The sequence below is a fragment of the Streptomyces sp. GD-15H genome (assembly GCF_045291515.1).
Lineage (GTDB): Bacteria > Actinomycetota > Actinomycetes > Streptomycetales > Streptomycetaceae > Streptomyces.
Genome location: NZ_CP149447.1, coordinates 2982894 through 3040122 on the forward strand (window position 1 = coordinate 2982894; position 57229 = coordinate 3040122).

51 protein-coding genes and 5 pseudogenes (2 of these 56 only partly in view) are annotated in these 57229 nt (G+C 69.3%); 26 read left to right on the forward strand and 30 right to left on the reverse strand.

The window, feature by feature from the left end:
* The 6 genes from WJ438_RS13730 to WJ438_RS13755 form a co-directional block, all read right to left on the reverse strand.
* Positions 1-150: the 5' end (the start) of a reverse transcriptase family protein gene (locus WJ438_RS13730; protein ID WP_406729679.1), read on the reverse strand. 906 nt of this gene lie to the left of the window's left edge; only the first 150 of its 1056 coding nucleotides appear in the window; its start codon is at positions 148-150; its stop codon lies off the left edge, out of view.
* Positions 151-424: 274 nt separating this feature from the next.
* Positions 425-1564, reverse strand: a complete 1140-nt coding sequence (locus WJ438_RS13735; protein ID WP_406725494.1) for a hypothetical protein — start codon at positions 1562-1564, stop codon at positions 425-427.
* A 602-nt stretch (positions 1565-2166) separates the two neighbouring features.
* Positions 2167-5106 (reverse strand): type I restriction endonuclease subunit R, encoded by a 2940-nt coding sequence (locus tag WJ438_RS13740; protein ID WP_406725495.1) that lies wholly within the window; start codon positions 5104-5106, stop codon positions 2167-2169.
* On the reverse strand, positions 5103-6284 hold the full coding sequence (locus tag WJ438_RS13745) for a restriction endonuclease subunit S (RefSeq protein ID WP_406725496.1): 1182 nt from the start codon (positions 6282-6284) through the stop codon (positions 5103-5105). Before WJ438_RS13745 ends, WJ438_RS13740 begins: the two co-directional genes overlap by 4 nt.
* Entirely contained in the window at positions 6281-7789 is a 1509-nt protein-coding gene (locus tag WJ438_RS13750; RefSeq protein ID WP_406725497.1) for an N-6 DNA methylase, read from the reverse strand. The genes WJ438_RS13745 and WJ438_RS13750 overlap by 4 nt, the downstream gene beginning before the upstream one ends.
* Positions 7786-9279, reverse strand: coding sequence for an N-6 DNA methylase (locus WJ438_RS13755; protein WP_406725498.1), 1494 nt, complete (start codon positions 9277-9279; stop codon positions 7786-7788). The genes WJ438_RS13750 and WJ438_RS13755 overlap by 4 nt, the downstream gene beginning before the upstream one ends.
* A gap of 793 nt (positions 9280-10072) precedes the next feature.
* On the opposite strand from WJ438_RS13755, the gene WJ438_RS13760 reads away from it, so the two are divergent.
* Positions 10073-10819, forward strand: a complete 747-nt coding sequence (locus WJ438_RS13760; RefSeq protein ID WP_406725499.1) for a hypothetical protein — start codon at positions 10073-10075, stop codon at positions 10817-10819.
* A gap of 91 nt (positions 10820-10910) precedes the next feature.
* On the opposite strand, the gene WJ438_RS13765 is transcribed toward WJ438_RS13760, so the two are convergent.
* The 3 genes and pseudogenes from WJ438_RS13765 to WJ438_RS13775 all read right to left on the reverse strand — a co-directional run bounded on the left by WJ438_RS13765 (position 10911) and on the right by WJ438_RS13775 (position 13237).
* Complete coding sequence (locus WJ438_RS13765) at positions 10911-12284, reverse strand: tyrosine-type recombinase/integrase (protein WP_406725500.1); 1374 nt, start codon at positions 12282-12284, stop codon at positions 10911-10913.
* Positions 12281-12451 (reverse strand): AlpA family transcriptional regulator, encoded by a 171-nt coding sequence (locus WJ438_RS13770; protein ID WP_033275543.1) that lies wholly within the window; start codon positions 12449-12451, stop codon positions 12281-12283. The genes WJ438_RS13765 and WJ438_RS13770 overlap by 4 nt, the downstream gene beginning before the upstream one ends.
* A 103-nt stretch (positions 12452-12554) precedes the next feature.
* Positions 12555-13237 (reverse strand): annotated as a pseudogene (locus WJ438_RS13775) (replication initiator).
* Positions 13238-13347: 110 nt separating this feature from the next.
* On the opposite strand from WJ438_RS13775, the gene WJ438_RS13780 reads away from it, so the two are divergent.
* The 5 genes from WJ438_RS13780 to WJ438_RS13800 all read left to right on the forward strand — a co-directional run bounded on the left by WJ438_RS13780 (position 13348) and on the right by WJ438_RS13800 (position 18718).
* Entirely contained in the window at positions 13348-14856 is a 1509-nt protein-coding gene (locus tag WJ438_RS13780) for an ISL3 family transposase (RefSeq protein WP_406729552.1), read from the forward strand.
* A 463-nt stretch (positions 14857-15319) separates the two neighbouring features.
* Positions 15320-15943, forward strand: coding sequence for an SMI1/KNR4 family protein (locus WJ438_RS13785; protein WP_406725501.1), 624 nt, complete (start codon positions 15320-15322; stop codon positions 15941-15943).
* Between the two features lie 716 nt (positions 15944-16659).
* On the forward strand, positions 16660-17196 hold the full coding sequence (locus tag WJ438_RS13790; RefSeq protein WP_406725502.1) for a hypothetical protein: 537 nt from the start codon (positions 16660-16662) through the stop codon (positions 17194-17196).
* Positions 17197-17350: 154 nt separating this feature from the next.
* A complete protein-coding gene (locus WJ438_RS13795) occupies positions 17351-17800 on the forward strand; it encodes a DUF3592 domain-containing protein (protein ID WP_406725503.1) in 450 nt (149 codons plus the stop codon).
* Positions 17801-17844: 44 nt separating this feature from the next.
* Positions 17845-18718 (forward strand): IS5 family transposase gene (locus WJ438_RS13800; RefSeq protein WP_406725504.1). Its coding sequence is split into 2 segments (ribosomal slippage): positions 17845-18231 and positions 18233-18718, totalling 873 coding nucleotides; the frame shifts between segments, so codons are not numbered across the junction.
* A 10-nt stretch (positions 18719-18728) separates the two neighbouring features.
* Here the strand turns inward: WJ438_RS13800 and WJ438_RS13805 are convergent.
* On the reverse strand, positions 18729-19250 hold the full coding sequence (locus WJ438_RS13805; RefSeq protein WP_406729680.1) for a hypothetical protein: 522 nt from the start codon (positions 19248-19250) through the stop codon (positions 18729-18731).
* A 110-nt stretch (positions 19251-19360) separates the two neighbouring features.
* Between WJ438_RS13805 and WJ438_RS13810 the strand changes: the two are divergent.
* A pseudogene (locus tag WJ438_RS13810) lies at positions 19361-20364 on the forward strand (IS5 family transposase).
* 47 nt (positions 20365-20411) lie between these two features.
* Here WJ438_RS13810 and WJ438_RS13815 read toward each other — a convergent pair.
* The 4 genes and pseudogenes from WJ438_RS13815 to WJ438_RS13830 form a co-directional block, all read right to left on the reverse strand.
* A pseudogene (locus tag WJ438_RS13815) lies at positions 20412-21673 on the reverse strand (IS701 family transposase).
* An 88-nt stretch (positions 21674-21761) separates the two neighbouring features.
* On the reverse strand, positions 21762-22301 hold the full coding sequence (locus WJ438_RS13820; RefSeq protein WP_406725505.1) for a GNAT family N-acetyltransferase: 540 nt from the start codon (positions 22299-22301) through the stop codon (positions 21762-21764).
* Between the two features lie 96 nt (positions 22302-22397).
* The gene (locus WJ438_RS13825; RefSeq protein WP_406725506.1) at positions 22398-22910 is read right to left on the reverse strand and encodes an SMI1/KNR4 family protein; all 513 of its coding nucleotides are present in this window, start codon (positions 22908-22910) and stop codon (positions 22398-22400) included.
* Positions 22911-23541: 631 nt separating this feature from the next.
* Positions 23542-23793, reverse strand: coding sequence for a hypothetical protein (locus tag WJ438_RS13830; RefSeq protein WP_406725507.1), 252 nt, complete (start codon positions 23791-23793; stop codon positions 23542-23544).
* 44 nt (positions 23794-23837) lie between these two features.
* Here WJ438_RS13830 and WJ438_RS13835 point away from each other — a divergent pair.
* Positions 23838-25069 (forward strand): IS3 family transposase gene (locus tag WJ438_RS13835; RefSeq protein WP_406725508.1). Its coding sequence is split into 2 segments (ribosomal slippage): positions 23838-24159 and positions 24159-25069, totalling 1233 coding nucleotides; the frame shifts between segments, so codons are not numbered across the junction.
* Between the two features lie 52 nt (positions 25070-25121).
* Here the strand turns inward: WJ438_RS13835 and WJ438_RS13840 are convergent.
* Positions 25122-25676 (reverse strand): annotated as a pseudogene (locus WJ438_RS13840) (class I SAM-dependent methyltransferase); the annotation flags it as partial.
* Positions 25677-25690: 14 nt separating this feature from the next.
* Here WJ438_RS13840 and WJ438_RS13845 point away from each other — a divergent pair.
* From WJ438_RS13845 to WJ438_RS13855, 3 genes are all read left to right on the forward strand, one after another.
* Positions 25691-26545, forward strand: a complete 855-nt coding sequence (locus WJ438_RS13845) for an IS5 family transposase (RefSeq protein ID WP_406723466.1) — start codon at positions 25691-25693, stop codon at positions 26543-26545.
* Entirely contained in the window at positions 26542-26946 is a 405-nt protein-coding gene (locus WJ438_RS13850) for a hypothetical protein (protein WP_406723465.1), read from the forward strand. The genes WJ438_RS13845 and WJ438_RS13850 overlap by 4 nt, the downstream gene beginning before the upstream one ends.
* A 209-nt stretch (positions 26947-27155) precedes the next feature.
* On the forward strand, positions 27156-27563 hold the full coding sequence (locus tag WJ438_RS13855) for a four-helix bundle copper-binding protein (RefSeq protein ID WP_406725509.1): 408 nt from the start codon (positions 27156-27158) through the stop codon (positions 27561-27563).
* Between the two features lie 396 nt (positions 27564-27959).
* Here the strand turns inward: WJ438_RS13855 and WJ438_RS13860 are convergent.
* Positions 27960-28127 (reverse strand): annotated as a pseudogene (locus WJ438_RS13860) (site-specific integrase); the annotation flags it as partial.
* A gap of 109 nt (positions 28128-28236) precedes the next feature.
* Between WJ438_RS13860 and WJ438_RS13865 the strand changes: the two are divergent.
* Complete coding sequence (locus WJ438_RS13865; protein WP_406725510.1) at positions 28237-28500, forward strand: CopG family transcriptional regulator; 264 nt, start codon at positions 28237-28239, stop codon at positions 28498-28500.
* Positions 28497-28910, forward strand: a complete 414-nt coding sequence (locus WJ438_RS13870) for a type II toxin-antitoxin system VapC family toxin (RefSeq protein ID WP_406725511.1) — start codon at positions 28497-28499, stop codon at positions 28908-28910. The genes WJ438_RS13865 and WJ438_RS13870 overlap by 4 nt, the downstream gene beginning before the upstream one ends.
* Positions 28911-29967: 1057 nt before the next feature.
* Here the strand turns inward: WJ438_RS13870 and WJ438_RS13875 are convergent.
* Together WJ438_RS13875 and WJ438_RS13880 are read right to left on the reverse strand one after the other, a co-directional pair.
* On the reverse strand, positions 29968-31509 hold the full coding sequence (locus tag WJ438_RS13875; RefSeq protein ID WP_406725512.1) for a M28 family metallopeptidase: 1542 nt from the start codon (positions 31507-31509) through the stop codon (positions 29968-29970).
* Between the two features lie 460 nt (positions 31510-31969).
* Positions 31970-32650 (reverse strand): endonuclease, encoded by a 681-nt coding sequence (locus tag WJ438_RS13880; RefSeq protein ID WP_406725513.1) that lies wholly within the window; start codon positions 32648-32650, stop codon positions 31970-31972.
* 532 nt (positions 32651-33182) lie between these two features.
* On the opposite strand from WJ438_RS13880, the gene WJ438_RS13885 reads away from it, so the two are divergent.
* Both WJ438_RS13885 and WJ438_RS13890 read left to right on the forward strand, forming a co-directional pair.
* Positions 33183-33524 (forward strand): DUF6343 family protein, encoded by a 342-nt coding sequence (locus tag WJ438_RS13885; RefSeq protein WP_406725514.1) that lies wholly within the window; start codon positions 33183-33185, stop codon positions 33522-33524.
* A gap of 34 nt (positions 33525-33558) precedes the next feature.
* Positions 33559-34215: a dienelactone hydrolase family protein gene (locus WJ438_RS13890; protein ID WP_406725515.1), complete on the forward strand. Its 657-nt coding sequence runs from the start codon at positions 33559-33561 to the stop codon at positions 34213-34215.
* Between the two features lie 18 nt (positions 34216-34233).
* On the opposite strand, the gene WJ438_RS13895 is transcribed toward WJ438_RS13890, so the two are convergent.
* Positions 34234-35109, reverse strand: a complete 876-nt coding sequence (locus WJ438_RS13895) for a class I SAM-dependent methyltransferase (protein WP_406725516.1) — start codon at positions 35107-35109, stop codon at positions 34234-34236.
* A 152-nt stretch (positions 35110-35261) separates the two neighbouring features.
* On the opposite strand from WJ438_RS13895, the gene WJ438_RS13900 reads away from it, so the two are divergent.
* Positions 35262-35573, forward strand: a complete 312-nt coding sequence (locus WJ438_RS13900; RefSeq protein WP_406729681.1) for a carbohydrate ABC transporter permease — start codon at positions 35262-35264, stop codon at positions 35571-35573.
* Between the two features lie 621 nt (positions 35574-36194).
* Here WJ438_RS13900 and WJ438_RS13905 read toward each other — a convergent pair.
* From WJ438_RS13905 to WJ438_RS13915, 3 genes are all read right to left on the reverse strand, one after another.
* Positions 36195-36932, reverse strand: coding sequence for a hypothetical protein (locus WJ438_RS13905; RefSeq protein ID WP_406725517.1), 738 nt, complete (start codon positions 36930-36932; stop codon positions 36195-36197).
* On the reverse strand, positions 36922-37437 hold the full coding sequence (locus tag WJ438_RS13910; RefSeq protein WP_406725518.1) for a SigE family RNA polymerase sigma factor: 516 nt from the start codon (positions 37435-37437) through the stop codon (positions 36922-36924). The genes WJ438_RS13905 and WJ438_RS13910 overlap by 11 nt, the downstream gene beginning before the upstream one ends.
* Before the next feature lie 567 nt (positions 37438-38004).
* Positions 38005-38808 (reverse strand): NERD domain-containing protein, encoded by an 804-nt coding sequence (locus WJ438_RS13915; protein WP_406725519.1) that lies wholly within the window; start codon positions 38806-38808, stop codon positions 38005-38007.
* Positions 38809-38909: 101 nt separating this feature from the next.
* On the opposite strand from WJ438_RS13915, the gene WJ438_RS13920 reads away from it, so the two are divergent.
* The 4 genes from WJ438_RS13920 (at position 38910) to WJ438_RS13935 (ending at position 43253) form a co-directional block, all read left to right on the forward strand.
* Complete coding sequence (locus WJ438_RS13920; RefSeq protein WP_406725521.1) at positions 38910-39416, forward strand: dual specificity protein phosphatase family protein; 507 nt, start codon at positions 38910-38912, stop codon at positions 39414-39416.
* A 105-nt stretch (positions 39417-39521) separates the two neighbouring features.
* On the forward strand, positions 39522-40376 hold the full coding sequence (locus tag WJ438_RS13925; RefSeq protein ID WP_406725522.1) for an SH3 domain-containing protein: 855 nt from the start codon (positions 39522-39524) through the stop codon (positions 40374-40376).
* Positions 40377-40419: 43 nt separating this feature from the next.
* The gene (locus tag WJ438_RS13930; protein WP_406725523.1) at positions 40420-41799 is read left to right on the forward strand and encodes an FtsW/RodA/SpoVE family cell cycle protein; all 1380 of its coding nucleotides are present in this window, start codon (positions 40420-40422) and stop codon (positions 41797-41799) included.
* Positions 41796-43253, forward strand: a complete 1458-nt coding sequence (locus WJ438_RS13935; protein ID WP_406725524.1) for a penicillin-binding transpeptidase domain-containing protein — start codon at positions 41796-41798, stop codon at positions 43251-43253. Before WJ438_RS13930 ends, WJ438_RS13935 begins: the two co-directional genes overlap by 4 nt.
* 151 nt (positions 43254-43404) lie before the next feature.
* Here WJ438_RS13935 and WJ438_RS13940 read toward each other — a convergent pair whose 3' ends face one another.
* A complete protein-coding gene (locus WJ438_RS13940; RefSeq protein ID WP_406725525.1) occupies positions 43405-44004 on the reverse strand; it encodes a Uma2 family endonuclease in 600 nt (199 codons plus the stop codon).
* 224 nt (positions 44005-44228) lie between these two features.
* Here WJ438_RS13940 and WJ438_RS13945 point away from each other — a divergent pair, with 224 nt between their 5' ends.
* The 4 genes from WJ438_RS13945 (at position 44229) to WJ438_RS13960 (ending at position 47766) form a co-directional block, all read left to right on the forward strand.
* Complete coding sequence (locus WJ438_RS13945; RefSeq protein ID WP_406725526.1) at positions 44229-45179, forward strand: diiron oxygenase; 951 nt, start codon at positions 44229-44231, stop codon at positions 45177-45179.
* Positions 45180-45375: 196 nt separating this feature from the next.
* The gene (locus tag WJ438_RS13950) at positions 45376-46029 is read left to right on the forward strand and encodes a TetR/AcrR family transcriptional regulator (protein WP_406725527.1); all 654 of its coding nucleotides are present in this window, start codon (positions 45376-45378) and stop codon (positions 46027-46029) included.
* A gap of 51 nt (positions 46030-46080) precedes the next feature.
* Entirely contained in the window at positions 46081-46407 is a 327-nt protein-coding gene (locus WJ438_RS13955) for a hypothetical protein (RefSeq protein WP_406725528.1), read from the forward strand.
* 102 nt (positions 46408-46509) lie between these two features.
* A complete protein-coding gene (locus WJ438_RS13960; RefSeq protein ID WP_406725529.1) occupies positions 46510-47766 on the forward strand; it encodes an NlpC/P60 family protein in 1257 nt (418 codons plus the stop codon).
* On the opposite strand, the gene WJ438_RS13965 is transcribed toward WJ438_RS13960, so the two are convergent.
* The 5 genes from WJ438_RS13965 to WJ438_RS13985 all read right to left on the reverse strand — a co-directional run bounded on the left by WJ438_RS13965 (position 47727) and on the right by WJ438_RS13985 (position 53779).
* Entirely contained in the window at positions 47727-48992 is a 1266-nt protein-coding gene (locus WJ438_RS13965; protein WP_406725530.1) for a styrene monooxygenase/indole monooxygenase family protein, read from the reverse strand. The genes WJ438_RS13960 and WJ438_RS13965 overlap by 40 nt on opposite strands.
* Before the next feature lie 243 nt (positions 48993-49235).
* Positions 49236-49874 (reverse strand): GTP-binding protein, encoded by a 639-nt coding sequence (locus WJ438_RS13970; protein WP_406725531.1) that lies wholly within the window; start codon positions 49872-49874, stop codon positions 49236-49238.
* The gene (locus WJ438_RS13975; RefSeq protein WP_406725532.1) at positions 49855-50277 is read right to left on the reverse strand and encodes a DUF742 domain-containing protein; all 423 of its coding nucleotides are present in this window, start codon (positions 50275-50277) and stop codon (positions 49855-49857) included. The genes WJ438_RS13970 and WJ438_RS13975 overlap by 20 nt, the downstream gene beginning before the upstream one ends.
* Positions 50274-50825, reverse strand: coding sequence for a roadblock/LC7 domain-containing protein (locus WJ438_RS13980; protein WP_406725533.1), 552 nt, complete (start codon positions 50823-50825; stop codon positions 50274-50276). The genes WJ438_RS13975 and WJ438_RS13980 overlap by 4 nt, the downstream gene beginning before the upstream one ends.
* Positions 50822-53779 (reverse strand): nitrate- and nitrite sensing domain-containing protein, encoded by a 2958-nt coding sequence (locus tag WJ438_RS13985; RefSeq protein WP_406725534.1) that lies wholly within the window; start codon positions 53777-53779, stop codon positions 50822-50824. The genes WJ438_RS13980 and WJ438_RS13985 overlap by 4 nt, the downstream gene beginning before the upstream one ends.
* A 430-nt stretch (positions 53780-54209) precedes the next feature.
* Here WJ438_RS13985 and WJ438_RS13990 point away from each other — a divergent pair, with 430 nt between their 5' ends.
* Positions 54210-54995 (forward strand): protein phosphatase 2C domain-containing protein, encoded by a 786-nt coding sequence (locus tag WJ438_RS13990; RefSeq protein ID WP_406725535.1) that lies wholly within the window; start codon positions 54210-54212, stop codon positions 54993-54995.
* A 195-nt stretch (positions 54996-55190) separates the two neighbouring features.
* Here WJ438_RS13990 and WJ438_RS13995 read toward each other — a convergent pair whose 3' ends face one another.
* Positions 55191-55685 (reverse strand): MarR family winged helix-turn-helix transcriptional regulator, encoded by a 495-nt coding sequence (locus tag WJ438_RS13995; protein WP_406725536.1) that lies wholly within the window; start codon positions 55683-55685, stop codon positions 55191-55193.
* 198 nt (positions 55686-55883) lie between these two features.
* On the opposite strand from WJ438_RS13995, the gene WJ438_RS14000 reads away from it, so the two are divergent.
* A complete protein-coding gene (locus WJ438_RS14000) occupies positions 55884-56711 on the forward strand; it encodes a lysozyme (RefSeq protein ID WP_406725537.1) in 828 nt (275 codons plus the stop codon).
* Positions 56712-56794: 83 nt separating this feature from the next.
* Here WJ438_RS14000 and lon read toward each other — a convergent pair whose 3' ends face one another.
* A protein-coding gene (gene lon / locus WJ438_RS14005; RefSeq protein WP_406725538.1) for an endopeptidase La crosses the window boundary here: on the reverse strand, positions 56795-57229 show its 3' end. The gene runs 1989 nt beyond the window's last position; the window shows 435 of its 2424 coding nt (coding positions 1990-2424); its start codon lies off the right edge, out of view; it ends in the stop codon at positions 56795-56797.

Consider the following 57229-nt stretch of genomic DNA (forward strand, 5'->3'; position numbering starts at 1 on the left):
GGACTCACGCTTGGGGCGGGAGAACTCGGTGTATGGGTCCTGTCGCCGTTGGACGATCTTTCGTAGGTAGAGGTAAGGCGCGCCTGTCTGGTGGGCCAGGTGCCCCAGCGTCAGTACAGGTGTGAGTCCTTGACTTCGGACTCGTTGCATCTGAACCAAAGCCTCGTCGATGACTGAGGAAGTGATGCCATTCCTACGGCCGAGGCTCCGGTAGTGTGCGGGAGAGTTGATGGTGGCCTACCTTCGGTGTATCCCGCCCCGGCGGGCTGGTGCGAGTCGCGCGCCAGACCCCCGTAGGAGCACGTGCGCCTCGCACCATCCAGGCGTTCGACAGCTTGTCCACAGCATGCGGCTCACGACCGCAGCCTGACCTACAAATGCAGATCGTTGACTCGACGATGACCTCGCCGATTGCGCTAGGCCGTTACCAACTCTCCCGCAAGGTGCCAGGGTAGTAAGGCTCCTGACTGCCCCGCAAGCGGCTTATGACGACCCGGGGCTTCGCTTTGGCTGCCCGCAGCTCCTTCCATCCTGCGTCGGTAAGCCGCGTTTGAGAGTCCACCAAACCCAGCCTCTGAGCCTGGAGGACGAGGTTTCTGGCCATTGGAACGGAGACCGAAACATCGGTCGCCAGTTGTTCGGGGTGCCTATGGCCCTTCGCGATGTGGCCAAGGACCTCAACAAGGTCCCTGATGCCGCCGCGATAGCGTACGTGTAGCTTGCCCAATCCTGTCAGCTGGACTCGTTCCATGCCACGCAACCCGAGTTCCGCCTTGCGCTCTGGCCGGTATCCGACGAGGTCACGCATGAGCCCCGGCGGCGCAGTGCGGTGCTCGAAGAACGGTGCCCACTTCCCATCGGGACGCCGAGTCCGGCCCCTGGTTTGGCGCAGGATGGATGGCAGATTGTTCGGCACAGTGTGCTCGAACACGAGTAGCCCCTCGCTGCCCGACCAGCCTGCACCGTCTTCGGACCGCCGTGCGTAGTCTTCGCACAACTTCCTGATCCTCCTGAGCTCGTCCGTATGCCACTGAGCCGAAGGAAGGTCCATCCCGCGGTGCAGCACCGACACCTCGTCGTACAGCCCACTGGCACGGATGCGCCGCAGTCCGGTGGTTGTTGCGGCGAAGAGGACCAGGTGCAGCCGGACCAACTCCAGGGAGCGCCAGCTGCGGATCGTCGCATTCCGCAGCCAGGCCCGCGCGTACCCCAGAGACTCCTTGCCGGAGCCGGCGTAGTCGGAAACGAAAACTAGGCTCCGTGCACGACGCGCCCGAAGAAGATCAATCGTCATGGCGTTGCGCGTCACGACGGAAGTGTCCAGGCTTCGCTGCACATCGCGGATGATGTTCTGGACGATCAACTCGCTACCGCCGCCATCGACACCAGAAACCTGTGGTGACACTTCGTTGATGAACATCGTCTCCGTCGGCTCGCAGGAGCGGACGCCATACAGTGCCGCCGGCTTCCCCATGCTGGCTTCACCAGCTAGGACTGACCCCAGATGTTCCAGCAGCCCCTGCCTGAACGTTGTCTCCGACACGATATGCAGGTTGTCGAGCAACTGCTTAGCCGTCTCAGTGTCCCTGGGGCCGAAATTGGTCAGCCACTCGATCCCCTGATGGGTTTCGCTTGGCCTCGCTGGCTCCCTCACGGCACGCATGTGCACCGCGCCCCCTTGTACCGGATTCTGTATCTGAGCTGGCGTACCCCACCGTAGCGACCTGCCAAGCCTGTGTGGGCGTAGTTCTGGACGCAACCTCTCTCTAGAGCCTACGGCTCAGAAGCTCGCTGACATCAACGACACCGGACAGGGACGTACACCAGCGTCTCTGTCCGACCGCCACACCAGTCGTCGGCACCAGTTGGAACGGGTTCGGATCGAACTCCTAATGCGGTGCTCATGCATGAGCGCCCTCCCGGGCCGTCCTCGGGCCGTGGAAGGGCGCTCAACGATGACCAACGCCGACAACTGCCGACAGCTCAGCAGCAGGTCAGAACGTTGATCGATAAGACGGCCGCAGGTCACGGCCGCCGGTGATCAGTTGTGGCTGTACAGAGCGCTGTGCGTCCGGGCCAGACAGAGTGAGAGGAGGGCCGGCGTCGCTTCCTCTGCCGGCAGACTACTTCTCGGAAGGGGTCCTTCCCGACCAGGACTAGGAGCAGCTAGTAGTACTCCCGGATGTATCCCAGTGCCTTCCCGAAGACATCCTGGTCGCGGATCTTGAACTTGATGTAGAGCGCCTTGCGGAGCGCCTGCTGGACGAGGCGATCGCCTTCGTTGGTGCCCTGCCAGCCGTCAAAGCGGACGGTACGGACGACGGAGTCGACCTCGTCGACGACCTTCTCGGCAATGATCGGAGTCTCCTCGCTCTTGAGTGACTCGAAGAGCTCGGTAAGGGCGGCCTTTCCGCGCTCCTCGCGGGGCACCTCGGCGGCGGCCTTCTCCGCTGCGACTGTGTCTCGCGCCAGCGCGAAAAGTTCCTTAAGGAAATCCAGAGATGCCTGCTGGGAGTGGGCGTACTTCTCCCGCAGAGCATTCAACCGCTGGCCGAGCTCAATGAAGGCCGGGTTGCCGACGTGCTTGGCAATGCGAGCGGTGATCCACTTCTCGACCTCAACGGGGTCGATGTCCTTGCGCTTGCCGGTCATCAGGTCCTCGATGACCTGCGCGTCGAGGACGATGGTCTCCAGGTCGGTGCGGGGGACCTCGACGGTGACGTGCTCGTTTATGAGCTCGAGGGTCTTGGCACCCAGCGTGTGCCAGACCAGCCGGCCGGTGACGTCGGTGGGCTGCACGGACTGGTAGACGTCGGTCAGCCAGTGGTAGTCCGACTCGTACTCGGACAGGATCGGGTCCGGGGAGAGGGTCTCCCACAGCTGGGCGACGACGCTGTACGCGGCTCCGAAGGCGTCGCGGGACTCGTCGGAGTCGATCGCGGTCTGCGCCTGGATCAGGCCCTCATAGCCGCCGACGGTGCGGTCGACTCCCGGGAAGAACGCCAGAGCAGCCTCGATCGCGGGGCCGAGCTGCTCGCGGAGTACAGCGATGTTGGAGATGACCTGCTGGACGGACTTGTCGTCGAACTCGAAGGCCTTGGAGACGTCGTCGAAGATGCCGAGGTAGTCCACTATCAGGCCGTGGGTCTTCGCGGGTGGGTAGACCCGATTGGTGCGGCAGATTGCCTGAAGCAGGGTGTGCTCGCGCAGGGGCTTGTCGATGTACTGGGCGTAGAGGATCGGGGCGTCGAAGCCGGTGAGCAGCTTCGCGGTCACAATGATGATCTTCAGCGGGTCGGCCGGGTCGTTGAAGCGGGCGGTGATCCGCTCCAGCTCCTCCCGGCCCGGGGTCCACTGCTTCCACGCCGGCTTGTCACCGCGGCTGGTGGACATCACGATCGTGGACACGTCCGGGCCGAGCAGGCGGTCGAGCTCTTTCTTGTACGCCACGCAGGTGGCCTTGTCGTAGACCACGACCTGCGCCTTGAAGCCCTGCGGCTCGACCTTGGTGGTGAAGTGCTCGGCGATGTCGGCGGCGATCTTGCGGACCCGGTCGGAGGCCTTGATCAGTGCCTCCAGGGAGGCGGCGTTCTTCGACAGGGTGGTGCGGTCCTCTTCGGAGAGCCCGTGGCGGTCGGCGAGCTCGTCAAAGGCCGCTTTGATCGCCTCCTCGTCCAGGTGGATCTCCGAGAGGCGTGGCTCGAAGTGCAGCGGCAGGGTGGCGCCGTCGCGGATGGAGTCGGAGAAGGAGTAGCGCGAGAGATACCCCTGCTCGTCGGCCTCGGAGCCGAACCACATGAACGTGTTGCGGTCTCGCTTGTTGATCGGCGTCCCGGTCAGCCCGAACAGGAACGCGTTGGGCAGCGCCTCGCGCATCTTGCGGCCGTAGTCACCCTCCTGAGAGCGGTGGGCCTCGTCGACCATCACGATGATGTTGTCGCGCGCGTCCAGCACACCGGGTGCTTCGCCGAACTTGTGGATCGTGGTGATGATGATCTTCCGTGCCCCCGCAGCCAGGAGCTCCTGTAGCTCCCTGCGGGACTCGGTGGAGATTAGGTTCGGTACGTCGGAGGCGTTGAACGTCGCGGTGATCTGGGTGTCCAGGTCGATCCGGTCGACCACGATGATCACCGTCGGCGAGGTCAGCCCCGCCATCGCGCGCAGCTTCTGCGCGGTAAACACCATCAGCAGCGACTTCCCCGACCCCTGGAAGTGCCAGATCAGCCCCTGCTTGATCCGCCCGTGCAGCACCCGCTCGACGATCAGGTTGGTCGCCTGGAACTGCTGGAACCGCGCGATCACCTTGATCTTGTGGTGCTTCTTGTCGGTCGCGAACAGCGTGAAGAACCGCAGGAAGTCCAAGATCGCATCCGGATCCAGAACGCCCTCGACCGCCTCCTTGACCGCCGCGAGGCCTACCTTCACCGGGGTGTGGTCGTCACCGGACTCATCCGCCCGCCAGGGTCCCCACAGCTCGACCGGCATCCCGACCGACCCGTAGCGGAAGTCCTTGCCCTCGGTGGCGAAGTTGAGCACGTTCGGCACGAAGAACGCCGGCACGTTGACCTCGTAGTCCTCCTTGACCTGCGCGGCCGCGTCGATCCAGGAGTACGCCGGCCGCACCGGCGACTTCGCCTCCCCCACGACCAACGGGAAGCCGTTGCACCAGATCACCAGGTCGAAGCGCCGCTCCAGCCGCCCGATCCCGTAGGTCACCTCGGTGGAGACGATCCAGTTGTTCGCACCGTGCTCGCTGGGGCGGTCGAAGTCGATCAATTTGACGGTCACATGCTCACCGTCGGGCCCGAACGGCATCGACTTCTGCCCCGTGAGCCATGCCGCGAACTCCTCGTTCGCCACCACCGGATTCGGCGTGCTGCGCGCGGAGATCAAGATCGCCCGCAGCTGGTAGGTCACCTCATCTGCCAGCCTCGGATCAGCCTCGATGGTCGGGTTGAGGCGGATTAATGCCTCCCGCACCTGCTGCTCCAGCAACACCTCATCCGTACGCCGCGGCAGATGACTCCCCGGCACGAACCGCACATCGACCGACTCCACCAGATCCCGGACGAAGTCGCGGACGGTGTTCGCCTCGTTGAAAGTCACTGAGCACCTCCGAAGATTTCGCCCAAGAGTTGGTCGCGCAGGCATGCAGAGGTCCGCTCAGCTGCAGATATCGCACTGACAGCCGAAGCTGCGGCTGCGGCGCGAGCAAGGAAGCGAGACTGCTCCTCAAGAGGCAATCGCCTTACGTCCATCCCCGACGCACCCTTGACACCGATGTGGTGGATATTCGTCCCGGACGAGGCGCGAAGGAACGCACCGGTCTCAAATGCCCACGCGCACCAATGCTCGACGAATCCTGGAAGACTGACACCGTCGATCGCACGGTAGCGCAGCAGAGTGTTCTGAAAGCAGACCGCTCCGGCCAGCTCGCCGCGCCAGACTGCTGGCATCCCAACCGCGGTTGCGCTGGCACTTCCTTCCGAGACCAGAACGTCGCCCGACTCAAGACGGAACTTCGCCTGCTCATCAGGAGTGAAGTTCATCTGCTTGACGTCGCTGAGGTCGATACCGTCGAGCGTGACATTCGCGGACCTCAGGTATGGAACCATGTGCTCGCCGACTTCATGCTTCGGGGAGCGCTGCCGCCCAATCGTGATATCGAACAACTCACCGGCCGTGGCACTTGGGCCTTCCGTACCGAAGGCATCCGATCTGAGTTGCGTCAGCACGGCTCGAGCGGCTGCCATCCCAGCAACGGATGCTTGGCGATCACGCTCGACGGCCCAGAGGAGGTCGGCGAGGCGCTGCTGTTCGTCGAGGGGTGGGAGGTCGAACTCGTAGCGCTGCATCTGACCCCAGAGCAGGCGCGGGTTCATCGAGCCGGTGGCCTCGGCGGTCGCGTAGGCGATGAAGTGGTCGGAGGCGAGGACGAAGGGCAGGAACTCCTGCAGGAGCCCGTTCTCGGGGACGGCGTCGAGGACGTAGGTCTTGTCGGCGACGACGCCGGAGAAGTTCACGACGCCGGATTTGCGAAGGTAGGGACGTGCTGAGACGAAGAGAATCTGACCGGGCTGGAAGAGGTAAGTGAACGTCGAGCCCATCTGGCCGTCGTCGACGTCGCCGAAGCGCTCGATGGTGAGGCTGTCGCTGTCGATGTGCCCGCCGCCGACGTAGCGGTCGACATCGCCGTTCGCCGGGTCGGCCTGGGTGCGCGATCGACGGATGACGTCGCCGAGTCGCACTCGCTTCCAGGTGGTCTTGTCGAGGTTGAGGCTCATCGGGCAACCTCCGCGCGCAGCAGACCGAGAACGTCCTCGACCGCGCCGTTCGCCGCTGCCGCAGCCTCGCGCGATCCTGCGAGTGCCGCTGCGACCGAGTCGGTGGGCGTCGAGGTGCGATCTGGTGCGGCAGGTGTGACGTACTGCGGGATGGCCATGTTGCCGTTGTTGGCGCGGATCTCGTCGAGGGTGGCGACTCGGGCGAAGCCCGGCACGTCGGCGAAGTTCTGGAACGCGCGCAGGATCCTTTGCTGATGCGTCTCGGAGAGGAAGGACTGGACGCCTGCTCGGTAGAACTCCTTCTTCGCGTCGATGAAGAGGACCTTGTGCTTGCGGTCAGCCGGCTTCTGCTTTCGGAGGACCAAGACGATCGCTTCCATGCCCGAGTTGTAGAAGAGCCCGTGGGCTAGGCCGATCACTGCCTCGACGGCGTCGGCGTCGATCATGGCCTTGCGAACTGTCGCCTCTCCGATCCGGTTGAGGACCCCGTGAGGCAGCAGGATTGCGGCACGACCGGTCTTGGGATCGAGGCTCGCCTCGATGTGCTGGATGAAGGCGTAGTCCGCAGCGTTCTGGGGCGGTACGCCCCACATGTTGCGGCCGTAGGGGTCCTTGGTGAAGGCAGCGCGGTTCCAGGTCTTGATGGAGTAGGGCGGGTTGGCCAGGACGACGTCGAAGGTCCGCAGCCGGCCGTGGGCGTCGAGGCAGGCCGGCTTGGCGAGGGTGTCGCCGTGGGCAATGTGGCCGTCGGCGATGCCGTGGAGGAAGAGGTTCATCTTCGCGATCGCCGAGGTGCCGTAGTTGAGCTCCTGGCCGTACAGGTGCAGGTTTCGCCACTCCTTGCCCTGGCGCTTGAGCTCGGCGACGGTGGAGATGAGCATGCCGCCGGTGCCGCAGGTGGGGTCGTAGACCGACTCCCCCGGCTCGGGCTGGAGCATCATCGTCATCAGGTGCACCAGGGTGCGGTTGGTGTAGAACTCCTGGGCGGTGTGGCCGGAGTCGTCGGCGAACTTCTTGATCAGGTACTCATAGCCCTGCCCGAGCTCATCCTCGGGCAGGTTCGCCACCGACAGCGTCTTGGTCGAGAAGTGCTCGATCAGGTCCGAGAGGGTCGAGTCGGGGAGCAGGTCCTTGTTGGTCCACTCGCCGTCGCCGAAGACGCCGGTGAGGGTGTCGGGATTGGCGGACTCGATGGCCCGCATCGCGGCCTTGAGTGCGGTGCCGACGTTGCTGGTGACCTTGCGCAGGTCGGCCCAATGGGCGCCGTCGGGGATGGCGAATCGGTGGTTCTCCGGGAGGTCGGCGAACTCCTCGTCGCCGTACACCTCCAGGGCGGCGGCGTGCTCCTTGTCGTAGACGTCGGAGAGGCGCTTGAGGAAGACCAGCGGGAAGATGTACTGCTTGTAGTCGCCGGCGTCGATCAGCCCCCGCAGCAGCACCGCGGCACCCCACAGGTAGGACTCCAGTTCCCGCTGGGTGATCCGCTTCGGGTTCGTCGTGGTCATGCTCCCAGCCCCCACTTCGCCAGCTCGGCCTCCAGTGCTGCGCGGGTCTCGCGGGCCTTCGCGTGCGCGGTCTCCAGGTCGGCCAAGGCCTGCTCCAGGGTGATCTGCTCGCCGACCTCGGCGGGCTCGACGTACAGCGGGATGTTCAGGTTCCAGCCGTTGGCCTTGATGTCGTCCAGGGTCGCGACCGCGGCCAGGCCGAGCTGGTCGGCGTACTGCTGATACGCCTTCAGGAGGGTCTCGGCGTGGTCGGGTTCGAGAGTGTTCTGGTTGCGGCCGCGCTTGAAGAGCATCTCTCCGCTGATGAAGAGCACCTTGTCCTGCTGCTCGGCGGGGCGCTGACGGCGCAGGATCAGCACGCAGGCGGCCAGGCCGGTGCCGTAGAACAGGTTGGGTGCCAGGCCGATGACGGCCTCCACGAAGCCAGCTTTGAGGATGTGCTCGCGGATGCGGCTCTCGGCGCCCTGGCGGAACAGGGCGCCCTGCGGGAGGACGACTGCGACCCTTCCTCCGGTGGGTGCAGCGGAGGTGAGCATGTGCTGGGCCCAGGCCCAGTCGGCGTACCCCTTCGGCGGCACCCCACCCAACTCATTACGGCCCCACGGGTCGGAGGCCCACTGCTCGTGGCCCCAGTTCTTCAAGGAGAACGGCGGGTTGGCTATCACGCAGTCGAACTTGGCCAGCCGGCCGTGGTCGAAGTAGGCCGGGGCGCGCAGCGTGTCGTCGCGCTCGATGTGGAAGTCCTCCATGCCGTGCAGCAGCAGGTTCATCCGGGCGATCGCGGAGGTGGTGAGCACCTTCTCCTGGCCGTACAGCTTGCCGAGCACGGTCTTCGGGTCACCGCCGCGGGCCTTGATGTGCTGGATGACCTCGATCAGCATGCCGCCGGTGCCGCAGGCCGGGTCGTAGACCGTCTCGCCCTCCTGGGGGTCGAGGATGTTGACCAGCAGCGCGACCACCTCGCGCGGGGTGTAGTACTCGCCGGCCTTCTTGTTGGACTGGTCGGCGAACCGCTTGATCAGGTACTCGTATGCCTGCCCCAGCACGTCGGGGGCGGCCTGGGAGATCGAAAGGGTCTTGGTCGAGAAGTGCTCGATCAGGTCGATCAGCTTGCTGTCCGGGAGCTTGTCCTTGTTGGTCCAGGTCGCGCCGCCGAAGATGCCGTACAGCGTGCCCTGGTTGGCCTGTTCGATCCCGCGGAAGGCGGTCTTGAGCGCCTCACCGACGCTCTCGGTGCGTTTGCGCACGTCTGCCCAGTGGCATCCCTCGGGGATGGTGAACCGGTGGTTCTCCTCGAACGCCGCATACGTGTGGTCGCCACCGGACTCGTCCAGCGCGCGGTCGTACTCCTCGTCGTACACATCGCTGATCCGCTTGAAGAACATCAACGGGAAGATGTACGCCTTGAAGTCCGCCTGATCGATGCTGCCCCGCAGCAGATCAGCCGCCTTCGCCAGATACGACTCCAACTCCCCCAGCGTCAACGGCACCGGAAGCTCCTGCTCCCCAACACCGACCGCACGCAGCGACACCAAACGTGCCACGAACACCCCACCCCAGAAGCTAACGAACACTCAGATACTCGGTCTCCCAGCCGAGTTCCATCTAACCCGCCAGACGAATCATCAGTTTAAGGGAAGATGTGATGTACACGTAAAGATCTCGTGGAGCACCCGTGTCCAAACCGTTGCATGGCGCCAGCGCTGCAGCTCGGTCTCCCGATGGGAGCGAAGGCGCTGACCCATCAGAGGTAAGGCCATTGCGCTCGCCTGATTGGGGCCGCGCGTCGCTAGACCCGGCGCAGCGCTGAGCCACTAGGACGACCACGCTGCGGGGACTCAACTATCCGGATAGTGAGCAGCGGTCCGCCTCAGAGCCCGGCGGGGGACCCGGCCACCGTGGACTATCTGTGGACTGGTGAACCTGTGGGCGGCCAGAGCGAAGCTTTGACCTGCACACGGGCATCAGACGGAAGCGCCCTCCGGAGCCGTGTGCGCAGGTTCGAATCCTGCCGGGGGCACCTTGCATGAGGTGCCCAAAGACCCCGTCACCAGCGGAAACGCTGAGAACGGGGTCTTCGCGTATGTGCAGGCGGGTGCCGTCCGAAGCGGCCGTATGCCGGGGTCCGTGGACGAGGCGTGGACGGGATCTTGGAGCATCGCCGCAGGTGACTGGCGCTTTCGGCGGACGGTCAGCCGATGCTCGTTGCAGCGGTGCGCCTGCCGATCCCGTATCCCCGGCCACCACGCCGTCACACGGCAGTCGACTGCTTAGATCAGCGGCATGACTGACTGGTCTCGACTCCACCACGCCTATGGCACGGCAGAAGACATCCCCGGCCTGCTCGATGGAGCGAGTACGGACCCACAGAGCCCCGACTGGGACGAACTGTGGTCCCGGTTGTGCCATCAGGACACTGTCTACTCGGCGAGCTACGCAGCCTTGCCCGCTCTGACCCAGATGGCGCGGCAATGGTCGACCCCGGATCGTCAGGCACCGCTGTATCTGGCCGGCTCGATCATGATCAGCACGGACCGACCTCACGACTGGAAAGATCCACGGGTGACCTACGCCTCGGAGATATCCGAGCTGATCCGACTGACTGAGGAAGCCCTTCAGGACCCCACACTCGCTGACGTCCCAGGGACTTACATCGATTTGCTGGCCACGCTTTTGAGTTTTCAGGGTGTCGAGGTCTGGGGCGAGCAGCTCGACGGATTGCACGATGGGGAGTACGAGGTCTCCTGTCCTGCATGCGCCTCGGAGAACTTCATAGTCCTCGGAGAGGACGGCTTCTTCTCCACCACAGACAGCATGTACATGAAGCAATCCGCAGCGAGAAAGGTACCGTTGCAGCCCCGGCCCTCCGAAGCCCTGGACGGGCTGGCCCGAACCCTTCACTCGCGCGCGCTCGCGGATGGCCACCCCGACATCGCACACAAGGTGACCTATGTCTTCGGCGACGCACAGTGCGCCGAGTGCGACACGGTCTTCAGCGTCGAGGAAGCCATCACCACCCGATGGGGCTGATGAGACCGCACCCGTCCCCCACGGACGGCCCCAGGTGACACCGGAGCCCCTGGAGAAGACTCCAGGGGCTCTGGTTCCGATGCCGGTGACGTCACTCGTACTCGCGCAGCAGGTCCTCGATGCGCCGGTTGGCGACGTCCTGCCGCCCGTCCAGGCACTTCGCGTAGCGGGTCAGTAGGACCTCGACGCTGTTGCCGCCGCGCTCAGCCACCTCGGTCGGGTCGACACCGGCGTTGAGCCACGTCGACAGCGCCGAGTGCCGGAGGTCGTACGGCCGACTCGCGAGCGGCGAGGCTGCGACAACCGGCGGGAACGCGAGGAGCCGAGCTTCCTGCCACACGCGGTAGTAGGTCGAGGACGGGACGACCGAGCCCTTCTCGCTGAAGAACAGCCGCCCGTCGTCCGCCGTGCCGAAGGTGGCCAGGTGCTCGCGGAGCACGGCGACGAGGTGGGGCGGGATGGGCACCCGCCTGACGTCCTCGGTCGGTCGGTTCTTCAGCCCGCGGTCGTCATGGGTCTCCCCCGAGTCGGTCCACTGCTTGCCGACGGACGGACGGGTCCGGTGGAGCAGCGCCGAGCCCCAGCCTTGTTCGGGAAGGTTCAGGTCCGTCTCGGCAAGGCCGACCGCTTCCGCCGCCCGGAGGCCGCCGAAGTACATGGCGGCGAACAGGCCCACGAGGCGGCGACCACGGGCACGCCGGTACCCGCCCACGTAGGAAACCGCTGCCAGGAGGTTCCGTGCCTGCTCCGGGTTGGCGACAACCCGCGGATCGACCTGGTTGGCCACCTTCGGCTTCTGCCAGCGGACAGCCGTGATGGGGTTCTCACGCAGTTCCCCCAGGTCGACGGCGTAATTCGCGGCATTGACGAGTGTCCGCCGCTTGCGCCTCACGGTTTCCGCCGATGCTGCCGTGCCGTCGAGCTTGAGCTTCAGCGAGTCGAGGACCGCGCGAGCCGTGGCAGGCTCAGCGAGGTCGGCGAGCGGCCGGGACGCCTTGGACACCCAGTGGAGAACGTTCCGCACATCGTCCGGGACTTCCCGATCGTCAGGACCTCGTAGCACGAAGGCCCAGTTGCGCAGTGCTTTGCGGACCACCTCGTCGGACGGCCGCCCGGCACACTCGTCGAGGAGTTCCAGCGTCACGCCGGTGAGGGCTTCGTTGATGCCGTCCCGCGTGTTGGGAGCGGCATGGGGCCACTTCATGGCGAGGTACCTGAGGGCGAAGGCGTACCACGACACGGCCGACTTCTTCTCTTCCATCGAGGCCGGAAGGCCCGACTCCGCGTCGAACTCCTCGCCGTCATGCATCGCACGCATGAGCTTCGTGCGGTAGTGGTCGGCGAGCGCCTTGGTACGGAAGGACTCCGAGAAGACATTGCCCGCGACGGACCAGCGGACACCGTACGAGGGCGTCTTGGTGTCCCGCTTGCGAACGCCCCAGACTTTCACGTCGAAAGACTTCACGCCGCCGCCTCCAACTGCCGCAGCCACGTGGTGAAGTCGCTCCGCCACACCCGGAGCTCTCCGTTGGGCAGCTTGAAGGCGGCGGGGCCCTGGCCCAGCTCGCGCCAGCGATAGAAGGTGCGCCGGGACACCCCGCCCAGTTCGGCGAGGATCTGCGGAACGGTCATGAGTTCGTCGCGTCGGCGGTCCACGCCGAGTCTCCTTCCGTGTTGTCATCTGCAAGGCCCCCGGATGCTGGGGTGCCGTAGGTGAGGAGGTGCTCCGCGGCGGTCAGCCCAGTGCCGGCGAAGCGCCAGTGCGCGAGGACCAGGACGGTGTCCGGGTCGGGCAGCGGGTGGCCGGCTCGGCCGCTCGCTCGCGGGCCAAGGCCTCGTTGTGGTCGGCGCGTTCCTGGCGGAGGCCGCCGAGGGTGACGGAGTAGGCGCGGGACTTGGTGGAGAAGTGGCCGCGGAAGCCGAGCATGTGGGCCCATTTGCGCAGGCGCAGGTCTTCGAGTTCGGGCAGGGCACCGAGGTGCCAGCAGGTGAGGATCATGCGCCGGGCGTGGTCGGTGACGCCGGAGCCGATCAGGTCCGTGATCGGGTTGCGGATGGGGCGGTCCAGGGTGCTCGCGGTCTCGGCGCCCTTGGTGGCGTACTTGGCGATGTAGGCGGCCACAGCGCGGCTGGACAGTTCCGAGGTGCCCGCGAAGTTGGCCGAGCGGATGGGGCGGATGTCGAGCTGTTCGCCGAAGCGGAAGGCGTACGCGTGGCCGTCGAGGACGGGGCCGGGTGTCTCGGCGAGCCGGGCCGCCGAGCGGATCGCGTCGGTGAGGAGTTCGGTCGTGGCCCAGGCCGGCGGGTGTCCTCGGCTCCGTCCGGGCCGTCGAGGCGGATGACGGCGTGGAAGTGGACGGCGCCGCGCCGCTGGTACTCGGCGACCTTGGCGTACGAGACCTTGAGGCAGTGGCGCAGCGCGGAGCGGGTGTGTCAACTTAACGGGTCTGGCCCGTAGTCGGTGGTGACGGCGGGTAGCCATCAGCGATCATGATCTTGTGATGGATGTCAACTCGCTTGTCGCGACGGTGTTTTCCGGGCTCTCGGGGGTGGTGATCGAGGGTGTTACGGACGACGGGGACGCGGTCGTGGTCACGGCCCGTACCCGGGGTGTCGCGGTGCCGTGCCCGGTGTGCGGGACGCCGACGATGAAGGTGCACGGGTATCACGGCCGGACGGTGGCGGACGTGCCGGTCGACGGCCGGCAGGTCGTCGTCCGGCTGCGGGTGCGGCGGCTGGTCTGTCCGGTGCTGGGCTGTGTGCGGCAGACCTTCCGTGAGCAGGTTCCCGGACTGCTGGAGCGTCATCAGCGCCGGACGGTGCGGCTGGCCGGGCAGATAGCCGAGGTGGCACGGGAGTTATGCGGCCGGGCGGCCGCCCGTCTGGCCGGCCTGCTGGCCGTGCCGGCCTCCCGCAGCACCGTGCTGAGGTGGCTGTGGCGTCTGCCGGTGCCCCAGGCGCCGATCCCACGGGTGATCGGGGTGGACGATTTCGCGCTGCGGCGCCGTCGCCGCTACGCCACGATCATTACCGATGCCGTCACCGGCCGGCGCATAGAGGTCCTGCCCGGCCGGGACGCCGATCCCCTGGAAGCCTGGCTGCGCGAGCATCCCGGCATCGAGGTCGTATGCCGGGACGGCTCGGCCACCTATGCCGAGGCCATCCGTCGCGCCCTGCCCGACGCGGTGCAGGTCAGCGACCGCTGGCACCTGTGGCGCAACCTGTGCGACAAGGTCCAGCTCGAGGTCCGCGCCCACGCCGGCTGCTGGGCCGCCGTCCTCAACCCGCCGCTGCCCGGCGGCATCCGCGAACAGACAACCCGTGAACGCTGGAACAAGGTCCACACCCTGCTCGGCCAGGGCGTCGGCCTGCTGGACTGCTCCCGCCGCCTCGGCCTCGCGTTGAACACTGTCAAACGCTACGCCCGCATGCCCGAGCCCACCGGTCTGCGCATCGCGCCGGCCTACCGGCCCACCCTCGTCGACCCCTACCGCGAACACCTGCGCCGGCGCCGGACCGAGGAGCCGGGCGTCCCCGTCCTCCACCTCTTCCACGAGATCAAGGAACTCGGCTACACCGGCAGCCTCAACGGCCTGCACAAATACCTCAACCAGGGCCGCGCCGACGGCGACCGGCCCGTCACCACCCCACGCCGCGCCGCGCGGCTCCTCCTCACGGATCCGGAGAACCTGCGGCCGAAGGAGGCCCCCCTGCTGGAGAAGATCACTGCGGCCTGCCCGGAGATGACCGAACTCGCCGATCTCGTGCGCGGCTTCGCCGCCCTGCTCACACCGGCCCAGGGCAACGATCTGAAGCTCACCGAGTGGATCACCGCCACCCGCGCCGCGGCCCTGCCTCACCTGCACAGTTTCGCCAACGGCCTCGAACTCGACCGCTCAGCCGTCGACGCCGGCCTCACCCTGCCTTACCACAACGGCCGCACCGAAGGCGTCAACACCAGAACGAAACGGATCATGAGACAGATGCACGGCCGTGCCGGATTCGACCTCCTCCGCCACCGTATCCTCCTGCGCTGATGGCTACCCGCCGTCACCACCGACTACGGGCCAGACCCGTTGATTAGACACTCCCGGCAAGACGTCATCCGCGGGCACAAGATGATGCCTCCGGCGGGGGATCGGCCGGCACCGGGATGGAGGGGGCGCCGTTGCCGACTGCGGGCCCGTAGTGGTGCGCGTGGGGTGCTCCCATCCCGTCCGCCGTCGACCCAGGCAGAGCCGAGCGGGCGTGGTTCCTGGCGTCCAGGTCGTTCGTACAGTGGCGCGCTCCACCTGGACGCCAGGAACCACGCCCGCTCCACGGTGTGTGGGTCGACGGCGGACGGGATGGGAGCCGGGGAGAGTGGGGGTTGAGGTCGGTCCGCATGCCCGTGCCTTGGCAGGATGGTGTTCCACATCGCACCAAGAACGATGCAGCTACGACTATGAGCTGAGCCAGATGATGACGGCTGCAGCGGCAGCGCCGAGAGCAGGACGGTTTATGGATGGGCAACCGCTGATCACTCAGATGCGGCATCTCATGCCGCCCCACGACGGCGCCGGAGACTCGATTGACTGGCGGGAGGCCGAACGGGCCTGGGGAGTCACGTTCCCCCAGGATTACAAGGAGTTCGTGGCTACGTACGGCGAAGGCGAGGTCGACGCGTTTCTCACCTTCCTCGTCCCTGAGTGGGCCGAGGGTCACGGTCCGTCCGGCGACATGGCAGAGGAGACGACCGAGGCACGGCGGATGTGGCTGACGAAGCCCCCGGCCGGGTACGGCTCACCGGCCACACCTCCGGTCATCGCCTGGGGCGTGAACGCGCGTGCCGACCTGCTGTGCTGGATGACTGCGGAACAGGATTCCGGACGCTGGCCGGTGGCCGTGTGGAGTCGGGGCAATCTCACCTGGAGCGTTCACAACTGCGGCATGCTTGAGTACCTCGTGGGGCTCTTCCGGGGGGAGTTCGACGACATGTGGGCGGACGCCGAAGGGGTGCGGCGCTTCGTGCACGTTCGCGAGGCCCAACGCCTCCTGGCGATCGGCATCGACCCGGACACTGGAGAGCCCAGCCCATACGCAGGCATGTTCGGCCCCCCGCCGCCCAGGCCAGCGCGCCTGTAGTTCGCATCGAGGGCGGTCCGACGGAATGCAGAGTGGACGCGGCAACGCTTGTCAAGACCGCATGGGGCGGCTGACATCAACGTCTGACACCAACAGGCGCGAACAGCGGCGGTCGGCGCCGGACCTCAGTGGACGATCGACCGAGGCGCAGGGGCCGTTGGTGGACGTTGGCAGACCTCCGTGATCGACCTGATAAGGATGAGCACACTCAAAGTCTTGGCTTTGTACGGGCGTCGTCCTAACTGTCGGCCGGCGCCGTCGTCTTGACTCAGTCATTGAGACTCCACCGACCTTCGATCCGACCTCAGCACGAGGAGAACGGCGTGGGACTGGGCTCCGCACCACACCTCGCCCGCTGCCCATCGTGACTGAATCTGCCGGGATGCGGAAACCGACTCCTCTCACAGACTGCCGTCCGACCTTGGTGCATTCCTGTTGCTTGCTAGTGGAAGCTGGGGCGGAGGGGGTAGGCGATGAATGAGCGGGCGAGGGCTCACAGCACAGGCAGGTTGCCAAGCAAGGACGGTGCCGACCGGCGGTCGCCAGGCCGAACACGGTTCCTGGGCGTGCTCCTGATAATGCTGTCCTTGCTACCCGCGATGCTCTGCTATGTCGCGTTCGCCACGTGGTTGCCCTCCGACCGAGAGCGCTACCGGGACTACCAGGCAGCCGAGCCGTGTCCCGCTCACGCGACGGTGCAGGTAGAGAGTGACTGTTTGAGCACCTGGCATTTCACCGTCGTGAAGACGGTAATCAAGAACGCCGGGAAGAGTTCCACCCACGAGGCGACCCTGAAGGATGAGGACTCCTGGCGGGGAGTCGTGGACTTCGGCGACCCGGGACCTCTCCTTGAGCGACTGGAGCCAGGCGACGAGGTCACCGCCACCGTCTGGCGCCGCGACATCGTGGTGCTCAGCAAGGACGGGGTACGGCAGAACAGCTCCGATGCACCCCGTGACGAGCTTCAGATGAACGCCGCGTTCGGCATGCTCGCCGGGCTCGTCGCGGCTGAGGCGTTCACATTCGGCGCCGTACGCCTTGTCAGACCTCGTGACTGCGAGCCCTTCACCTGGAATCCGTACGGCAAATGGCTGCTCATAGCCAGCACCGCTGCTTGCTTCGGGGTGGGGCTCCCGGCAGTGTGGATCGGCATTCCGTGGTGGGCGGTGCCCGCCGTCGGAGTCCCCGCCGTCGTGTGCGCGGCGGGTCTGATGCACCACTTCCTGCGGCCCCGCGCCGCAGGCGGAGTGTGAGGGACACCCTGCGCGTGGCCTCCGCTCACGCCCAGGATTAAACGAACCGAAACGGACGGTAAGGGACCTGGACGGCATATCGAACGCAGGCGCCTCCAGTGCGCACCAGCAGAACACGGCCGCAGGTGGCTTGGGGCCTCGTACGGCCCTGCTGATGTCGCTGGTGCTCGCGCTGCTCCTGGGCGCGCTGTCGGTGCTGGTGATGTTTCCGGCGGCCCAGCATCTACGCTCCCTCCAAGACGGCGCGCGGGCTCATGCGACGCTGCATACGAGCGGCGCGTGCATGGCGGGCCACTGCCAGGTCAAGTTCGAGGCGGCTGGGCGAACCGTGGTGGCGGATCTGCCGGTAGGCAGCGGCGGCGGCAGGAGCTCCGTCGGCGCCCGGCTGACCGTCCGATACCAGGCGAACGATCCACAGGTAGTCGCCCGTGAAGAGGATGTCGGGGGCGGCGGGGCAGCCGTGCTGGCGGTGATGTCGGGCGGGGGTGCCCTGCTCTTCCTGATGATGTCGGTCGTGGCGGCGATCTTCGTGGCGCGGCAGCGGCGCGCGGACCCCATGCCTGGCCGGACTCCTCAAGGTGGGCAGCGGCACGGCGACGACTAGGGCGTGTATCAAAAGTGGATCTTGAGGTGAGATGATCTTGCTTCGTGGCGCGAGGAGATCTGACGGACGAGCAGTGGGCGGTGCTGGAACCGTTGTTGCCGAAGGGCAAGAAGCCGGGTCGGCCGCCGATATGGACCCGACGGCAGCTGATCGACGGCATACGGTTCCGGGTTCGCACCGGCATCCCGTGGCGGGACGTGCCCGAGCAGTACGGGCCGTGGGGCCGGGTGTACGACCTGTTCCGGCGCTGGCAGCGGGACGGCACCTGGCAGCGGATCCTCACCGCACTCCAGGCCCGGGCGGATGCCAGGGACCTGATTGCCTGGGACATCAACGTCGACTCCACGGTGTGCCGGGCCCACCAGCACGCCGCCGGGGCCCGCAAAAGGGGGACCTGCAGAAGGAGCCGCCCGGCGGCTCGCCATCGAGCCGGACGATCAGGGGCTCGGACGTTCGCGCGGCGGCCTGACCACCAAGCTGCACCTCGCCGTCGAGCCGGGCCAGAGGCCCATGTCGATCGTGATCACGGCCGGGCAGCGCGGGGACTCCCCGCAGTTCGAGGTGGTCCTGGGCCGTATCCGGGTGCCCCGGCTCGGGCCGGGCCGCCCGCGCACCCGACCGGACAAGGTTCGTGCCGACAAGGCGTACGGCTCCCGCGCGAACCGCGCCTACCTGCGCAAGCGCGGTATCCGCTGCACGATCCCGGAGAAGCGCGACCAGGTCGCCAACCGCAAGAAGCGCGGTTCCCACGGTGGCCGGCCACCGAAGTTCGACAAGGCCGACTACAAGGAGCGCCATGCGGTGGAGTGCGGAATCAATCGCCTCAAGCGGCACCGCGCGGTCGCCACGAGATACGACAAGCTCGCCGTCCGCTACGAGGCGACCGTACTGGTCGCAGCCATCAACGAGTGGCTGTGACCCACCGCTCTCATGCAGCGGGATCCACGTTCCACACCTCGGGCAGATCGCTGCCGCAGAAGACGCAGAAGAAGTCGTCCTCGCGCACGATGTTGTGCTCCTGGCAGCCAGGACAGCGCCGGAACATCACCTCGTGGGTGAAGCCGGACGGACGCCCGAGCCCCGCACGGTCCAGAGCCTGGGCGACCGCCGACCAGGAGCTGACGTCCGGGCAGTACCCGGTTGAGTGGTTACTGACGTCGCCCACGACCCATCGGCCTGCCTCGCGGGTGAAGCTGATCTCGCCTGCGCTCAGGACCGGTCCTCCGCCGGCACAGGCCACATGCTCGCTTCGTCTCGGTGCCAGCCGAAGCACGCCGTCCGTGCCGACCACAAAGGTGAACGGCTCGACCAGCTCCGCCGCCGGTCGCTCAGCGACCCAGCTGTCGAAGTCAGCCGCCGAACCGATCCGGCAGCCGCCGCTGCCAGGCCGGACCGCAGCTTTCAGGTCAACCGGCCCCACATACCGATAACTCCGCTCCCGCACGGTCACATGAGCCAACCTAGAACACTTCCGATACACGCCCTAGGGCCTGTGTGATGTTGTGATCAGTCTTGCCGGTCCGGATCCGCCTGGAAGGCGGATCCGGTAGGAAGACAATCGTGACGCGCAGACAACTCACCGAAGAACAGTGGAAGTTGATCGAGCCGTTCCTGCCGATAGGCGAGTACGGCCCGTACCCCGAGCGGCTGCGGGATCAGTTCGAGGGGGTGATCTGGCGGTTCAGGACGGGCGCGCAGTGGCGGGAGATGCCGGGCGAGTTCGGCCCCTGGCCGACCGTCTACGGACGCTTCCGGCTCTGGCGGAACGCCGGTGTCTTCACCGCCCTGCTGGAGGGCCTGATCGCCGAGGCCGCCCGCCGGGGCAAAACGGACCTGTCCCTGGTCAGCGTGGACTCCACGACCGTCCGCGCCCACCACGACGCCGCCGGGATGCTCGTCGGCCAGGAGGTCATGGAGGCGCTCGAGGAGGCCGCCGCCGAGCAGGAACAGGCCCGGCAAAAGGGGGCGACAAGGCGGAACAGAACGGGCGGGACGGCGGAAACGGGCCCGAGCGGGAAGAACGCCGGCGCGTCCGCCGCCGACGCAGGCTCCGCCTGAAGGAAGCCCTGCTCGGCCGGTCCCGCGGCGGACTGACCAGCAAGATTCACCTCGCCGCCGACCAAAAGCGCCGGCCGCTGTCGTTCGTGCTGACCGCCGGGCAGGCCGCGGACAGCCCGCAGTTCATCCCCGTGCTGAACAAGGTCCGGGTCCGCGGGCCGGTCGGCCGGCCCCGCACCCGGCCCGGCGCGGTCGCCGCGGACAAGGCCTACTCGTCCCGCGCCAACCGCGCCTACCTGCGCAAACGGCACATCAGGGCGGTCATCCCGGAGAAGAAGGACCAGGCCGCCAACCGCAAGAGGAAGGGCAGCAGGGGCGGCCGTCCCGTCACGTACGACGCCGATCGTTACCGTGACCGCAACACCGTCGAGCGACTGATCAACCGGCTGAAGGACTGGCGCGGCATCGCCACACGCTTCGACAAGACGCCCGAGAGCTACCTCGCCGGCCTCGAACTCCGCGCCTCGATGATCTGGATCGGAGATCTCCTGCAAGCGGCCGATTGATCACAACATCACACAGGCCCTAGTACTCCAGCCGTAGACCGTGATCTTCATGTCTGATTCGCGGCTTGTCCGCAGTAGTGGCCGGCCCGGGCTCGGGCCTGATGGCGGCGTCGCCAGGCGGACCAGCGGAGCCGGTGGGCCGCATCGTGCACGGGCCGGACGACGAGCGTGGTGAACAGTCGCTGGATCTCGTTGCAGGTGAGCGGGATCAGCCCGTCCGGGGTGGGATGACGAGCGTGTTCGTCAGCGCGGACGACGGCGAGGAAGGCGTGGGCGAGCATGGCCAGGGTGACCCAGCGCGACCACGAGGTGAAGCGGCGGAGTTGGTGCTCGTCCAGTCCGGCCAGGCCCTTTCCGGACTGGAAGGTCTCCACCACCCGCCATCTCGACCCGGCGACCCGGCGACCCGGCGACCCGGCGACCCGCACCAGCCTGGCCAGGGGCACCGGGGCGGGCGAGAAGCAGCGGTAGTAGGCGAGTTCACCGGTGGTGCGGTTGCGGCGGATCAACAATGATTGCTGCCGGGGCGGGGTTCGGCGAGGTCGATGACGGCCCAGTCGTAGAAGCGGTGGCCCTTGGCGCCGGCCCCTGCCGACAGCTTCTGCCAGGCTCGCCTGGGCACCTTCGCGGCCAGCGCGTCCGCGCGGAACTTCCCGGCATCGGTGGCCGCTTCGTGGGAGGAGGCGACGGCGAGGACGTAGCCGACCTGGCGCTGTTCCAGCGCGGATCGCAGCTTCGGGTTGCCGCCGTAGACCTCGTCGTCTGCGGCCCAGCCCACGCGGTGTCCGGCGTCAAGGAACCGGCCGATCATGCGGGTGGCCAGCTCCGGCTTGGTCGCGAAGACGGTGTCCTCGCCCAGTCCCGCTGCCCGGCAGCGGTCCGGGTCGCACATCCACGAGCGCGGGATGTACAGCTCGCGATCCACTGCCGCGTGTCCGCGGCGGCCTGCATAGACGAGGTGGACGGCGACCTGCGCGTTTTCGATCCTGCCGGCGGTGCCGGTGTACTGGCGCTGGACACCCACGGTGTGCGTGGCCTTCTTCACGTCCCCGGTCTCATCGACGATCAGCACCGCGTCCTCGTCGTGCAGATGTTCCAGCACGTATTCGCGCACGTCATCGCGTACGGCGTCGGCGTCCCACTTGGCCCGGCCGAGCAGGTGCTGCAGGCCGTCCGGACTGGTCTCCCCGGCCCACTCCGCGATCGTCCAGCAGTTCTTGCGCGGCAGGTCCGACAGCAGCCCCCGCACCAAGTCCCGCACCCGACGCCGGGGTTCGACCCGCGCGAACCGGCCCGCTATCCGGGACATCAGGACCTCGAACGCCTCCTGCCAGCGGGCAGGGTCTACGCCGTGACCTACGGCCACCGCATGATCGTCAGTCTTCACACACCGATGATCAGCGGTGGCCACGGCCTTCCCGCAGCCGGTCCCCCGGCGAGATCGCGTGCACCAGGTCGCGCTGATACCAGGTGCCTGGCTTACCGCCGAGGTGGGCCGGGTCGGCGGGGCCGACAGGGACGAACCCGGCTTTGGTCAGCACCTTTTGGGACGCGGCATTCTGGCGGACGGTGGCCGCCCGGAGTGTGCGCAACCGGTACTGGGCCGCTGCCAGTTGGCACAGCTCCCGGACGGTTGTGGTCGCCACGCCTCGGCCGGCGACGTGCTGCGCGACCCGGTAGCCGAGTTCCGCAGTGTGGTCTTCGATGTCGACCAGGTTGAACCTGCCGAGTGCCGAGCCGTCCTCGGCGAGGAGCACGTGGAAGGCGCAGATGCCAGCCTCCTGCTCAGCCAACAAAGCGTTGTACCGGTCGGTGAACTGGTCGAAGAAGTCGTCGCCGCGGTCGGGGACCGCGGCAGCGAAGTAGGCGCGGTTCGCCAGCTCGAAGGCCAGGACCGCCGGGGCATGGCCGGCATTCAGCCGCTGCAACTCGGGCATTGCCCGACTCTACCCAGATGGTGCGCCGAGGCCACCTGGTTTCTTCCAGCGGCGGACAGCCCCAAGCAAGGCACATAACGATCTACGGCTGGAGTACTAGGCCAGAGGCTTGTAGAACGGGTGGTCCGGGGCGGAGGAACCCACCATGACGTCCTCGCCCTTGAGATATGCCAGCAACCAATCGCTGAACGTCATTTCGTAGAGCACGAACTCCCCACTGTCCATTTCCTGCACGCCTACGACCCAAGGTGCTGACGGCGCGTGTGGTACTTGCAGGAAAATGGTCTCTGCTGTTGCGCCTGTTGCGATCGGCAACAGCTCTCCAGGGCGAGACCCTGCCCCACTGGGAAGGAAATCTGCTAGATCTTCTTCAAGCCAGAACTCGATCGACTCCTTGATCTCTTCTCCCAGGTTCCTGATCGGATGGCCAGGGTGGTCAAGGTACAATTTTTCGTTGATCAAAACGGGGCCGTAGGCGTCGGTTATGTCCCGGAAGTCAGCAGGGAAAGAGACCCCGAGTTCCTGTTCCAGTCGGATCCAGGGAGCGGGATCAGACCAATTGAAAGAAGGTTCTCCCAGAAGTGTCCTGATCTCCTCGAGTGTCGCCATTCTTCTCCCCTTACGTGCACGAGTACGTACGAACAGGCCCTGCCGAAATGGTACGTCGACAGGAAGCCTCGTGTTGCGTCTCATTGCGCTCGTCCAGAATTCTGGGCACGGACTCGCGTGTGATCGATCCTTTATGCGTGGCCGGAGTGTACGGCCTGCCGCTGACACACGAGGCCGGCGGCGTCTCATGGACGAGGCAACCGCCGACAAGCCCTGCCGGTACCGAAAAAGTGACGCGGGGCCTCACTGCCGCAGGGCCTCCCGAGCGACCAATCTGTGACCTGCGGCTCAACCCGGATCCACCGATGATCTTGGATTGGAGTCGCCAACCGCCCACGCTTGCCGATGTGTTGACCGCATCGGCGGTTGCACCTCGGAAGTGCAGCGGTGAGCTGGTTCAATCCCGCCCCTGAACTGCGGAAGCGCTGTTCAGCGGTGGAGGGCTTCGGTGGATCGAGGCTGAGTGTTGCGGTCGCGTAACAGACGTTCGGTTCACTGGCTGCTGCCGGACCGCCGGCCATGCAGCGCATCATGCAGGGCCAGCAGGCCGAGATGAGGCTGATGGTCGACATGCTCGAAGCGCGCTGCGCGACAGCGTGACTTTTCGGCGGGCGGGGCTGCGGCACGCATGTCAGGGCCGTACGGCGGTGCCCACGATATGGAGCGTCTTCGGCATGAACGCGGAGGGAGAGAAACCGAACCGGTCGATGCCGGTGATGGTGAATCCGACCGCCTGAATGGCGGCTTCGGTGTCTCGGTTGGGGTGGCAGCCGCCTGCGGCCCGGCTCCACAGCGGAGTGATCGCGTCCTCCAGCCGGCCTGCCCAGCGGCGGGGCGAGCGCACGTGCTCGTAGAAGGGGACCTGTCCCCGAGCGGTGGACACCTCTGAGCCCGGCCCCGGCAGGGGCCGGGGAGGAGGGATCTCTTATGGTGATGAAGGTCTATTCGCCCGAGTTCAAGGCGGACGCTGTCGCGCTGTACCTGTCGGATCCGAGCCACACCCTCGAGGGCATCGGCAAGGACCTGGGGATCAGCCGGGAGACGCTGCGCAACTGGGTGCGGGCCGAGCGGGCCCGCCGCGGCAAGAGCGGCGCCATGATCAAGAGCACGAAGGACGTCCCGGTGAGCGAGGCCACGAAGGAAGAGCTGGAGGCCGAGATAGCGGCCCTGCGCGCGGAGAACAAGGACCTGCGCAAGCAGAACGCGACCCTGGCCACCGAACGGGACATTCTGCGCAAGGCGACGAAGTTTTTCGCCACCGAGATGAACTGGTGAACCGCTTCAAGTTCATCGAGGACCACCACCGCGCCTGGGGCGTGAAGCGGTTGTGTCACGTGCTGGAGGTCGCCCGCTCCAGCTTCTACAAATGGCGGGCCGGCCGGGAGGCCCGCGCCGCCCGCGAGCGGGCGGACGCCGCGCTCGCCGAGCGGATCAGGGCCGTGCACGCCGAGTGGGACGGCACCTACGGCCGGCCCCGGATCACCGCCGAGCTGCGCGACGACGGTGAGCGCGTGAACCACAAGCGCGTCGGACGGGTCATGCGCAAGTACGGCATCGCCGGGCTGCGGCTGCGCAGGCGCCAGGTCACCACCGTGCCCGAGCCGTCCGCCACGCCCGTGCCGGACCTGCTTGGGCGCGACTTCACCGCCACGGCGGCGAACACCAAGTACGTCGGCGACATCACCTACCTGCCGGTGGGTGACGGCGAGTTCCTGTATCTGGCGACCGTGATCGACTGCTTCTCGCGCCGCCTGGTGGGCTGGTCGATCGCCGCTCACATGCGCACCTCGCTGGTCGCCGACGCGCTCCGGGCAGCTGCCGCGACCCGCGGCAGCCTGGCCGGAGCCGTCTTCCACAGCGATCACGGAGCGCAGTACACCTCCCGCCAATTCGCCGATATATGCGCCGAGTTGGGGGTGCGGCAGTCCATGGGCGCGGTCGGCACGAGCGCGGACAACGCGCTCGCCGAGAGCTTCAACGCGGCCCTCAAACGCGAGACGCTCCGCGGCGCCCGCCGCTTCGACGGGGCCCGCGCCTGCCGCCTGGCCGTCTTCCGCTGGACCACCCGCTACCACACCCGCCGACGACACTCGGCGAACGGACAGCAGGCACCGATCGCCTACGAGCAACAGTCGGCTCCCCTGACACTCGCCGCATAACGACACGAACAGGTGTCCACCCCTCGGGGACAAGGCCCAAGCGCAGCTCGCCGCCGGGCCGCAGGACGCGGGCCATCTCCGTCAGCACCTCGGGCATGTCGTCCACCGAGCACAGGACGAGCGAGGCGACGACGGCGTCGAACTCGCCTTCCTTACAGGGAAGTTGGGCGGCCTCACCAGCCACGACCGTGACCCGCACCGGTGCCGAGGTTGCGGTCTGCTCGGCGACGGCGCGCAGGGTGTCGTCGGGTTCGAGCGCTATCACCTCGGTCACGGTGTCCGGGTAGTGCGGGAAGTTGCGGCCCTGTCCGGCACCCACCTCCAGCACGCGACCCGTCAGTCCGCCGAGCAACCGGTCGCGGTGTGCGGCGCCGCCGCGCCGGTCGGTCTCGGCGGCAACCTTCAGATACTGACGTGCGAAACGCGGGTGTTGCAGTTCCTTGCGGCCGGTGGTGGACATGCGCCCTCCTTGGTGGTTGCGAGTCTGCTGCGACGCCTTGACGCCGGAAGGCACTCCTGAGAGGGCGTTAAGTCCCATCTCTCTGGGTTCGCGATCGCTCGTTCGTGTGACTGGTTGCCGTTCGGGGCAGCGGTTGGGCATGTGCATGCTCGGATATCGGCATGGAGCGTGAGCCGTATCCGAGCGACTTATCGGACGAGCAGTGGGCGTTGATCGAGCCGATGATCACGTCCTGGAAGCAGGACCGGGTGGCGCGGTCGGCGACCAAGGATCCCGGGACCTGTGATCTCCGGGAGGTCGTGAACGCGATCTTCTACCAGAACCGGACGGGCTGCCAGTGGCGCTACCTGCCCCATGACCTGCCCGCCTGGTCGGCGGTGTTCTACTACTTCACGCTGTGGCGCAAGGACGGGCTCGACCAGCGGATCCAGGAACTCCTGCGCTGCCAGGTGCGGGAGAAGGCCCGCCGATTAGAGGACCCGTCCCTCGTGGTCATCGACACCCAGTCCGTGCGCGCGGCCGCGGGAGTCCCGAAGACCACGACGGGGCTGGACGCCAGCAAGCGGACGCCGGGGCGCAAGCGGGGCCTGGCCGTCGACGTGCTGGGACTGATCATCGGGGTCGTCGTGCTCGCCGCGTCGGCGCACGACAACGCCGCCGGGGTGGCCCTGCTCGACCAGGTGGCCGAGCGGTGCGGGATGCGCCTGGAGAAGGCCCTGGTGGACCAGGGATTCAAGGACGAGGTCATCATCCACGGCGCCCTGCTGGACATCACCGTCGAGACCGTCCGCCGCAACCCGGACGAGAAGGGCAAGGGCTTTGTCCCACAGCCGAAACGGTGGGTGGTCGAGCAGGTCAACGGCACGTTGATGCTGCACCGGCGCCTGGCCCGCGAGTACGACCACCGTCCCGACAACGCCGCCTCGCGCGTCTACTGGGCCGCCACCGCGAACATGGCCCGCCGCCTCACCACACCCACACCGGCCTGGCGCGACACCGTCCGGGCGGCCGCGTGAACATCACCGAGTTCCTGACGGATCTCCAGGCCCAGCAGGACGAGGCCACCGCCCGGGCCGGTGAACTCCGCGGCCAGATCGAGCACCTGACCGCCGTGCTCGCCGAGACCGAAGCGCGTCTCATGGACCTGGCCACCACCCGGAAGGTCATCGTCGAACTCACGCCGACCAGAGACGGAGACGAGGCCGGTCCGTCCGAGTCGACCACCGCCTACCAGGCCATCGTGAACGCCTTCAACCAGCACCCCGACCAGGCATTCCGGGTCCGCGAACTGCACGAACTCCTCGGCATGCCCACCGACGACCCATGCATGAACGTCACCCGCAGCCGCCTCGGGCGCCTCACCCGCCAAGGCTTCCTCACCCAGCCCGGACGGGGCCGCTACCAGAAACGGACTTAACGCCCTCTGACAGAGCCATGCTCTCCCACGAAGGAGCCCGCGCCATCCGGCAAGCCCACGATGCCGGGGGTGCCTCTGGCGGAACAGGGGTGCCCCGACCACGTTTGTACCGCCGGGCGACGGCCAACCCGGCAGGTGTCGGAAGAGGTGGAGGTGTGGCCGTCCCGGCCCACCGCCCTCCGGCACCGATCCGAAGGAGGCGACCGGTGATGACCACGGTCAAGGACATGCTCGCCACCTATCCGGCCGACCTGGGCCAGGTCGACCGCGACAAGCTCACCCGCTGCATCGAGGAGTGCGTCGCCTGCGCCCAGGCGTGTACGGCATGCGCGGACGCCTGCCTGTCCGAGGGCATGGTCGGTGAACTCACCAAGTGCATCCGCACCGACATGGACTGCGCGGACATCTGCAACGCCACCGCGTCCGTGCTGTCACGCCACACCGGCTACGACGCCAACATCACCCGCGCGATCCTCACCGCGTGCGCCACCGCCTGCAAAGCCTGCGCCGACGAATGCTCCGCGCACGCAGACGCGCACGAGCACTGCCGCCTGTGCGCCGAAGCCTGCCGCTCCTGCGAGCAGGCGTGCAACGACCTCATCCAGGCTCTCGGCTGACCAGCCGAGTCACACCGACTGGGGCCGTCGGAACGGCGATCCGGCGGCCTGCGTCCGGGTCGGCCGGAGCCGGCTCGTACGACTTCTCCTCCGACACCGGGTTCACCTCGACCTCGAGTACGCCCGGCCGCCTTCCGCCGGGACGCCCACCACGGTCCGCCCAGTTCCAGCACCGTGGTGGCACGCTCTTTGCGAGCGGGCCGGACCGGGTCTCCTGCAGGGTGCTGCACGATGACGCCTCCCTTTCCACCGCAGGCGGCGAGGCCCTCTGGCACCACCCGGTCCGCGTACCCCGGCGAGACGGCGCAGTACCTGCCTGCCCGTCCGAGGGCCGGGGAGCTGAGGACAGGCGCAGATCAGAGGACGGCGACCGGCGAAGACCCGGTGGCCGGGCGGCGCCGAGTACCGGAGGTCGTACGGTCGGGCCGCGAGCGGGGAGGCGACCCGGCCGGCGGGAGCGCGAGGAGCCGAGCCTCCTGCCACACGCGGTGGTAGGTCGCGGACGGGACGACCGAGCCCTTTTCGTTCGAAGAACAGCCGTCCGTCGTCCGCGGTGCCGGCTGTCTGTGCTCTCCCGCCACTCTCCAGGTCAGCGCATCGTCTGCTTCAGCGACGCCGAAGAAGGCAGAGCGCCACCCCCAGAAGGGAGAGGATAAGAGGTAGGATCAGTAGCATGAGCGAGCCTACCGGTAAGTACTCGATCACCATGCCGCGCGACATCGCCGAAGCCGCCAAGGCCCGCAGCGGCCCCTCCGGCCTGTCCGCCTATGTGGCCGCGGCCGTCGCCCGCCAGATCGAGCGGGACAACCTCAATGAGCTGATCCAGGTGGCCGAGGCCGAGCACGGCCCCATCACGGACGAGGAGATTCAGTCCCTGCGGGACCAGCTCCACCAGGCGCGCCGGCAGCAGACCCAGGACGGGGCGAACGCGGCATGACCCGTTCCCCCGCCGTCCCGGGCGGCACCCTGGTCCTCGACAGCGCAGGACTGGCCAAGGCTGTCCTGCGAGATCGCACAGTGACCGGCTGGCTCGCCCTGGCCCGCACCGATGACCTGCGCGTGATCACTTCGGCAGCCACCCTCGTGGAAGTGGTCCATCCCCGGATCAACCGCCCGGCCCTGGAGTGGACGCTTTCCCGCCTGGTCGTCGAGCCGGTCACCGAGCCGATCGCCCGGCACGCCGCCGTGCTCCTCGCCGACGCCGGCCTCCACGGCCACAAGTACGCCATCGACGCCATGCTCAGCGCCACCGCGCTGACCGCCCCCGGCCCCGTCTCGGTCCTCACTTCCGACCCCGAGGATCTCACCGCTCTGTGCGGTGGACAGGTCACCGTCATCAAGGTCTGACTACGGCCGTCGAGGAGCTGTCTTCGGCCTCTTCCAGCGCCCCGGTGAACTCCGGTAGCAGCGCGTGAAGTTCGTCGACTCCCTCTCTGCCGGCCTTGGGTGAGACGTCCCGTTCCGCGGAGTCGGCCCGAGAGGGCACGACCGGGGAATCGCCCTTTATGCCAAGCACTGAGCCCGCCGGGTCCGATCCGACGCCGAGGCGTCGGACTTTCAACTCGAAGTACGGCCTGCGGATCGCCGCCGAGCACGACGCCGCGCCCAGGAACGAGAGGGGCGCGGTCCCGCGCCGGGAACGGCTCTCCCACTCGTATGTCGAAAAGTGGCGAGCCGCCCGGGATGCCGGGGCCCTGGAAAGTCTGGTAAACCGCCGGACGAGTCCGCCCGTGCGAAGAAGCCCGCCGCGGAAGTGGAGAACGAGAGGCCACGGCAGTGGGTTGAGTGACGGCGGCAGGCGACGGACAATCTCTTCGGCGCCTGAACAAGCGCTGAACGACGGGCGGGCATCCCCCGGACACAGGCCTACACCTTGCACACCTGGCAGTGCTTGAGCCCCTGCGCTTCCGCGTCCTCTCGGGGCATCTGCTCAATCCCTCCGAACGTCTCCGGCTTGCCGTTCAGAGCAGGGCAGGAAGTGTCGGTGTGGTACGAGTTTCGATAGATGCCCATACGTACATGTACTTCGTTCACGTAAGGTCCGTTCTGCTCGCGCGAGTCCATGTCACCGTCGAGGCGGTCGGCTTCGTCAACGAGCGCGAGTGTCCACGGCAACGGTCCTCGAAAGGGCCGCCACTCCTTCCGGCTTCCGCCCGTCCGCAGAGCGCGCGGACGCCGACCGAACTCATCCGCGGAGCGCTCACTCGTGGCAACCCGGCGGCCGAGCCACGTCACCGTCATCAGCTCTCGCAAATCGGCCGAGCTCTCGTATCCGGGCCGGTTCGTCAGGTCGAAGCCGTACCGGTGAATGGCACGAAGGCGCTGCGGCGGCGGATGCGCCTCCCGCCGCGGCGGCGAAGGGGAGGGCCGGGCAGTCCGGCCCTCCCCCTGTGTGTGCCGGGAGTTACTCGGTGACCTCGTGGTCGTGGCCCTCGCGCAGGCCGCCGCCGCTGCCCGCCGAACCCTTGGTGTTCTGCGGCGCCACCGGCCTGCTCAGAAGGCTGGTGTCCCAGGCGTACTGGCCCACCGCGTTGGCGATGACGTCGATGTTGACGTCGAACGCCTTCATGTCGATGTTCTTCAGGTCGTCGCAAACGGCGTGGTAGCAGGGGTCGTACGCGACACTGGCCTCACCGCCGTACACCTTCGCCTGCTCGGCCGTCTTGACGCCCTCGGCGCCGGTGAAGGTGCCGCCCGAGGGGATGCCCACCTCGACGAACGGCCCGTAGTCCGACCGGCCGGTGAAGTCGGTGCCCTCGTACGGGGTGCCCCGGCTGTCCAGGTAGTCGGTGATCTGCCGCTCCAGCTGCGCCGAGCCCTCCGGGCCGGGGCCGGCACCGACCTGGTCGGAGTCGTCACCGTCGTAGACGAACTGGGCGTAGTTCGGCGAGGCGATCATGTCGAAGTTCAGGTACAGCTTGACCTTCGCACGGTCCGCCGCCGAGAGGCTGTTGACGTACGCCTCCGAGCCCAGCAGGCCGAACTCCTCAGCCGACCACCAGGCGAAGCGCACCTTGTTCTTGGTCTTCTCGTGGGCGAGGTTCAGGGCCACGTCGAGGATGCCGGCGGAGCCGGAGCCGTTGTCGTTGATGCCCGGGCCATCCGCCACCGAGTCCAGGTGGGCGCCGAGCATCACCACGTTGTCGGCGGCGCCGCCCTTGGTCTCGGCGATCACGTTGTAGGTGCGCCGGGTCTCCGAGAAGGTGCGGATCTCCAGGTTGACGGTCACTGCGCCGACGGCGGCCTTGGCCGCGAGCGCCTCACCGTCCGCCTGCGTGACGCCGCCGGCCGGGATCTTGGCGACGGACGGGTCTCCCAGGGTGCCGTTGAGCGCGCCCTCGGTGTTGTTGTAGATGATCGCGCCGACCGCGCCCGCGCCGGCGGCGGTCTCCTGCTTCTGCGCGAAGGAGCAGCCGCCGCGCTTGATCAGCGCGATCTTGCCGGTGAACGTCTCGGACGCGTAGTCCTCCGGCTCGCAGCCGGCGGTCTCGTCGGCCGGCACCACCGCGACCGGGGCGGTGATGCCGCCGACCGGGCTGTTGGCGGAGTACGTCATGGCGATCACCGGGACGTCCTGCTGCTGCGGTGACACCACCCGCAGGCTCTGCGCCAGCGTCTCGGTGAACGGGAAGTCGAACTCGTTCCGGGTCACCGAGTACCCGGCCTTCCGCAGCAGGCCTTCGACGTACTCGGCCGACTGTCTGTGCCCCTCCGACCCGGCCACCCGGGTGTTCCCGTTCTTGTCGGCGATCCGCTGGAACTGCTTCAAATGCTCGTAGGCATCCTTGGCATCGCTCTTCTTGACGAGCTTCTTCGCGAGCTTGGCAGCCTCCTTGGCAGGGTCGCTCTGGGCGGAGGCGGCGCCCGATCCGATCAGCAGCAGCGGCGCTATGAGCCCTGCGACGGATACGGCGGCTACCGTGGTGCGGCGGTTCCGAGCGTTCAAAGCACTTCCTTCCGGCGGTCCATGAGGATGGGGCGTAGTAACCGAAAACAGGCCGAACGACGTACAGCGGTACTCCGGGGCAGGCGGGAACGAGGAACGGCTGAATCGCTCCGCCCCCTGCCACCGGCAAGGAGAAAGGTATCTGCTCAATAAACGCTTGGTAATGGGTTGACAGGAATCTTCGGCACCGGCACCGCCCGTGCGCACCGAGCGGCGCCGGCCCCACCGAAGTTGGCTGGGAGTCACCGGTGTTGACCAGTGCCGCATCAGGCAACGTCCGCCCCGTGGTGATGTGCCGCCCGGTTGCTGCGCCGGGCGGTGCCGGACGGCCGCAATGAGCACGTGGCTGCACGTGTGCGGATCCGGGCGCCGGTCTGCTGTGCGGCGGCCGGACATCCGGGTTCCCGGGCGCCTTCCGGACCTTCGGCCGGTCGGATCACGGGATTCACCGGAGGGTCTGTCACGCTGCCCCGGCGGCGGCGAGTACCTCGTCCGCCAGCGACTTGTCGAGGGCCGCGTGGACCAGGCCGTCCGCCAACCGGGGCATCTCGCGGCCGGGGACGAGGCTACTCAGCCTTTCGGGTGAGGCCGGCAGCCCGAGCCGTCGGGCGCCGTCCAGGGCTTTGCCGTCGATGTACGGCGCGAACTCCGGCCACACGCCCTGCACATCACGCAAGAAGATGTCAGCCCCTGTGGGCCCGATCCCGGGTATGTCCAGCAGTGCCTTCTTCGGGTCGGGTTCCTCACGCAGTCGGCGCAGATCGCCGCCGTGGCGTTCCAGTAGCAGTTCGGCTCCCTTGCCGAGCATCGTGGAGGTCCGCTCGTCGTAGCGCCGGTAGCCGCCCTCGCCGAGTGCGTCGACGCGCTGCTGCCAGGACGCGTCCGCCATCGCCCGCGGGGTGCGCATTCCTGCGTCGAACAGCGCCCTGGCCGCTGCCACCGCGGTGTCGGCCCTGATGGGGGCGCTGAGGAGTATGGCGAGCACGAGCGTCTGGTACAGCGGCGCCGGGGTGTTGCGCAGCCGGATACCGGCCTGCGCCGCGTAGGTGCGCCGCTGCCGGTCGAGCAGTGCGCGCGCCACTGCTTCGTCCGTCACGCCGGTCGTCTTCTTACCGGACTTCCCCGTGGTCTTCGTAGTCATCGCCTGGCCACCAACCTGGTCACCCATTCAACCGTTCATCGTTCACCTTTTACTGGTTTTCCCATGGGATTCCTCACCCACTTGTTCAAGTACCCCTCCCCGTTCGCTCAATGGACGGCGCCTCCCTCCCGAACGGTTTACCGCCCCCGGCGCGGGCTACGCGGGCAGTGCGACGCACCGCCGAACGCAGGATCCGGAGGTTCCCATGACCACGCGGACACGTGAGGTGCTGTCGCCCGGCACGGCCGCTGTCGAGCCCATGACGACGGTGGCACGAGCTGCCCGGCTGATGCGCGAGCAGGACATCGGCGACGTTCCGGTGACGTACGACGGCGCCGGACGACACCACCGATACCACCGATCACGCGGTCGAGCTGATGCGGCGGTACGCCGTGCGCCGCCTGCCGGGCGTGGAGCACGGCGGCTGCCCGATCGGCCTCGTCGGTCTCGGCGACCTCGCCGTCACCGACGACCCCACTCGGCCCCGGCGGACGTCAGCAGGGCCGCCCCGAACCATCGACGGAGGCACAGCGTGCGCGACGAGAACCCCGACGTGAGGACGCGGAAGGCGCCGAGGACGCGCTCCGGGTGGATCGGCCGGCGGCTGCCGCGGACCGGCACCGAACCGGTCACCGCCCGCAGCCCGCTGCGGCTGCGGCTGCTGCTGGCGGGTGTCTTCCTGCCGCTCTTCGCCGCGGCGGCCGTACTCTTCGGCCTCTGGGCCGCGGAGTCCGGACCCGGCGACAGCCCCGGCCGCGGCGAGCTGGTCGCGGTCGCGGTCGGATGCGGTGTCCTCGCCCTGTCGGCGGCGGTCGATGTGTCGGTCGTGACGCGACGGCTGCGGCGCGAGCGGGAAGCAGGCACCTCAAGGTAGTGAGACAGCGAGAGCGAGGAAGAGGGCGAGTCAGATGATCTCCCAAGTGTGCACGGTGCCCGTCGGCGACATCGAACTGACGGGCGACCTCGCCGTGCCGACGCCCGCGCGGGCGGTCGTGCTGTTCGCGCACGGCAGTGGCAGCTCCCGGCACAGCCCGCGCAACCGTGCGGTCGCCGCCGAACTGCGTACCGCGGGACTCGGCACCCTGCTGATCGACCTGCTCACCGAGGAAGAGGAACGGCGCGACACGGCGACCGGCGAGCACCGCTTCGACATCGCCCTGCTGGCCCGCCGCCTGGTGGCCGCGATCGACTGGCTCGACGTCCGGTCCGGCACCCGGGGCCTTCCCGTCGCCCTGTTCGGCGCCAGCACCGGCGCGGGCGCGGCCCTGGTGGCCGCCGCCGAGCGGCCCGCCCGGGTGCTGACCGTGGTGTCGCGCGGCGGACGGCCGGATCTGGCGGGCGACGCCCTGGAGGCCGTACGGATGCCGGTCCTGCTGATCGTCGGCGGACAGGACCACGAGGTGCTGCGGCTCAACCAGGAGGCCGCCCGCAGGCTGAGCGGTCCGCACACCCTGCGGGTCGTGCCGGGTGCCACCCACCTGTTCGAGGAACCCGGCGCGCTGGAACAGGTCGCCGAGACCGCCCGGCGGTGGTGCGACGAACGCCTGAAGGCCGCGGCCGGCTGAGCGGCACCCCACAGCCGTTCACCTCGGAGCCGGGTCCCCTCGGCCGTCCGATGCCGGCCGGGTGGCGGTCACCAGCCAGTGGCGGACGGTGAGGCGTACGCCCTCGTCTGTCTCGTACGCGCGGAAGGCGTCGGCGGCGGCCCGCCGGGCCCGGTCGACGGCTTCGGGGGCGGCGTCGCGCAGCCAGTGGCGCATCGGCCCCCAGCCGAAGAGGAAGGCGGCGGCGTCCGCCGCGTCCGCGCCCCACATCTGCGGCACTTCGATCGGCTCGGCGGTGACCTCGTCGAAGCTGGCGTCGCGCAGGACGCGTGTGGTGCGTTCGGGGTCCGCGAAGGAGGCGGGGCCGGTCTCCGACTCCTCGGACAGATCGGGCAGGGGGACGTGCTCGGCGACGGCCGCGAAGATCACCGACTGGTCCATCCGGCCGAAGGACTGCGGGCAGACGAAGACGAGCCGTCCGCCCGGCCGCAGGGCGCGTCCGATGTTCGCGAACGCGGCGACCGGATCGGCGAAGAACATGATCCCCAAGCGGCTCAGGGCGACGTCGAAGGCGGCGTCCTCGAACGGGTACACCTGGGCGTCGGCCTGGAGGTGGGAGACGTTGTCGAGGTGTTCCTCCGCGACGCTCGCGCGGGCCCGCTCCAGCATGGGCGCGGACAGGTCGACGCCGACGGCACGGTCCGCGGTGCGGGCGGCCAGCCGGGTCAGGCGTCCGTTGCCGCAGCCGATGTCGAGGACCCTGTCCGTGGCCTGGATGCGGGCGGCGTCCAGGAGCGGGGTGTTGGCGGGGTCGTTGAGCGCGTCGTAGCGCGACTGGTGTTCGGCCCAGTGCCGGCCCTCGTAGCCGTTCCACGCCTCGGACTGTTGGGTGTTGACGATCCGGTTCTCGGCCATACGTCAATGGTGCCGCACAGGGCGTCCGGTCGGTCCGTGCCGCCCGCTCGCACCACCGACCACACCGCCAAAGTTCATGTGCATAAATGCTGTTCACTGCCTTGATGAGCGGAGTGTCTGTGCGTGGAGTCCGTTCACCTCGCCCGTAGGGACTGGACGGCGCGGGCGAGTTCCGCGTCTTCTGGCAGGTCGTACTGCCGCTCTGCCGCCCCGCCCCGGGCGTGATCGGCATCTTCGGGTTCACGATGATCTGGGACCAGTACATGCTGCCGCTGCTGGTCGCCACCGACCCGGCCCAGTACACCCTGCCGCTGACGCTGCGCTCCCTGCGCTCGGACGACCAGGTGGGCATCGGGGTGCTGCTGGTGGGCGCGTTCCTGGCGATGCTGCCGTCGGTGCTCGCCTTCCTGGCGCTGCAGCGCTCGTTCCTCCGGGGGCTGATGTCGGGGGCGGTCAAGGGGTAGGGGCAGGCATGGGCACGGGGAGCCGGCCCGCTCCGGAGTCCGGCCCACGGTCACCTACGACCGTGGGCCGGACTGTGTCCGTCGTCAGTTGGGTGTTCCGCGCTCGTCAGACGGGATTCCCCGCGCGAACGCGGGTGCGGCGGGAACATCCGAGCAGGACCAGGCGCCGACGGGAGACCTCACCCATGCGCCGGACGTATGCGCTCGGTTCGCGGTGCGTCCCACGTGTGCGCGCGGAGGACCGTGCGGTGGGCCGCAGATCGACGTGCCGCGTCTGCCGGACGTTCGCCGCGGACCCGGCACCGGGCCTGGCCGAGAAGACCGTGCGCGACTGTGCGTGCGGCACGGTGGGCCAGCGGTGTCGGAGCGCGGCGAAGGGCGGGAGAACGGGCGGGTATGCGTGAGCGGCGGCTGAGCGGGCGGTTCTCCGGTTCGGCCGGGGAGGTGCGCTGGGGCTCGCTGGGCGAACCCGGGCGGGAACTGGCCGCGCTGATCCCGCACGCCCGGTGGGAGGCGGTCGCCGGTGCCGGGCATCTCGTCCAGGAGAACGCACCCGCCGAACTCACCGCCACCCTGGCCTCGTTCCTTCGGCACGTGGCGGGCCGCCCGGACGGCGGCCGTTCAGCCGAAAGGGTCCGCCGACTGTGCCGGTGGAGCCGGTGTTCCCGGTGCCGGGGTGGCCGGGACGGTCGTGGACGTGATCTCGATGAGTTCGCCCTGCCGGACGCGGGCGTAGAACCACCGCGCGTCCTTGACGCTCAGGCCCAGCCAGCCGGTCTTCGCGCCGAGGGTGCCGAGGGGCTCGGTGTCGACGGCGAGGGCGCCCGCGTAGACCGGCATCCGGTCGCCGGTGCGCAGCTCCACCACGTACGGAACCTTGGCGTCGTAGCGGCCCTTGGTCCTCGGGTCGCTCGACAGCATCATGACCTTGTGCTTGGCGCGCACGGTCAGTCGGTGGCCGGGCGGCAGCGCGGCGACGGCGTGCGAGTCGACACGCACGACGTGGCCGCCGATGGTGAGCGTGCGGCGGCCCAGGTCGAGGAAGCCGTCCGTGGCGGAGGCCGAGCGGGTGGGTGCCCCGTCGGGCGCCGACGTGCTGGAGGTCGTCGGGGTACCGGAGGCCCGGGCGCCGGACGAGGCGGTCGGGAGGTGGCGGTACCGGCCGGGCTCCTCGGTGTGCGCGGTGAGCCCGATCATCGTCAGCACGCAGGCCGCCGTGGTCACCATGCCGAACGCGACGGTGGTCCGGCGGCGGGCGCGGCGCCGCGCCCGGATACGCACCTCGGCGGCCGGCACAGGCGGCGGGGTTTCGTGGTCCGCCGCCAACTCTCGCAACGCGGTGGCGAGTTCATCCGACACGGCCGTCCTCCCTCCAGGCCGGCGCATCGGCCTCGTCCACCGCCAGCTCCTTGGCCAGGGCCGCCCGCCCCCGGGACAGCCGGGCCTTGACCGTCCCCACGGGCGCGCCGGTCTCGGAGGCTACCTGCTCGACCGTGAGGTCGCACAGATGATGGAGGACGACGGCCATGCGCTGGGTTTCCGGCAGCAGGCGCAACGCGGCCACCAGCACGACACGTTCGGGCCCGGGGCCGGGGGTCGATTCCGGCGGCGCGGAATGGCGCACCAGCTCCAGCCAGCGTCTCGCCCGTCTCCAGCGGCTGACCGCCAGGCGCATGGCGACGGTGCGGGTCCACGCCTCGGGTGCCCCGTCGGCCTGGAGCTTGTGGCGCCGGTCCCAGGCCCGCACGAACGCCTCCTGAACCACGTCCTGGGCCTCGCCCAGATCCCCGGTGAAGGCGAAGAGCTGCCCGGTCAGACGGGGGAACGCGGCCGCGTAGAAAGCGTCGAACTCGTCCTCGGTCATGCCCTCCGCCGGTGTCCTTGACTGTTCCTTGCGACCCGGCCGTCCCTGCCACGTGCACAGGTCCCGCAGATCACGCACAGGGAAGCACAGCCCTGAAGGAAGACGCCGAACACCGGTCCGAGGATCCATCAACCGCCGTACGGGTGAGCCCGCACCGCGACAGGTGCGGTAGGGCCCGACGGGTCGGGCGTTCGCGCGAGGCCGAGGCCGACTTCCTGCCGCCGGTCTCCTGCCAGGGCGGCCATCAGGTCCAGGTCCTTGCCGCCCCGCTCCGAGGCGGCGCCTCGGGCGGAGTCTCGGCGTCACGGAAAGTGACCTCCGGGTCGGGAGGCGGCTCCCTCGGGCGCGCGGCCGGCCTTCCGCGCGCCGGACGTCGCGCCGCGCCCGCGGGACCACGGCGATCTGCCGGTGCCCCCGCTCACCCCGGAACGGGCCGGGGCGCTGCCCTGAGCGGGCCCGCGGCTGAGCGGGCCGCAGCGGCCCATGGCGGCCCACAGAACCGGACACGGCCGGCCCGGCCGGTCCGGCTCTCCAGTCAGCCCGCTCGGTTGGCTCCGCCCACCCCGTTCACAGCCGGGCCCACGTGTTCCGGTCCCGTGCCCTCGCGTACAGGGCCCCCACGTCGGCCGGTTTCAGCACTCCCCCCAGGCGACCCAGGCTCTCCACGTCGCCGTCCGTCAGGACGCGCACCTCGCGCGGCGGGGGCTCCACCGTCACCCGGGACGCGCCGACCAGGACCAGCACCGGATGGACCTCCGCAGTCAGGGCGTACGAGACCCGGTCGGCGTCGGCGCGGACGCGGCGCAGCAGAGGGCGCGGCTCGCGGCGGCCGAGGGCTACCTGGGGGTCGGCGACCGTCACCCGCTGCTTGTGGGCGTACAGGGCGTGGACGGCGTACAGTCCGCCGGGGCCGATGAGCAGGTGGTGGATGCGGTCGCCGCCGGGGAGCGGGACCGAGTGCAGGGTGCGCACGCCCAGGCCGTCCATGCAGTCCAGGGCCTCGCCCACCGTCCGTTCCGCCGTGAGCTCCTGCCGGCGCGGGTCGGCGCGGAGGCGGCGGGCCGGGCCGGGGTCGCGGTCGAGGGCGATCAGCAGGGCCTCGCCCGGGCGGTTCGGCGCGAGATCGTCGTCGGGGTGCAGGGAGAGTCGGGCCAGCTCGGCGGGGGTGGGGACGGGGGGCGGGCCGACCGAGACCGGGCCGGTGAGGAAGGGGCCCAGCGCTTCGAGCACATCCGCCTCGTGGTCCTCGCCGAGCACGTTGACCCTGGCCGACTCACGGTCGTACCAGGCGAGGTTCCTGCCGTCCGGGAGACAGACGTAGAGCCGCTCCTGGCCGTGCCGCCAGGCCGGTATGACGCGCAGACCGTTCATGCACCATCACCCCACGTTCCATGGGAACAGGCGGGGTGCTCCAGGGGCAAGAACCCGGATACCTTTGAGAAGACCTGGGCGGTGATGTTGGGGAGGCACCGTTGCACACCCACAGGAACCAACCCGATGTACCGGCGCCGGACAGTCCGTGGAACGAGATCGCACCCGGCCTGTGGATGGGCGGGCACGAGTTCAGGGGCCGGTCCGGGCAGCTGGAGCTCGCGGTGGTCCAACAGGAGTTCGATCTTGTGCAGACGCTGCTGCGCCTGCCGGGGCACGGGCCCGATCCCGGGGTCGAGCACCATGTGTGGCCCATACCGGACGGGCCGCTCGACGGGACGCAGCTTCTGGGGGTCATGCGGCTCGCCGAGGCGGCGTGCGAGGCGCTGGACGACGGCCGCAAGGTCCTCGTGCGCTGCTACCACGGGTACAACCGCTCCGGCCTGGTCGTCGCGCACGCGCTGATGCGTCGGGGCAGCTCCGCCGAGGCGGCCATCCGTCTGATCCGGGCCCGCCGCTCGGGCTGGGCCCTGCACAACGAGCTGTTCGCCGACTACCTGCGGGCGGGGCTGACGACGGCCCGGCTGCTGGAGGAGCTGACGGAGTAGCGACGCCGTCCCCGATGGCGCACCAAGGCAGGCGAGCGTGAAGGGCTGCTCCTAGTGTGGCGATTAGTCACCTTCGACCCTTTCGCGCCTATATGGAGGTACTGCATGTCCTCGCACTCCTTGCGTTCATCGCGCTCGTCACGCTCTCCCCTCACCCGCCGACTGCCCATAACTCTGGCCGCCGGCGCCCTCGCCCTCGCGACCGCCGTCACCCCCGCCGTCGCGAGCGACATGGGGGACGACGGCGACCAGGCGAACTGGAGCCAGCAGGGCAGCAACGGCTACAACAACGGCAACGGGAACGGGAACGGCAACGGGAACGGCAACCACAACGAAGGCAACCAACAAGGCGGCGGCAACGGCTACGGCCACGGCAACCAGCAGGGCGGCGGCAACGGCAACGGGAACGGCAACCACAACGAAGGCAACCAACAAGGCGGCGGCAACGGCAACGGCTACGGCAACCAGCAGGGTGGCGGCAACGGGAACGGGAACGGGAACGGCAACCACAGCGGAGGCAACCAACAAGGCGGCGGCAACCACGGCGACAACAACGGAGGCAACCAACAAGGCGGCGGCAACGGCAACGGCAACCACAACGGAGGCAACCAACAAGGCGGCGGGAACGGCAACGGCTACGGCAACCAGCAGGGCGGCGGCAACGGCAACGGCAACAGCAACCACAACGGAGGCAACCAACAGGGCGGCGGCAACCACGGCGACCGGGGCAAGTTCAAGGGCGTCGTCACGGCGCACTCGCTGGCCCTGCGCACCTCGCCGAACCGCGGCTCGCACGTCATCCGCTACGCCCACAAGGGCGATGTCGTCTCCATCTACTGCAAGGTCGACGGGGACTCCGAGCGGGACAAATCGCTCTGGTACCTCCTCACCGACGGCACCTGGGCCTGGGGCGCCGCCCGCCACATCGACACCATCGGGCCCACGCCACGCTGGTGCTGACGGACAAACCAGGTAAGTCGCCGCATATAGGTAGGTTCCGCACATGAGCAAGGCCGGAATCTCCCTGGCGACGGCTGATCCGTCCACACCCACCGCTCCCCTCCCCCGGCGCCGTGGCATCGAACTCGCCCTCATCGTCCTGGCCGTCCTGCTGTCGGTGTTCGGCTACTGCGCCGTCGGAATCGCCAGGAACGGCTCCGTCCCACCCGGCGCCGCCGGTTACGGCGCCGGGCTCGGCGTGCTCGCGCTGGTCGCGCATCTCGCGGTGCGCTTCCGGGCCCCCTGGGCCGACCCGCTGCTGCTGCCCATCGCCGTCCTGCTCAACGGGCTCGGCCTGGTGCTGATCTACCGGCTCGACCTGGAGACACCCGGCGACCGGGCCGCCCCTACCCAACTGGTGTGGTCGACGCTGGGGGTAGCGCTGTTCATCGCGGTCGTCCTGCTGCTGCGCGACCACCGGATGCTCCAGCGCTTCACCCGCGCCTGTGCCGCCTCCGCGCTCGTGCTGCTGACGGTGCCGATCCTCTTCCCCGCGGTGAACGGGGCCCGTATCTGGATCCGGGTCGCCGGGTTCTCCATCCAGCCGGGCGAGTTCGCGAAGGTGCTGCTCGCGGTGTTCTTCGCCGCGTACCTGGCTCAGAACCGGGCCGCGCTCACCTACGCCGGCCACAGGGTCTGGCGACTGCAGCTGCCCACCGGCCGGGTGCTCGGACCGATCGTCGCGGTATGGCTGGTGAGCGTGGGTGTGCTGGTCCTGGAGCGGGATCTCGGCACGTCACTGCTGTTCTTCGGCCTGTTCGTCGTCCTGCTGTACGTCGCCACCGGCCGCACCGGCTGGCTCGCCGTCGGCCTGCTGCTGGCCTCGCTGGGCGCGGTGGCCGTGGGCCGGCTGGAGCCGCATGTGCACAGCAGGATCGAGACCTGGCTGCATCCGTTCGCCTCGATCGAGGCGGGCGAGGGCCCGAACCAGCTCGCGCAGTCCCTGTTCGCCTTCGCGGAGGGCGGGCTGCTCGGTACCGGGCTGGGACTCGGACACTCCGTGCTCATCGGCTTCGCGGTCAAGTCCGACTTCATCCTGGCCACGGCAGGCGAGGAACTGGGTCTGGCCGGGCTCTCCGCGATCTTCCTGCTGTACGGGCTGCTGGTGGAGCGCGGCTACCGCACGGGGCTCGTGCTGCGCGACCCGTTCGGCCGGCTGCTCGCCGTGGGTCTCGCCGCGCTCGTGGCGCTCCAGGTGTTCGTCATCGCGGGCGGGGTGACCGGGCTGATCCCGCTGACCGGGATGGCGATGCCGTTCCTGGCGCAGGGCGGTTCGTCGGTGGTCACCAACTGGACGATCGTGGCGCTGCTGGCCCGGCTGAGCGATTCGGCACGGCGTCAGGGGGGCGGGTGCCGGCAGGAGGACGGAGGTGCCGGGTCATGACGCGGTACATCCGGCATGCCGCCGTCTTCTGCGCGCTGCTCCTGCTCGCCCTGCTCCTGAACGCCACGCGCGTGCAGGTGCTGCGGGCCGACGCCTACGACGACAACCCGGCCAACCGCCGTGACGCCATCGCCCGTTACCGCCAGCCGCGCGGCGACATCCTGGTCGACGACCGCCCGGTCACCGGTTCGCGGGACACCGGGGAGCAACTGCGCTACGAACGTACCTATGCGGCCGGGCCGTTGTACGCGCCGGTGACCGGGTACGCCTCGCAGGAGTACGGGACGACGCTGCTGGAGGCCACGGAGGACGGGCTGTTGTCCGGCACCGACCCGGTGCTCCAGCCGTTGCCGCTGTGGAACGACTTCACGCGCTCCCGCAACGCGGGCGGAAACGTCGTCACGACGATCGACCCGGCCGCGCAGCGGGCCGCGTACGAGGGGCTGCGCTCACGCAAGGGCGCGGTGGTGGCGGTGGAGCCGTCGACCGGACGGATCCTGGCGCTGGTGTCCGTCCCTTCGTACGACCCGGAGCTGCTGTCCGGGAACGGGACGGCGGCGCGCGACGCCTGGGAGCGGCTGAACGCCGACCCGGACAGGCCGATGCTGAACCGGGCGGTGCGGCAGACGTATCCGCCGGGGTCGACGTTCAAGGTGGTCACCGCGGCGGCGGCGCTGGACGCGGGCGCGGTCACCGACCTCGACGAGCCGACCGACTCCCCCGACCCGTACACCCTGCCGGGGACGACGACACGGCTGACGAACGAGTCTCGGGGCTGTGCGGACGCCTCGGTGCGGGAGGCGTTCACCTGGTCCTGCAACACGGTGTTCGCCAAGCTGGGCGTGACCACGGGCGTGGCGGATCTGACGGCCACGGCCGAGGGTTTCGGCTTCAACGGCGGCGGGCTGCGGGTGCCGTTCCCGGTGGCACACAGCACCTTCGACACCACGATGGACCGGGCGCAGCTCGCGCTGTCGTCGATCGGGCAGTACAACACGCGGGCCACCCCGCTGCAGATGGCGATGGTCGCGGCGGCCGTCGCCAACAACGGGCAGGTGCGGGAGCCGTATCTGGTGGAGCGGACGACCCGGGCGGGCGGTGGCACCGTGTCGACGGCCGGCTCGCGTCCGACGCGGCGAGCCATGCTCCCGTCGACGGCGCTGCGGATGCGGGAGCTGATGCGGGGGGTGGTGGAGGAGGGCACCGGCACGAACGCCGCCATCCGGGGTGCCGTGGTCGGCGGCAAGACCGGCACCGCCCAGCACGGCATCGGCAACTCCGGTACGCCGTACGCCTGGTTCGTGGCCTGGGCCCAGGGCGACGGGGACGCGGAGGCGAAGGTCGCGGTGGCGGTGGTGGTGGAGGACGCGGCGGCCAACCGCCGGGAGATCAGCGGCGGCGGAACAGCGGCACCGATCGCACGGGTGGTGATGGAGGCGGTGCTGGACTCGTAGGCGGGACTGCCCTCGCGGAGGCGGAGGCACGGCCGCTGCATCTGCGCGCCCCCGGCCCGACGCCCCACGCGTTCACGCTCCGGACGTCGTTCCCGCCCGGCACGTCGACGCCGGTGACCGGCGAGGTGCCGGACGGGCCGGGCTGCTCGGTCTAACGGCGACGGCCGAGGGCGGTGAGGTCGATGTCGATGTCGAAGGGAACAGTCAGCTTGAGTCGGTTGTGGAAGATGCCCATGGGCACGTACGACCTGGTCATCGGGTCCAGTTCGTAGACGTAGACCACGGGAAGGCCGTCGTTCTCCTCGACGCGCCAGAAGTGCGCGATACCCGCGGCGGCGTACTTGCGGGGCTTGGCCTCGCGGTCCCGCTCCACCGAGTCCTTGGAGACGACCTCGATAGCGATCACGACGTCCTCCGGCCGGTACCAGGTCTGACTCGGGCCGGTGTCGGCGTCTGCCCGGAACACCAGGACATCGGGCTCCGGTCGATTGCGCTGGTTGAGCTTGATGGTCATCTCACGGATGACGTCAAGCTCGGCCGGCACCTGAGCCAGCAGGGCGTTGTCCAGCAGGCGGATGACACGTGAGTGGAAATTGGTCTGCGGACTCACGAAGACAAGGCTCCCGTCGATCAGCTCCGTGTGCGGAGGCAGGTTCGGAAGCTCGTCGAGGTCGTCCGCCGTCCAGCCATCCTGCGGCGGACGCGGCCACTGGTAGTCGTCGTCCAACTCGGAGTCGCGTACGGCGCTCATGATTGCCCCCATGCGCTGGAGTCTGACCGGCACAGTCAGCCTACCCAGGGTGAACGCCGATTCGCCGCTCCATCAGGTGGTCCGGAGGGCGCGCCCTTGACGCCCGCGTGAGGGGGAGCGTCCGGCGACAAGTCGCGCGCAGGGGATTGACGAGCTTGCTGACAAGCAGTCTCATAAGTGGGGTGAACCGCCGGTAACCCGATAGCCCACGAAGTGGAACCGCCATGACGAGCCAGACCCAGACCCTGACGGAAGCCGATGCGCTCGACGGGCTGCGCGACGCGCTCGGCCTGCTCAAGGACCGGGAAGAGGTGGCCCAGCGGCTGCTCGACGCCTCCGCCAAGCACTCCTTCGACCCGGACAAGGAGCTGGACTGGGACGCGCCGTTCGAGGAGGGCCTGTGGTTCTGGCCGCCGGAGCTGGTGTCCCTGTACGGCACCCCGCTGTGGAAGCGGATGAGCGAGGAGCAGCGCATCGCGCTCTCCCGGCACGAGGCCGCGGCGCTCGCCTCGCTCGGCATCTGGTTCGAGCTGATCCTGATGCAGCTGCTGGTGCGGCACGTCTACGACAAGGCCGCCACGAGCGCGCATGTGCGGTACGCGCTCACCGAGATCGAGGACGAGTGCCGGCACTCCAAGATGTTCGCCCGGGTGATCACGCGTGGCGGCACCCCGTGGTACCCGGTGAGCCGGGCCCACCAGCAGCTCGGACGGCTGTTCAAGACGATCTCCACCACGCCCGGCTCCTTCACGGCGACCCTGCTCGGTGAGGAGGTCCTGGACTGGATGCAGCGGCTGACCTTCCCGGACGAGCGCGTCCAGCCGCTGATCCGGGGCGTCACGCGCATCCACGTCGTCGAGGAGGCCCGGCACGTCCGCTACGCCCGTGAGGAGCTGCGGCGCCAGATGGTGACCGCGCCGAAGTGGTCGCAGGAGTTCACCCGGATCACCTCCGGCGAGTTCGCCCGCGTCTTCTCGGTGGCGTTCGTGAACCCGGAGGTCTACTCGAACGTCGGACTGGACAAGCGCGAGGCCGTCGCCCAGGTCAAGGCGAGCGGGCACCGGCGGGACGTGATGCGGCAGGGCTCCAAGCGGCTCACCGACTTCTTGGACGACATCGGGGTACTGCGCGGAGTCGGGCGGCGGCTGTGGAAGTCGTCGGGGCTGCTGGCGTAGGCGGTCGCGCGATGAGCGGTCACGCCAGGCCACCGCCCACAGCTCCCCAAGCGGCTCACGGCCACGCGGCGGAGCCGCAGACCGAGCACGGCCCGGACGGCATCGGCGTGCTGCGCGGGGCCGGACGGCGGCTGTGGAAGTCGTCCGGACTGTCGGCACGGGCAGGTACCGGAAGCGGTTGGTTACGCTGCGGGGCATGACCCCGCAGGCTCCCACCCCCGCCTATCGGCGCCTCGGCGTCGAGGAGCGGCGCAGTCAGCTGATCGACGCCGCGCTGTCGCTCTTCGCCCACCGCGCGCCCGACGAGGTGTCGCTGGACGACGTGGCGGAGGCGGCCGGGGTGTCGCGGCCCCTGGTGTACCGGTACTTCCCGGGCGGCAAGCAGCAGCTGTACGAGGCGGCGCTCAGATCCGCCGCCAACGAGCTGCGGCACTGCTTCGACGAGCCGTGCGAGGGTCCGCCGCTGCCCCGGCTGTCCAGGGTCCTCGACCGCTATCTCGCCTTCGTCGACGGGCACGGCCCCGGGTTCAGCGCGCTGCTGCAGGGCGGGAGCGTCGTGGAGACCTCCCGTACGACCGCCGTCGTCGACGGTGTGCGCCGGGCCGCCGCCGAGCACATCCTCCGCCATCTCGGAGTCACCGAGCCGGGCCCCCGGCTGCGGATGACCATCCGGATGTGGATCACCGCCGTGGAGGCGGCCTCCCTGATCTGGCTCGACGAGGACAGGCTCCCGCCGGTCGACGAGCTGCGGGACTGGCTGGTGGAGCAGTTCCTGGCCGCCATGGAGGTGACCGCGCGGCGCGACGCGCAGACCGAGGCACTCGTCCGGACGCTGTCGGCGGACGGCTGACGTGCCGCCGCCGACGGACGGCCGGCGTGGGGCATGGCCGACACTGGAGGCGTGAAGAGACAGGACACCCCCTTCGAGGGCGGGCCCATGGACGGGCGCGTCCTGCCCGTGCTGCTGGGCATCACCGGGCACCCGCCCAAGACGTACCGCATCCCCGTCCCGGCCCCGGACGGCGGCCCGGCCACCGTGCTGATCTACCGGCGGGTGCCCGGGGGGCAGGGCGGGCGGACCGGGCTGACGCGGGGATGGAAGTACCTGTACGCCCCGGACGGGGCGGCGACCGGCCGGCCGAGGTGGCCGTGGTCGGGGCGCACCCGGAATCCGGCCGCCGATCCAGACGCCACGCCGGGTGGCAAACCGGACGACGCCGACGGGTGACGCCGTTGCGCCGAACCGCGCACACCCGGCGAGCGGGCCCGGCCGGACCGCCGGATGCTCGCGATGCGGAGCGGAGGAGCCGCCCGCGTCGGAGGTGATGGCATGTCAAGAGTGCTTCTGCGTCTGGTGTGTACGGCGGCGGCCGCGGCCGGGACCGTTCTCGCACCGGTGCCCGCGGCAGCCGTTCCGGAGCCGCCGGAGAGCACCGCGGTGCAGCTTCCCGAGGATGGTGACGGTGCTCTCGAACCGCCCGCGGGCACCGCGGGCGAACCCGGCGAGCGGTCCGTCGCCGATCTGCTGACGGAGCTTCAGCGGCTGTACCGCGAGGTGGGGAAGGCCACCGAGGCCTACAACGCCACCGAGGAGCGGCTGGCGAAGCAGCGCGCCGAGACCCGGCGGCTGGAGAGCGCCCTCGCCCGCGCCCGGCTCTCCCTGCACGACAGTCGGGGCGCGGCCGGGCGGCTGGCCCGGCAGCAGTACCAGAGCAGCACCGGGCTCTCCCCGTACGTACGGCTGCTGCTGGCGCGCGATCCGCAGTACGCGCTCGACCAGGGGCATGTGATCGGGCGGTTGGCGCGCAGTCGGGCGGACACGGTGGGCCGGCTGACCGGTGGTGAGAAGCGGGCCGACGGGCTCGCCCGGCGGGCCCGCAAGGCGCTCGACGAGCGACTCGCCCTCACCGAACGGCGTGGGAAGGAGCGGGACGAGGTGCGCGAGCGGCTCGGCGAGGTCGAGGAACTGCTCGCCTCGCTCAGTCCCGAGGAGCTGGCCGCCCTCGCCGAGCTGGAACGGGCCGAAGTGGCGAAGGACCAGGCGGAGTTCCTCGCCTCCGGCGCCCTGGGGGCACCTGGCGTGTCCGGTGCTCCCGGCGGTGGGCGCGCGCCCTCCGCGGCGGGCGACCGGGCCGTGCGGTACGCGGTGGAGCAGGTCGGGAAGCCGTGCGAGTGGGGTGCGGAAGGCCCCGGGACGTACGACTGTTCGGGGCTGACGTCCGAGGCGTGGGGTGCCGCCGGGACGCCCGTTCCCCGGACCAGCCAGGAGCAGTGGGCGCGGCTGGACCGGGTCCCGCTGGACGAACTGCGGCCGGGTGACCTCGTCGTGTACTTCCCCGAGGCCACCCACGTCGCCCTCTACCTCGGTGACGGCATGGTGGTGCAGGCACCCCGGCCCGGCGCGCGGGTCAAGGTCTCCCCGATCGCGGCCAACCCGGTCCTGGGCGCCGTACGCCCCGACCCGGCCGGGGAGCCCCTGCGGCGCTATGTGCCGCCGGAGCTCCCCGAGGGGGCGACGGAGGGACCCGACCAGGGCTACGCGCGCGCCTACGCGCCGTCCGCCGCTCCCGAGACCTCCGCCAGGTAGGCCCCGGCCTTCTCCGGGTCGTAGAAGAAGTTCTCGAGGTCGGCCGGGTTGTCGAAGCAGTTGACGAACCGGTCGGCGACGGGCTGGAGGCCGCCCGCGGCGCCGAGCACGTCGAGGACGTGCGCGGGCGGCGGGGCCAGCATGGCGTTGGTCCACTTGGTGACGTACTGGGCCGTGTCCCAGTAGCGGTCGAAGGTCTGCCGCATCCACGCCTCGTCGAACGGCTGCTCACCGTGCTCGACGATCGAAGCGAGGTAGGAGGCAGCACACTTGGAAGCCGAGTTGGAGCCCTGGCCGGTGATCGGGTCGTTGGCCACGACCACGTCGGCGACGCCGAGGACCAGGCCGCCGCCGGGCAGCCGGCCGACGGGGTTGCGGACGGTCGGGGCGTAGCGGCCGGCGAGGGTGCCGCCGGCGTCGGTCAGTTCGACCTTGGTGGCCCGCGCGTACTCCCAGGGGAGGAACTTCTCCATGAGTTCCAGGGTCAGGGAGAGGTGCTCCGCCGGGTCCTTGACGTCCTTGAAGGCGTCCAGCGGGCCGCCGGGTATGCCCTCCCAGAACAGGATGTCGGCGCGGCCCGACGTGGTGAGCGTCGGCATGATGAACATCTCGCCGACGCCGGGGACGAGGTTGCAGCGGACCGCCTCGGTGTCCGGGTGCTCCGGACGCGGATCCATCCCGTGGACGTAGGCCACCGCGAGCGCGCGCTGCGGCTCGGCGTACGGGGAGCGCGAGGCGTCGCGGCCGAACATCTGCACCAGCTCGCCCTTGCCCGCGGCGACGAGCACGAGGTCGTACGTACGGGAGAAGTAGTCCAGGTCGCCGACGGCCGCGCCGTGGATGACCAGCTGGCCGCCGCGCTGCGCGAACGTGTCCATCCAGCCCGCCATCTTCACCCGCTGGTCGACCGACTGCGCGAACCCGTCGAGCATGCCCAGCCAGTTGATCGCGCGCTGCGTCGGGCCCGGGTCGTGCGAGCCGGGGGCCGCGACCGAGATACCGAGCCCCTGGATCTTCGGGGCCTGGGACTCCCAGAAGTTCAGCTGGAGATCGCGTTCGTTCTGCAGGGCCGTGTGGAACATGCACTGCGTCGACATCACCCGTCCGGTGCGGATCTCGTCCGCGGTCCGGTTGGACATCAGAGTGACCTCGTACCCGTGCGACTGGAGGCCGAGCGCGAGCTGGAGACCGGACTGGCCGGCTCCGACGACGAGTATTTTCCGCATACGGGGTTCTCCTAGGTCTGTCCGGCGATCAGGTTGCGGGGAATCGGCGGCGTCTTGTCAGCGCCGGTGAGCGGGGGCGAGGGGGGTGCCCCCGCGCGAGAGGGTCCGAGCGTGGGGGAGTCGGCGAGCGACGACAACACCGCCGCCGGGACCCCTGCTCGAAGAGCTTGGGAGAGGGCGTGCCGGACCCCGCGTCTGCGGCATGATCCGCCGGACAGGCCCTGGGGGAACGGGAGCCCCCGGCTACTCCGGGGTTTCCTCGAGCGCGTGTCCCACGAGGGACAGGAGGGTCTCGATGACCGAGATCCGGCGCCGCGCGTCCATGATCACGACAGGTATGTGGGCCGGGATGGTGAGCGCCTCCCGCACATCGTCCGGCTCGAACAGTTCGGTCTCGTCGAAGTGGTTGACCGCGACGATGTACGGCAGTCCGCAGCTCTCGAAGTAGTCGAGCGCCGGGAAGCAGTCCTTGAGCCGGCGGGTGTCGGCCATGACGACCGCGCCGATCGCACCGCGCACCAGGTCGTCCCACATGAACCAGAACCGCTGCTGCCCCGGCGTGCCGAAGACGTAGAGCACCAGGTCGTCGTCGAGCGTGATGCGGCCGAAGTCCATGGCCACGGTGGTGGTCAGCTTGTCCGGTGTGGCGGTGAGGTCGTCGGTCCCGGCGCTCGCCTCGGTCATCAGCGCCTCGGTCTCCAGAGGCGTGATCTCCGAGACGGTGGTGACCAGCGTGGTCTTGCCGACGCCGAAGCCGCCGGCCACCACTATCTTCGTGGCGATCGGGGCGCGAGTACGGTCCGTCTGCCAGGGCAGCAACTGCTCGTCGTCCTCGACGAGCGGGGAGACGCCTTGAACTGCGTCAGAGACGGCGGAGTCCACTCAGCACCCTTTCCAGCAGCACGCGGTCCGGGCGGCCCGTGCCGTGGCCGGTTCCCGTTCCGTAGACACGGATCTTTCCCTGGTCCGCGAGGTCGCTCAGGAGCACGCGGACCACGCCGAGCGGCATCTTCAGCAGCGCGGCGATCTCGGCCACCGTTCGCATCCGGCGGCACAGTTCAACGATGGCCCGCATCTCCGGCATGATCGTCGATTTCAGTGAGCCCTTCGTCAGCTCCTTGCGCTCCTCGGCGGCCTCCAGTTCGGCGGTGGCCGCCACGAACGTCTCGACGAGGAGCACATGGCCGAAGCGGGTACGGCCGCCGGTGAGTGAATAGGGACGGACCCGGGCGGGTTTGCGGTCACCGCCGCGGACCGGGAGGTTCTTCCTGGTCTTACCGCTCAACGGGAACTCCCGGTGGACTCGCTCTCCAGGGACTTGTTCTCCATGGACTTACGTAGTTCGCTGCGGAGTTCGGGGGTCAGGACATGACCGGCCCGGCCCACGAACAGGGCCATGTGGTAGGCCACCACACTCATGTCGCAGTCCGCGGAACCGTGCACCCCGAGCAGCGAGCCGTCGCTGATCGACATCACGAACAAACTGCCCTCGTCCATCGCCACCATGGTGTGCTTGACCGGGCCGTAGTCCATCAGCTTGGCGGCGCCGATGGTCAGGCTGCCGATGCCGGAGACGATGGTGGCCAGGTCGGCGGCGGAGCCGCGCGGACCGGTGCGTTTCCCGGCCCGCGCCTCGGGTGCTCCGGCGGCGGTCGCCTCACCCGGGTTCGTCCGGGCCTGCACGAGGTCGGGGTCGGAAGAGAGCAGCAGCAACCCGTCGGAGGAGACCACCGCGACCGAGAGGATGCCGGGCACCTCCTCGATGAGGTTGGTCAGCAGCCAGTGCAGGTTGCGGGCCTCACTGCTCAGTCCGAAGGTACTGGGCGCGGTCAACTGCTTGCCTCCTCGACGGTGCCCCCCGTGGCTTCTTCGGATGGTGCGGCCGCGGTGGACGGCGGTCGGTGCGGTCCCGTCTCCTCGGCGATCTTCACTTCGACGTCCCGGTGTCCGGCCTCCGCCCCGCGGCGGAAGCCGCCGAGGCGGCGACGCAGGGCGTCGGCGTCCACCGAGCCGGTGCGCTGCCTGGGGGCTTCGGCGCGCGCGGCGATCTTCGGTGTGCGTTTGGGCAGGCCCTTGGCGGTGACCGGTTCCTCCTCCACCGGACCGTCGGGCACGCGTGCGTGCTCGGCGTCGGGGGCGGGGGCGGTCACCGGGTCGGCCGTGAGGTCGACGGCGGCCGGGGCGTCCTCGACCGCATGCCCGGGGTGGGCGGCCGGTGCGGCTGTCGGCTCCGCGGGGGCTGCCGGGGCACCCGGGGCCTTCGCGTCCGCCGCTGCGACCGCGTCGGACGGGGGCGAGGGCGCCGGGATCAGCAGCTCCATGGTGGTCTCGGCAGGCCGCTGATGCGTCCCGTCCGCAGCCCCCGTGCCGCCATCGCCGTCGCCGGCTCCGCCGATGGGCTCGGTGGCGGTTCCGGCAGAGCGCTCGGCGGAAGTCCCGGCGGCGGGCTCGGCCGGGTCGTTCTGCGTGGGCTCCTCCGGCGCGTCACCCGTGAGTTTCTGCTCGGTGGGGACCTCCGTGGCCGGTGTCTCCGCGGCGGATTGCTGCTGCTGTACCGCCCGTTCCGCCAGGGCGACCAGTGGGTCGTCGCTCTCCGTGCGGCCGTGCAGGACGTTGGCGTTGGCCTCGGCGTCCGCGCCCGGCAGGGAGACGCGCTGCGCACCGTCGGAACCGGAGGTGGAGACGGCGGTGGGTGGGGCGGGTTTGGCGGCCAGCAGGGTCGTGGGAAGGACCACGACCGCGGCGACGCCGCCCTGCTTCTGCTCCCGCAGCCGCACCCGTACCCCGTGCCGCTGGGCGAGCCGGGCCACGACGTACAGGCCGAGTCCGAGGCCGTCCTCGCCCTCGTGCTCGTAGGGCGCCTTCGGGTCGAAGTCGGACAGGCGGGAGTTGAGCCGCTCCAGCCGGTCCCCGGTCATGCCGATGCCCTCGTCCTGCACGGAGAGCATGACCTCGCCGCTCTCCAGCAGCCAGCCGGAGACCTCGACGGGCAGGTCGGGCGGACAGAACGAGGTGGCGTTCTCCAGGAGTTCGGCCAGCAGATGGCTGAGGTCGTCGGCGGCGAACCCGGTGATGTGCGCGTGCGGCGGCAGCGAGGCGATCCTGACCCGCTCGTACCGCTCGATCTCGCTGACCGCGGCCCGTACGACGTCGACGAGCGGCACCGGACCCGCCGTGTGCTGGACGTGTTCGGTGCCGGCGAGGACGAGGAGGTTCTCGCTGTGCCGGCGCATCACCGTGGCGAAGTGGTCGAGCTTGAACAGGGTGGCCAGGCGGTCCGGGTCGTCCTCGCGCTCCTCCAGGCCCTCGATGACGCCGAGTTGCCGTTCGACCAGGCCGAGGGTGCGCAGCGCCAGGCTGACGAAGGTGCCGCCGATGCTGGTGCGCAGCTGCTCCAGACGGGCGGCGGACTCGGTGAGTTCGGTGTGCAGTTCCTCGCGGGCGTCGGCCATCCGCTGCCGCTGCGCGACGAGGTGCTTGCGGTCGGCCTCGAGGGTGGCGATCCGCGTGGTGAGCTGCGCGGCGTGCGCGTGCAGGGCGTTGACGGAGCGGACGACCTGGGCGAACTCGTCGTTGCGTCCGGTGAAGGTGACCGGCTCTTCGACGCTGGGGTCCTCGGCCCCGGCGAGGCGGGCGGAACCGCGGCGCAGCACGGACAGCGGGCGGGTGAGGGTGCGGGCCATGGCGGTGGCGATGCCGACCGCGAGCACCATGAGGGCGCCGAGGGCGGCGATCCGGATCTCGAGCGCGGTGACGTCGTCGTCGCGCAGCTGGGCGAGGTCCTTGGTCCGCTTCTCGAAGAGGGCGGACTCCACTCCGCGCATCGTCTCGACGCGGGCGGTGAGCGCGGCCTCCAGCTTCTTGGTGCTGGTGGCGAGTTCGTCGTCGGAGAGGGAGGGCTGGTCGGTGAGGGTCGCGAGGTACTTCTCGGCGGAGTCGACCTCGGGTCCGGTCACCGTGGAGTCGTAGGACGCGCGGGCCGCCTTGGGCGCCGTGTCACGGAAATCGGCGAGGGCGGCGTCGGAGCGCAGGCGGGCCTGGAGGGCGGCGGCGATCAGCTCGTCGCGCCGCTCGGTGTCGGCGTCCGAGGAGGCGGTGGACGTGGTGGGCAAACCGGTGATCGGGTCGATCACGGTCTGGGTGGTGCTCGGCACGTTGAGCGCGGCGAGCAGCAGCCCGCGGGTGGCGGCGGCCTGCTGGACGGCGGAATCCAGTTCGGCGAACGCGTGGCCTCCGGAGCCCGCGCGGGGCGGGGTCCGCTCCGCGAGCTGCTCGGCGAGCCGGTGCAGCTGGGTGATGGCGGTGGAGTACGCCTGATGCGCCTCGAGCGCGCTGCTCTTGCCGGTGAGCGCCGCCCTGCGCGCGGCCGCGATGGCGTCGAGGTCGTCGCGCATCGCCTTTGGGGTGTCGGTGTCGGCGCGCAGCTCCTCGACCTGCCGGTCGACGCGGGCGCTGTCCTGCTCCGCGGGCGCCTTGGACTCGGGGCGGCCGGCCGCGACGTAGGACGTGACCTCGTCCCGTTCGTCGGCGAGGGAGTGCGCGAGCGTCAGGGCGTCCTGGGTCCGCTCGGCGCGGGTCACCAGGTTCAGGGAGTCGCTCAGCTGCCCGGAGGCCGCCAGCACGGACGGCGTTCCGGCGCCCGCGATCGCGGCGGCCACCACCGCGACGGCCACGATGAGCCGGTTGCGCACATGGGTGGGGCGGCCTTTGCCGACGATGGGCTTCTGATCGGCGTCCCCCGTGGGGGCCGTCTGCTTGCCTGTGCGACGAGGCCGCGTCTTTTGCACCGGTGCTCGCATTCCTGATTCGTGTACCCGTGGGCCCGGGTGACGATCCGTCAACAGACGCCCACGCCCTGCCCGTGACAGACGCCTACGTCCTGCCTGGACTGCCGACCGCGCCGGCCGGTGAGACGCCTCCATCGCTCCCCGACCCTCCCAGTGCCTCCGGGCACTGGATGCGCATCACCTGACCCGCCACTCAAAGGAGTGAACATCGGAGGCGAGTTGAGGGGCAAGTCCCGTCACGCCCCGCAGCAGCCTTGCGCGCCGGGCCGGTTGGACGTCTGCGGCGGCCGGTGGCAGTATTCGCCGCCACGCGTGCCCGGAGCGCGGCAATCCCGCCCAAACTCGGCTCCTGACCTGCACGGCCCCGGGAAATCGGCGAACGCCTCCGGTCTCCGGCGGTCCTTGTGGAAGCCTCGTGCAGACTAGAGGAATGCGCACTGAACTCGCCTCGGATCCCGGCGACGCGGACCGCCCCAACGAGGACTTCGCCAGTGTCGGACTTCCGGCCTCCGGACAGGGCGGTTCGCTGGTCATGCTGGACGGGGTCACTCCGCCGCCGGCCGGGACGGGTTGCCGGCACTCCGTTCCCTGGTTCACCGCGCGGCTCGGCGGGGCACTCACTGAACTGACCGTTTCACTCCCGGATGTCCCCCTGGCCGACCTGCTGTCCCGGGCCCTTGCGCGTACCGCCGCCGCACACGTCGAAACCTGTGACCTTTCTCACCCGCGCACCCCTCAGGCGACGGTGGTGCTGGCCCGCTGGTCACCGGAGTTTGTCGAGTACCTGGTCCTGTCCGACTCGGCCCTGCTCGTCGAGTCTCCCGACGGGGCGGTCACCCCGCTGCTGGACGACCGGCTGGCCCTGCTGCCCCGTTCGGCCCTGGCCACGGATGCCCTGGTGGACGCCACGGTGCGGAACAAGGAGGGCGGCTTCTTCACTGCGGCGGCCGATTCGTCGGTCGCGGCGCACGCGGTCACCGGCATTCTTCCGCGTGCCGAGGTGCATGCCCTGGCCGCGCTGACGGACGGGGCCACGCGCTGGGTGGACACGTTCCACGAGGGCGACTGGGCGGAGTGTTTCGCCCTCGTCCGCAAGGAGGGACCGCAGGCGCTGGTGGATCGCGTACGGGCCCTGGAGCGGGCGGACACGGACCGGGTGATGCTGGGCCGGAGCAAGACGCACGACGACGCGACGGTGGTGTACGTGGAGTTCTGACTCCCCGTACACCACCCCGCTCGCCCGTCGCCGTCCCGTTCACCCGTACGCCGCCGGGCTCCCCCGTACGCCGCCCGGATCGATCGCTCCGGTACGCCGAACGGCGCCGTGTCTCCCCCGAACAGCGTCCCGCTCACCCCGGACGGCGCCGTACGTCCCCCGGACGGCGCCGTGTTGTCCCGAACGGCGCTCCGGTCACTTCTCCGTCCCGCGGTTCAGCTGGTTCAGCAGCCGGGCGAGTTCCGTGACCTCGCCGGTGTCCCAGTCGGCGAGGCGGCGGGCGTAGCGCGCGCGGCGGGCCTCGCGGACCCTGCTCACCCGGCCCCGGCCCTCCGGGGTGAGGGCGACCAGCCAGGCGCGGCCGTCGGCGGGGTCCGGCTCACGGGCGACGAGCCCGAGTTCCTCCAGGGCGTGCAGCTGACGCGACATCGTCGCCTTGCCGACGCCGATGTAGGCGGCGAGTTCGGTGGCCCGCTGCTTGCCGCACTCATCCAGACGGACGAGCAGCCCGTACGCGGACGGTTCCAGGTCCGGATGGACCTCGCGGGACATCTCGCCCTGGCTGGCCCGGGCGCGACGCAGCAGCACCGTCAACTCCCTTTCCAGAGCGAGGAACCCGGGCTGGTCCACACCGCTCGTGGGCGCCTCGGACGAGGTGTCCTCTTCGCCGCCGTTTCCGCCTTCGTGCACGTCAGTCCCTGCCTCGGTTTTCCCGGCCGTCCGTGTTCCCGCCAAGTGGCGAGGCCGCTGCGGCTCCGCAAGTATTTCGCAGACGCGGCCCGGCGGCGGCTTCCGGTCCCCTGGGGCCCACGTCGCGGTCCGCGTGCGCTGCCTCCCCCTTGCTTCCCCTTCTCAGGGGCCCCGCACCAAGTTCCTCGGAGACACGTCATGCCCGTGCACAGAGCCGGCTTCACCCGTCTACGCGCGTTCACGACCGTCGCGGCGGTCCTGCTCGCGATCCTCTCGCTCCCCCGCGCGACGCCCGCGGCCGGGGCGGCCGCCCCCGACGTCCCGCCGCGCGGCTCCGCCCACATGGGCATGGGCGTCGTCGCCCATGACGGCCAGGACGGCACACCCACCCATCGCACCGCCCGTACGGAGGGCGTGGACGTCTCCAGCCACCAGGGCAACGTGGCCTGGCCGACCCTCTGGAGCAGCGGGGTCAAATGGGCCTACGCGAAGGCCACCGAGGGGACGTACTACAAGAACCCCTACTACGCGCAGCAGTACAACGGCTCGTACGACACCGGCATGATCCGCGGCGCGTACCACTTCGCGACCCCCGACAGGACGAGCGGCGCCGCCCAGGCCGACTACTTCGTCGACCACGGCGGCGCCTGGTCACCCGACGGCAGAACACTGCCGGGCGTGCTCGACATCGAGTGGAACCCCTACGGGAACGCCTGCTACGGCAAGTCGCAGAGCGCCATGGTGAGCTGGATCCACGACTTCCTGAACCAGTACCGGGCGCGCACCGGCCGCCACGCCGTGATCTACACGGCGACCAGCTGGTGGAAGCAGTGCACCGGGAACTACGCCGGGTTCGCCGCCGACAACCCCCTGTGGATCGCCCGGTACGCCTCCACCGCGGGTGAACTGCCCGCGGGCTGGGACTTCTACACGATGTGGCAGTACACCTCGACCGGACCGACGGTCGGGGACCACGACCTCTTCAACGGCACGGTCGACCGGGTGCGGGCGCTGGCGCTCGGCTGACGCCTCCGCCCCGCACCACACGGTGACGGCCCGGGCCTCCCTCACGGGACCCGGGCCGCCGCCTTTCCGGTGGCGTTCGTCGGTCACGCCGCCACCGGAACCTCCGGCGCCGCGCCGTTCGTCGCCGGCGCGAGCGCCAGCTCCAGGACCTGGCGGACGTCGGTGACGGCGTGGACGTCGAGCTTGTCCAGCACCTGTGCCGGGACGTCGTCCAGGTCGGGCTCGTTGCGCTTGGGGATGATCACGGTGGTGATCCCCGCCCGGTGCGCGGCGAGCAGCTTCTGCTTCACCCCGCCGATCGGCAGCACCCGCCCGGTCAGTGAGACCTCACCGGTCATCGCCACATCCGTACGGACCAGGCGCCCGGAGAGCAGCGAGGCCAGCGCGGTGGTCATCGTGACGCCGGCGCTGGGGCCGTCCTTGGGCACCGCGCCCGCCGGGAAGTGGATGTGCGCGCCCCGTTCCTTCAGGTCGCCCACCGGAAGCTCCAGCTCGGCGCCGTGCGACCGCAGGAAGCT

Coding starts and splice junctions, on each gene's coding strand:
- WJ438_RS13745 (WP_406725496.1), bottom strand. CDS start 6,284: ATGAGCCTCAACCTCGACAAGACCACCTGGAAGCGAGTGCGACTCGGC.
- WJ438_RS13750 (WP_406725497.1), bottom strand. CDS start 7,789: ATGACCACGACGAACCCGAAGCGGATCACCCAGCGGGAACTGGAGTCC.
- WJ438_RS13760 (WP_406725499.1), top strand. CDS start 10,073: ATGACTGACTGGTCTCGACTCCACCACGCCTATGGCACGGCAGAAGAC.
- WJ438_RS13770 (WP_033275543.1), bottom strand. CDS start 12,451: ATGACCGTTCCGCAGATCCTCGCCGAACTGGGCGGGGTGTCCCGGCGC.
- WJ438_RS13785 (WP_406725501.1), top strand. CDS start 15,320: ATGGATGGGCAACCGCTGATCACTCAGATGCGGCATCTCATGCCGCCC.
- WJ438_RS13795 (WP_406725503.1), top strand. CDS start 17,351: ATGTCGCTGGTGCTCGCGCTGCTCCTGGGCGCGCTGTCGGTGCTGGTG.
- WJ438_RS13820 (WP_406725505.1), bottom strand. CDS start 22,301: ATGCCCGAGTTGCAGCGGCTGAATGCCGGCCATGCCCCGGCGGTCCTG.
- WJ438_RS13825 (WP_406725506.1), bottom strand. CDS start 22,910: ATGGCGACACTCGAGGAGATCAGGACACTTCTGGGAGAACCTTCTTTC.
- WJ438_RS13845 (WP_406723466.1), top strand. CDS start 25,691: ATGGAGCGTGAGCCGTATCCGAGCGACTTATCGGACGAGCAGTGGGCG.
- WJ438_RS13855 (WP_406725509.1), top strand. CDS start 27,156: ATGACCACGGTCAAGGACATGCTCGCCACCTATCCGGCCGACCTGGGC.
- WJ438_RS13865 (WP_406725510.1), top strand. CDS start 28,237: ATGAGCGAGCCTACCGGTAAGTACTCGATCACCATGCCGCGCGACATC.
- WJ438_RS13870 (WP_406725511.1), top strand. CDS start 28,497: ATGACCCGTTCCCCCGCCGTCCCGGGCGGCACCCTGGTCCTCGACAGC.
- WJ438_RS13880 (WP_406725513.1), bottom strand. CDS start 32,650: ATGACTACGAAGACCACGGGGAAGTCCGGTAAGAAGACGACCGGCGTG.
- WJ438_RS13890 (WP_406725515.1), top strand. CDS start 33,559: ATGATCTCCCAAGTGTGCACGGTGCCCGTCGGCGACATCGAACTGACG.
- WJ438_RS13895 (WP_406725516.1), bottom strand. CDS start 35,109: ATGGCCGAGAACCGGATCGTCAACACCCAACAGTCCGAGGCGTGGAAC.
- WJ438_RS13910 (WP_406725518.1), bottom strand. CDS start 37,437: ATGACCGAGGACGAGTTCGACGCTTTCTACGCGGCCGCGTTCCCCCGT.
- WJ438_RS13915 (WP_406725519.1), bottom strand. CDS start 38,808: ATGAACGGTCTGCGCGTCATACCGGCCTGGCGGCACGGCCAGGAGCGG.
- WJ438_RS13925 (WP_406725522.1), top strand. CDS start 39,522: ATGTCCTCGCACTCCTTGCGTTCATCGCGCTCGTCACGCTCTCCCCTC.
- WJ438_RS13930 (WP_406725523.1), top strand. CDS start 40,420: ATGAGCAAGGCCGGAATCTCCCTGGCGACGGCTGATCCGTCCACACCC.
- WJ438_RS13935 (WP_406725524.1), top strand. CDS start 41,796: ATGACGCGGTACATCCGGCATGCCGCCGTCTTCTGCGCGCTGCTCCTG.
- WJ438_RS13940 (WP_406725525.1), bottom strand. CDS start 44,004: ATGAGCGCCGTACGCGACTCCGAGTTGGACGACGACTACCAGTGGCCG.
- WJ438_RS13945 (WP_406725526.1), top strand. CDS start 44,229: ATGACGAGCCAGACCCAGACCCTGACGGAAGCCGATGCGCTCGACGGG.
- WJ438_RS13950 (WP_406725527.1), top strand. CDS start 45,376: ATGACCCCGCAGGCTCCCACCCCCGCCTATCGGCGCCTCGGCGTCGAG.
- WJ438_RS13960 (WP_406725529.1), top strand. CDS start 46,510: ATGTCAAGAGTGCTTCTGCGTCTGGTGTGTACGGCGGCGGCCGCGGCC.
- WJ438_RS13965 (WP_406725530.1), bottom strand. CDS start 48,992: ATGCGGAAAATACTCGTCGTCGGAGCCGGCCAGTCCGGTCTCCAGCTC.
- WJ438_RS13990 (WP_406725535.1), top strand. CDS start 54,210: ATGCGCACTGAACTCGCCTCGGATCCCGGCGACGCGGACCGCCCCAAC.
- WJ438_RS14000 (WP_406725537.1), top strand. CDS start 55,884: ATGCCCGTGCACAGAGCCGGCTTCACCCGTCTACGCGCGTTCACGACC.